Here is a 55918-nt window from a genome sequence, read left to right as displayed (position 1 = left end):
GTCGCGGCGCAGGGCGGCGACGCGTTCGTCCGCGCGCTGTATGCCGAGTGCCTCGCCGTCGCGCAGGCCCAAGGTGAGCCGATCGACGCGCAGGCGCAGCAGACGGCGCTGGGCACGCTCACCGCGCCGGGTTCGCCGCTTAAGGCGTCGATGCTGCGCGATCTGGAAGCCGGACAGGCGGTCGAGGCGATGCAGATCGTCGGCGACATGTTCCTGCGGGCGCGGGCCGCCGGGATGGAAGCCGCCGCGCTGGCGGCAGCGTGGGTGCATCTGCAGGCGTACGAAGCCGGCCGCACGGCGACCTGATCCACAAGGCGTTCTTGTAGCCGGGGTGAGCGAAACGTCCTTGGCCGTTGTAGCCCGGGTAAGCGAAGCGCACCCGGGACAGCGTCACTGGAGCGGAAGCCCCGGGTGCGGCTGCGCCTTACCCGGGCTACAAAAGCCACCTTCGTCGCGTGGGGCTACGTACCCTGGCCGCACCGTAGAAAAACCACTCTGCTCGCGAACCTCCGCAACTGCAGCGGCTTACCCCGGCCGATCGAACCGGTACCCATACCCCGGCAGCGCGTGCAGATAGCGCGGCGCGCGCGCGTCGTCGCCGAGCGCCTGCCGGAGCACGGAAACGATCTGCCCCACGGCGCCGGGCGGTACGTCGTGGTGACCCCAGACCTCGTCGAGGATTTCCTCCGGCGAGAACACCTGCCCGGGCGAACGCGCCAGCAGGCAGAGCACGGCGAAGGCGCGCGGGTCCAGTGGCTGCTCCTCGCCCGCCCGCAGCAGGCGACGCCCGTTCAGGTCGAGCGTGATGTCGTCGAACGCCAGCAGGGGCGGATCCGGGCAGGTCATCGGCGCAATGGGAGCATCACCCGTTACCCCATACGGTACGCGAGCGCCGCGTCGGCCCCGCGCCACAGGTCGCCCGCCGCATCAACGCCCAGGCAGGCGGAAGAAGGCCCGCGCCGTCGCCGTCGTGGCCGCCGCGGTGGTCGCCACGTCCTCGCCGCGATCGCGCGCCAGCTCCTCGACGATGTGCGCCAGGAACATCGGCTCGTTGCGGCGATGCGACGGCGCCGGCTTGATCGTGCGCGGCAGCAGGTAGGGCGCATCGGTCTCGATCATCAACCGGTTCGCCGGAATGTGGCGCACCAGCTCGCGCAGGTGCTGGCCGCGGCGCTCATCGCACAGCCAGCCGGTGATGCCGATATGCCAGTCGCGGTCGAGGTAATCGAACATCTCCTCGCGCGTGCCGGTGAAGCAGTGCACCACGGCCGGGCCGAGGCGCCCGTCGAAATTGCGCATCACCGACATGAAATCCGCATGCGCGTCTCGCTGGTGCAGGAACAGCGGCTTGCCGGTTTCGGCGGCAATCTGCAGCTGCATCTCGAACGCACGCCGCTGCGCCGGGCGCGGCGAGAAATCGCGGAAATAGTCGAGCCCGCATTCGCCGACCGCGACCACTTCGCCGTGCGTGTGCAGCTCGCGCATCTGCGCATCGCACTCGGCGGTGTACTCGCTCGCGTGGTGTGGATGCACGCCCGCGGTGGCGAACAGCTCGCCCGGGTGCTGCTTCGCCAGCTTCAGCGCCAGTGGCGAATGCTCGCGGCTGGCGCCGGTGATCACCATCTGCGCCACGCCGGCGTCGCGGGCGCGTGCGAGCACGGCGTCGCGGTCGTGGTCGAAGGAGTCGTGGGTGAGGTTGGCGCCGATGTCGATCAACTGCACGGGAATGGGCAATGGGGAACAGAGGATGGGAAAAGCATAATGCCCACGACGTCGCGGGCCGACGATTCCCCGTTCTCCTTCCCGATTCCCATGCCGTTCCCCATCGACCCCCTGCTGCCGCAGATCCGCGCCAGCCTCGCCGAACACCCGCGCCTGGTCCTCGAAGCGCCGCCCGGCGCGGGCAAGACCACGCAGGTGCCGCCGGCGCTGCTGGACGCGCCATGGCTGGCGGGACGGAAGATCGTGATGCTCGAACCGCGCCGCGTGGCCGCGCGCGCCGCGGCGCACTTCATGGCGCGCCAGCGCGGCGAGGACGTGGGCGGCACGATCGGTTACCGCATCCGGTTCGAAAACCGCGTGTCCGCGTCCACGCGCATCGAGGTCGTCACCGAAGGCATCCTCACGCGCATGCTGCAGGACGATCCGATGCTGGAAAGCGTCGGCGCGCTGCTGTTCGACGAATTCCACGAGCGCCATCTCTCCGCCGACCTCGGCCTGGCGCTGGCGCTGGACGTGCAGGCCGGGCTGCGCGAGGACCTGCGCATCGTCGTGATGTCGGCCACGCTCGACGGCGAACGGCTCGCGACTTTCCTCGACGCGCCGCGCCTGAGCAGCGCGGGCCGCAGCTATCCGGTGTCGATCACGCATTTCGCGTCGCGTCGCGACGAAGCGCCCGAGCACCAGACGCGCCGCGCGGTGGAGCACGCGCTCGCGCAGCATCCGGGCGACGTGCTGGTCTTCCTGCCCGGGCAGCGCGAAATCTCGCGCGTGGAATCGCTGCTGGCGCCTTCGCAGGCCGCCGACGTGCTCACGTTGCACGGAGAGCTCCCGATGGAGGCGCAGACGCGCGTGCTGCAGCCCGATCCCGACGGCCGCCGGCGCGTCGTGCTCGCCACCAACGTCGCCGAATCCAGCGTGACGTTGCCCGGCGTGCGGGTGGTGATCGACTCCGGCCTCGCGCGCGAGCCGCGCTACGACCCCAACAGCGGCTTCGCGCGGCTGGACGTGGTGAACATCGCGCAGGCCTCGGCCGACCAGCGCGCCGGTCGCGCAGGCCGTGTCGCCGAAGGCTGGGCGTATCGCCTGTGGCCCGAATCTCAGCGCCTGGAGCCGCAGCGTCGCCCCGAGCTGGCGCAGGTGGAACTGGCGGGACTGGCGCTCGAACTCGCCGCATGGGGCGACGCCGACCTGCGCTTCGTCGATGCGCCGCCTTCCGGCGCGCTCGCTGCGGCGCGCGAATTGCTGCACCGCCTGGGCGCGCTCGACGGCGGCTCGATCACGCCGCTCGGCCGACGCATGCTCGCGTTGGGCACGCACCCGCGCCTTGCCGCGATGCTGCTCGCGCCGCGCGATCCACGCGAACAGGCGCTGGCGTGCGATCTCGCCGCGCTGATCGAAGCACGCGATCCGTTGCGATCGCGCAGCGATTCGGTGGCCGAACGCTGGCAGGCGCTCGCCGCGTTCCGCGCAGGACGCGGCGCGGCGGATGCGTCGCGTTCGTCGCTCGCGGCGCTCGACCAGGCCGCGAAGCAATGGCGACGCCGACTGCGACTGGACCTCGTACCGCCCACCGACGCGCCCGCGCACCAGCTGGGCGATGTCCTGCTGCATGCCTTTCCGGATCGCATCGCGCGGCAGCACTCCGGCGATCCCTATCGCTACCAGCTCGCGAACGGCCGGAGCGTGAAACTGTACGACGATTCCACGCTCTACGGCGAGCGCTGGATCGTGGTGAGCGAGCTTCGCGACGAAGCCCGCGACGCGCGCGTCCTGCGCGCCGCGCCGCTGGACGAGGCGCGCCTGCGCGAGGACTTCCCGCAGCGTTTCGTCACCGAGGATCGCGTGGTGTGGGACGCGAACACGCGCGGGATCGCGGCCGTTCGCGAAACACGCTTCGACCGCATCGTCATCGAGAGCAAACCGCTCGCCAAACCCGATCCCGCGCGTTACGCCGACGCGCTGGTCGATGCGGTGCGCCAGCTCGGCCTGCGCGCGCTGCCGTGGACACCCGCGCAGCAGCAATGGCGTGCGCGGGTGCGCTGCCTGCGTGCGTGGATGCCGGAGCTGGAGGGACTGCCCGATCTGTCGGACGCCGCATTGCTGGAGTCGCTCGACGACTGGTTGAAGCCTGCGCTCGCGGGAAAGACGCGCCTGGATGCGCTGGACGAGCAGGCCTTCGGCGAGGCGCTCAAATCGACGACGCAGTGGGCGATGCGTCAGAAGATCGATGCGCTTGCGCCCACGCGCATCCAGGTGCCGTCGGGCATGGAGCGCGGCATCGAATACGCCTACGACGACGAAGCCGGCGCGCCCGTCGCGCCGGTGCTGGCGGTGAAACTGCAGGAACTGTTCGGCCTCGCCGACACGCCGCGCATCGCCGACGGCCGCGTGCCGCTGACGCTTCACCTGCTGTCGCCGGGAGGCAAGCCGCTGCAGATCACCCAGGATCTGAAGGGCTTCTGGGACCGCACGTACCCGGAAGTGAAGAAGGAAATGAAGGGCCGCTACCCGAAACACCCGTGGCCGGACGACCCGTGGAGCGCGACGGCGACGCATCGGGCGAAGCCGCGCGGGACGTAGCTGCCCGGGGAAGGCCCTGCGGTTTTAGCCTGGGTAAGCGCAGCGCACCCGGGGCGCCGGCCGAACTCCCGGGTGCGGCTGCGCCTTACCCGGGCTACAAGAGCGAGCGCCAGTGGCTCGCTACACTCCCCCCATGACCGTCGCCCTCGACAACGCCGCCTTCCTGCCGTTCAAGCTCGACCCGATCGGCCAGCGTGTGCTGTGGCTTCGGCTGGACGAAACCCAGCGACGCGAAGCGGCCTTCCTCGACGACCGCGCGATTCCGAAGAACGCCGAAGGCGGCTGGGCGCCGCTGGAAACCCTGCTGTCGCGCACGGCCGACACCACGGCGCCCGCGCACGCCATCTTCCACATCGGCCATTGCGGCTCCACGCTGCTCAGCCGCCTGCTCGACACCTGGCCCGACGTGCAGGGCCTGCGCGAACCGTTGCCGCTGCGCACGCTGGCCGATGCATGGCCGACGCTGGACGAGCCCACCTCGCGCCTTTCGCCCTATCAGGCCGACGACGCGCTGCGTGCGCTGTGGTCGCGCTGGTCGCAGGCACTTGCGCCGCATGCGCGCAGCATCGTGAAGGCCACCAGCAGCTGCAACGGCCTCATCGCGCCGCTCATGGCGCAACAGCCGCACCTGCGCGTGGTGCTGATGGACATGCCGCTGCGCCCGTATCTCGCGACGCTGCTCAAGTCGCCGAGCTCCGTCTTCGATGCCGCCAGCGCCGCCGGCGAACGCCTGCGTTACCTGCATGGTCACGGCATCGGCACGCACCTGTCGCTGCATCAGATCCCGCTGCATCGCCAATGCGCGCTGGGCTGGCTCGCCGAACAGATGCGCTTCGATGCACTCGCCAAAGGCCGGTACGGGGATCGCGTGCTGCGCCTGGATTTCGAAGCGCTGCTCGATGATCCGGCGCGCGAACTGCATCGCGTCGCAGCCCATTTCGGCCTCGACACCTCGCGCGTGGACGAGGCCGTCGCATCGCCCGCATGGGGCCGCTACTCGAAGGCGCAGTCGCACGGCTACGGACGCGACGATCGCGCGCACGACCTCGCTTTGTCGATGCAGACCCACGGCGCGGACATCGAGGACGCGGAAGGCTGGATCGCGGCACTCGCCGTGACCTGAGCCTTTGTAGCCCGGGTAAGCGAAGCGCACCCGGGGGTCCTCGCCGAAGCAAACGCACCACGTGTGGCCCGCCCGCGTCGCCGAAATCCGCCTGCGCTAAGCTTCGCCCCATGTCGGATTTCTCCGTTCATACGCTGCTCGACACCGGCACCGTCAAGGTGCGCGACGTGTTCTGCGCCGGCACCTGCCGGCACCGCAGCGCGGAGGAATGCGCCGCCAACACGCACCTGGTGTTCCCGTACCGCGGCCTGTATGCGCGCCACGTCGGGCAGGACCAGTCGGTCGCCGATGCGAACCACGTGCTGTTCTTCAATGCAGGGCAGGGCTACCAGGTGAGCCATCCGGTGGATGGCGGCGATGCGAGCCTGGTGCTGGCGATATCGCCGGGACTGTTGCGCGAACTCTCGCCGCGCGAGCTGCTCGAACGCCACGACGATCCGACGTATCGCCTGCAATCGCTGCGCATCGACCCGCGCGCGCAGGCGCTGGTGGCGATGCTGCGCCACAGCCTGCGCCAAGGCGGCATCGAACCGCTCGAAGCCGAGGTGCTGGCGGTGACGCTGATCTCGCGCAGCCTCGGCCCGCGTACCGCGCACGAAACCACGGCAACGCATGCGCGGCGGCGCCTCGTGGACCGCGTGAAGGTGCTGCTCGCCAGCGACCTGGGCCGGCAGTGGAAACTCGCCGAGATCGCCGAACACATCGGCGGCTCGCCGGTGTACCTGACGCAGGCCTTCGCGCAGGTCGAGGGCATCCCGCTGCACCGCTATCACCTGCGGCTGCGGCTGGCGCGCGCGCTGGACCGGCTCGCGCAGTGCGAGGACATGTCGGCGCTGGCGCTCGATCTGGGCTTCTCCAGCCACAGCCACTTCAGCGCGGCGTTCAAGCAGGCCTATGGCCGCACGCCGACGGCGTTCCGCGCCGCCACGCTGGTCAAGAGCGCCTGACACGCGCAAGGCGCTTCGCCCGACACGCGATCGCTAAAGATTCCGACAGCGGCGCCCCGGCCGCCCGGGTCCAATGGACGTGCCCGGAATGGCCGGGCATCCACCGGAGCGTGTCATGAGCGAGAACACCTGTGCCGTCTGCGATTACCCGCTGGACGAAAACCGCGTCGCGGTGACCATCGGCGGGCGCACCGTCGAAGTGTGCTGCGAGGAATGCGCCCAGAAGCTGCGCGAAGCCGGGCAGGCCGCGTGATGGACGCCGCCACCTTCTTCGCCACGCGCCGGACGGTGCGCATGCCGTCCGGCAGCATCGGCTACGTCGAGCGCGGCAACGGGCCGGTCGCCCTGTTCGTGCACGGCGTGCTGCTCAACGGCTACCTGTGGCGGCATCAGCTGGACGCCCTGTCCGACGTGCGCCGGTGCATCGCCGTGGACCTGCTCGCGCACGGCCACACCGATGCCGCCGACGGACAGGATGTGTCGGTCACCGCCAACGCGCACATGCTCGCGCAGTTCCTCGATGCGCTGGGCATCGACCAGGTGGACCTGGTGAGTAACGACAGCGGTGGCGGCATCTGCCAGATCTTCGCCGCGCTGTATCCGCAGCGTCTGCGCAGCCTCGCGCTGACCAACTGCGATGCGCATGACAACTGGCCGCCGGAGGCGTTCGCGCCCTTCGTGGCGATGGTCGCCGCAGGCGGTCTGCCGGGCACCATCAACGCGATGGTCGGCGACAAGTCGGTGTACCGCGATGCGTTGGCGCCGGCGTACGAACGACCGCAGGACGTGTCCGACGCGACCATCGATGCCTACCTGCAGCCGTTCGCCACTTCGCCGCGGCGGCTCGCGCAGCTGGAGGCCTTCGTCAACGCGTTCGACTGCCAGCACACGCTTGCCATCGAGGATGGACTGCGCCGGCTCCAGGCACCGACGCTGATCGCATGGGGCACCGACGACGTGTACTTCCCGGTCGAGTGGTCGCACTGGCTGCAAAAGACGATCCCGGGCACGACGCGGCGCGTGGAGTTCGAGGGTGCGCGCATCTTCTTTCCCGAGGAACGTGCGGCGGACTTCAACCGAGAACTGCGCGCGCACTTCGCCGCAACCCTCGACGCGGCGCCCCGCGCACGCGACAACGCAACGGCATAGGGACAACGCGATGGCACTGCGCAACTTCACCACGGACGCGCCCGTTCTCGTGTACGGCGCGACCGGACACACCGGCCGCTTCATCGTCGCCGAACTGCTGCGTCGCGGCCGCACGCCCGTGCTGTGCGGCCGCGATGTGGTTCGGCTGGCGGAGATGGCGCGCGAGTTTCCGGGCCTGACGTGCCATGTCGCCTCCATCGACGACGCCGACGCGCTGGACAAGGCGTGTCGTGGCGCCGCTGCGGTGATCAACGCCGCCGGGCCGTTCCTCGACACGGCGCAGCCGCTGCTCGACGCGGCCCTGCGCAACGGCGCGCATTACTTCGACACCAGCGCCGAGCAGGGCGCGGCGGTGCACGTGTTCGAGCAGGACGCGCGCGCGAAGGCGGCGGGCATCGTCGCGATTCCGTCGGTGGCGTTCTACGGCGCGTTCGCGGACCTGCTCGCAACGGCCGCGATGGGCGACTGGGAGCGGGCGGATGCGATCGATATCGCCGTCGGCCTGGACGGCTGGCACCCCACGCGCGGCACGCGCATCACCGGCGAGCGTAACCGCGCCGTGCGCTGGATCGTCGAAGGCGGCGAACTTCGGCCGTTGCCGGATCCCGTTCCGACGCGCGAATGGGAGTTCCCGGCGCCGCTGGGCCCGCAGGACACCGTGATGCTGACGCTGTCGGAGATCGTCTCCATCGCGCGCCATCTGCGCTCGTCGAAGGTGCATTCGTACATGAACCTCGCGCCGTTGCGCGACCTGCGCGATCCGTCCACGCCGCAGCCGGTGGCGGCCGATGATCGCGGGCGTTCGTCGCAGCAGTTCGTGCTCGACGTGCGCGTACAACGTGACGGCCTTACACGGCGGGCGGTCGCGCAAGGTCGCGACATCTACGCGGTGACGGCGCCGTTGATCGTGGAGGCGCTGGACCGCGTGCTCGCCGGCGAAGTCCGGCATCCCGGCGCATGGGCCGCGGGCGAGGTGTTCGACGCAGCGCAGTTCCTGCGCACGTTGGCGCAGGAGCACTTCGACCTGACGTTGGACGGCGTCGAATCGCCGACTATCGAAGAGGCGGCCGAGGCGCCGTGGAGCGGCCGGCACAAACGGATGCAGCGAGAGCGTCGATAGGCTCTTGTAGCCCGGGTAAGCGAAGCGCACCCGGGGTCCACCTCACCGAAGCCCCGGGTGCGCTCCGCTTACCCGGGCTACAAAAACGATGGCGGCCTGCGCTTCGCGCGCGTCGCCGGCATGGACGGGTTCGTATTCGCCCTTGCGCAGGGCGAAGGACACCATGAGGCGATTCAGCCACGTATGCCTCATGAATAACCGCGACCAAGCACCGGCGGGCCGAAAAGCCCGCTCACCCGGGAGCCCTTACGTATCCGCCCACATCCGGAACAGATTCGTCCGCAGCGATTCCAGCAGTACCTGCAAGCGCTGGCGATCTCCGCCGCTCGCCGCCAGCGCGCGCGCTTCTTCCAGCTGCACCAGCAGTTCGCGGCGGTTGCTGTCGGCGACCCAGCTCTGCAGCCAAGTGATCGCCGCGATGCGCACGCCGCGCGTCACCGGCGTCACGCGATGGATCGTCGTGGACGGGTAGAGGATCGCGCTGCCGGGTTCGAGCTTGTACGACAGCTCCTGCGCGCCGAGCTGGATGGTGAGTTCGCCGCCGTCGTATTCGGCAGGATCGTTGAGGAACACCGTGCACGACAGGTCGCTGCGGATCGGTGGCGTCGAGGGGAAGAGCGCTTCGTCGACGTGCCATCCGTAGTTCATGCCGGGCTCGTAGCGCACGACCGTGGTGCGCGCCATCGTGCGCGGCTGGGCGAATACGCGAAGCTCGCCTGTGCGCATCAGCGCGTCGCGCGCGATCAGCGCGATGCGCTGGTTTGCCGGATCCTCCTGCGGCGCCTGCAGGTTTTGCTTGATCGTCGAATCGGGGTTGGTCATCCGCCCATCCGCGAATCGCACCTGCGGCAGCAGCTCCCGCACCGCCTGCAATTCAGCGGCGGAGAGCACGTTGGGCAGGATCCGGATCATGGCGATGCGTGCTCGGCGGTGGTGGCGGCCATCATCGGCATTCAGCCGGGGGCCGGCAACCACGCCTCCCGCTCACGCTGTTTCAACGAGGGCTTTCCGACACTGGACGCCGTTCCCGCAACGGGTTTTCACCATGACGAAGCTGACTTCGATCCCCGAACGCGCGCTCGACCTGGCCTCGCTGGTCGGCGACAACCTCCGCAACGCCGGCGAAAGCCTGCGCCATTCGGTGCCCTCCATGACCCATAGCGCCAGCCAGTGGCTGGAGACGGGCGTGAAGCTCGGCGCACTCAAGGGCGGCGCGCGCGTGGCCGGTGGCTTCGTGCGCCGCAATCCGGTGCTGATCGCCGCGGCCGTCGCCGGCGCCGGCCTGCTCTGGTACGCCGCGAAGCGTCGCGCCAACCGCGTCGAAAACGAACAGGACGAGCACGCGATCGAAGGCTCGTCGCGCCGCGTCGAAGCACGCCGTGGTTCGGGCCGTCGTGCGCCGGCACAGCGTCGCGGCGGCTCCCGCCAGCAGACGCGCGTGGAGCATTGACCGCGGTAGCGATCGATCGCAAGCGATGTAAGCCGGCCCTCTTCCGGATGGAGAGGGCTGGGTGGGGCGTGGACTCAGGCGGCTACGCGCTGCCTCGGTCGGGATGACGCTCACGTGAGAGGAGCGCGCGTCCTCCCGGGGTCGCCTCACGCCAACGCTGAGAGCGATGTCGGTTTGAAGGACATCAGCTAAGCGTGGAACGTCCCTGGATTCCCGCCTTCGCGGGAATGACGAGCAAGAACAGGCCGATTCGGCAGCACTTGCGACCCGGCTGCCCGTCGCGCCGACGCTCAGAATCAATCCGGCAATCACGCCTCGGCGCAATGGGCGAACCGTCCGCGCTACTGCACGCGGCTCGACGAATCCAGCGCTCGCACGCATCGGCGACGAACGGCCCCGGTGTTACCCCATCACGCCGCACCAGGCGTACCCATCACGCCACAACAGACTTACCTCTTCACGCCACAACAGGCGTCGTCGCTTCCGGCAGTTCGATGATGAAGCGTGCGCCGCCGTTGCGGCGGGCTTCGTGCCACAGCTGTCCGCCGGCGCGCGCGACGATGCGCTTGGCCAGCGACAGGCCCAGGCCGCTCGACAATCCGTCGTAACGCGGATCGTCGTGCAGGCGGACGAACGGCTTGAACAGTTCCTTTTCGCGCTCGGGCGGAATGCCCGGCCCGCGATCGGCGACGACCAGCTGCCAGTAGCCCGGCGCGCCGGGGCGCGCGGTGAGCAGCAGCTCGGAGTCGGGTGCGTACTTCATCGCGTTGGTGACGAGGTTTTCCGCCACCTGGCGCAGCACGCGCGGATGGATGTTCACCTGCGCCGGCGTCTGCGGCAGGCGCAGTTCGGCGCGGATGCCGCGCGCTTCCAGCTGCATCTCGTACCGCTTGTGCAGCCAGCTGAGGATTTCGACCAGGTCCGCGCGACCGCTGCCGGCGTCTTCGTCGGCGCGCTTGTCGGACTGGCTTTCCAGGTAGTGGTGGATGTAACCCAGCGCGTCGTCCGCGCTCTCGTGGATCATCTCCAGGTAGCGCGGGATGCGCTCGGTCTTGCACAGGCCGCTGCGCAGCAGTTCGGCGGCGAAGACCACGCTGCTCAGCGGGTTCTTCAGGTCGTGCGCGACCAGGTTGACCAGTTCCTCGCGTTCGCGCGCCACGCGTTCCAGGCGATCGCGCGTGAGCTTCAGCCCGACGTGCGCGTTGACGCGCGCGAGCAGTTCCTCGGGCAGGAACGGCTTGGTGACGTAATCGACCACGCCGGCGTCGAAGGCGCGCAGCAGCAGGTCGCGATCGTGCGCGGCCGTCACGAACACGACGGGCACCTGCAACGGGCCGAGTTCGTGCAGCGCGGCGATGACGTCGAAGCCGTCCATGCCGGGCATCATCATGTCGAGCAGGATCAGGTCCGGCGGACTTTCGACGTACCGCTGCAGCGCTTCCTCGCCGGAACTGGCGGACACGACTTCATAGCCCTGGCGGGCCAGCAACGTGCCGACCACGCGCAGGTTCACGTTCTGGTCGTCGACGACCAGGATTCGGCCCGAATTGCCAGCGGCTACGACCATGCTGCGTCCCTGTCCCCGGGGCAGCGTCGACCCCCTTCGCGCCGCGGTTTCATTGAGACAAACGGTATCAGAAAGGCGGGCGATTGCGGACATGTCGTTCCCCGGATGGCGGACCGGCGCGGCACCGATCCCGCAAAGGGGCCAAGATCCGCAACGCCGGGCTTCAGCTCGGGATGCCCCGCTGGCTAGAACGCACCGCATCATGTGACCCCCTACTCGTCGCGGCACTCCCCCATGCAGCCGACCCTTCGCCCCCTTGGCCGCTCCGGCTTGCGCGTCGCCCCGTTCGCCCTGGGCGGCAACGTCTTCGGGTGGAGCGCCGACGAGGCCACGACCTTCACCCTGTTGGATGCTTTCGTCGACGCCGGCTTCGACCTGGTCGACACCGCCGATTCGTACTCGTACTGGGTTCCCGGCAACCAGGGCGGCGAGTCCGAAACCCTGCTGGGACGCTGGTTCCAGCGCAGCGGCAAGCGCGCCCGCGTGACCTTGGCGACCAAGCTGGGGAAGTGGGAACGCCACCGCGGCCTGTCCCCGGCAACGATCCAGGCGGCCGTCGAAGGCTCGCTGCGCCGCCTGCAGACCGACGTCATCGACCTGTACCAGGCGCACGAGGACGACACGGCGACGCCGCTGGCCGACACGCTGGGCGCCTTCGCGCGGCTGATCGAACAGGGCAAGGTGCGGGCGATCGGCGCCTCGAACTACTCCGCGCAGCGCCTGGGCGAAGCGCTGGACGTGGCCGAACGCCATGGCCTGCCGCGCTACGAGACGCTCCGGCCCGAGTACAACCTCTACGCCCGCGCCGGCTTCGAGGCCGGACTGCAGCCGCTCGCCCGCGAGCGCGAGGTCGCGGTGATCCCGTACTACGCGCTGGCCAGCGGCTTCCTCACCGGCAAGTACCGCAGCGACGCCGATGTCGGCCAGAGCGCGGCGCGCGCCGGCGCCATCGGCAAGTACCTCAACCCGCGCGGGTTGCGGATCGTGCAGGCGCTGGACGATGTGGCGGCCGAGCTGCACGCCACCCCGGCGCAGGTCGCGCTGGCGTGGCTGATGGCGCAGCCGACGATTGCCGCGCCGATCGCCAGCGCCACCTCGGTCGAGCAGCTGCGTGAACTGCTCGCCGCGGCGCGGCTGTCGCTCACGCCCGCGCACCTGGCGCAGCTCGCCGGCGCCAGCGCCGAATGAGCACGGCCGCCTCAACGCATCCGCAGGCCGCCCGCCGCATCGGCCTGGCGATGGCCGCCACCGGCGCGATCCTGTTCTCGGCCAAGGCGATCCTGGCGAAGTTCCAGTACCGCTACGGCGTGGATTCGCTCGACGTGCTCGCGTTGCGCATGTTGCTGTCGCTGCCGTTGTTCGTCGCGCTGGGCATCCGCGAATCGCGCCGCGTCGACCGCGCGCCGATGAGCCGGCGAGACTTCGGGCTCATCGTCATCCTCGGCGTGCTCGGTTACTACCTGTCGAGCCTGCTGGATTTCTGGGGCCTGGAATACGTGCCGGTGTCGCTGGAACGGCTGATCCTGTTCCTCAACCCGACCTTCGTGCTGCTGATCGGCGTGTTCGCGTTCAAGCGCCGCGTCGCCCGACGCGAGTGGGTCGCGCTGGCGGTGAGCTACGCCGGCGTGTCGCTGGTGTTCGTCGAGAACCTGCGCGTGCAGGGCGAGCACATCCTGCTCGGCAGCGCGCTGGTGCTGCTGGCGGCGCTGAGCTACGCGCTGTACCTGTCGATGTCCGGGCAGCTGATCAAACGCATCGGGTCGCTGCGGCTGGTGGCGTACGCGATGACGATCTCGACCGCGGCGACGCTCACGCATTACCTGATCGCACGCGACCCCTCGCACCTGCTGGAACTCCCCGCACCGGTGTACGGGCTGGCCGCGCTCAACGCGTTCTTCTGCACCTTCCTGCCGGTCACCTTCACGATGGGGGCGGTGGCGCGGCTCGGCGCGGGCACGGCGGCGCAGATGTCGGTGCTCGGCCCGGTGTCGCTGGTGTTCCTCGGCGCGTGGCTGCTGGGCGAACCGATCACCCTCGTGCAGCTGGTCGGCACCGCGGTGGTGCTCGGCGGCGTGCTGCTGCTGACGCGCCCGGGCGCGAACTCCGTTCCCGTTGCCGAAACCGCGCACAACGCCCCGGACGACGGCGACGCCGCGAAGACCGAAGCGCGCTAGCGCCGCGCGGCGTTCGCGCGTTCGCGCACCTGCGCGAGCGTCCAGTCGCGTGTCAGTTCGCCGTTCTCCCACACGGTCTCGAGCGCGTCCGCAAAACCCGCCGGCGCGCCCGATGCATCCAGCGACACCGCGCCGTCCGGCAGCGCGACCGTGCGGTACTCGCCCGTGTCGACGTGCCGCGCCAGCGTCATCCGCCCGCGCTTGCTTGTCTTGCCCGGATCGGTCACCGGCTCCTTGTAGACCTCGATCCAGCGCCCGTCCACGCGCGCGGCGGAGCACTTGAGCGCGAACTTCTGCGTGTCGCGATCCAGCCGCTGCAGCAGCGCGCCGCCCATGCCGAAGGTGAGGTTCTCCGCGGAATACCCGGCGCCGGCCGCGCGCTCGAGGATCGCGCGGATGCTGTCGGGATTGATGCCGTCGCCCTGGATCACGCGCACGTGGTTGAGCACGCGGAACCCCTTGCCGTTCATGACATGACCGAATGCCTCGTCGAGCCGGCGAAGGCATTCGTGCACGACGTCGACCGGATCGCCCGAGTCGGGCCGGATCACCACCGTCGCGCCCGACGCGATCACCTCCTCGCGCAACGTGCGGCCCCAGTGCTCGGACACCGCGCGGAAGATGTCGTAGCTGTCCGACACGACGGCGACGATCGCGCCGGGTCGGGCGAACTGCCGCAGCATGTTGCGATACGCGTCGACCTCGCGTTCGCGGCCCCACGCGGTGATCGTGCTGTGCTCGGCGGCGGGGATGGAGAACGCCGCCATCGGCTCGTGGTACCAGGCGCGCGCGGCGAGCAGGCCGGACACGGTGTCGGTGCCCATGAAGTTCACCAGGTGCGACAAGCCGCCGATCGCCGCGGACTCCGTGCTCGACACGCCGCGCGCGCCGAAGTCGTGCAGCTTGAACGGCAACTGGCCTTCGGGGTCGTCGCTCGTTCGTTCAAGGAACGGGCGGATCGTCTGCTTCGCATGCCAGCTGGTCGTGGCGACCGTCACCGGGTACCACAGCCGCAGCAGCAGCGTTTCAAAATACGACGGCACCCAGAACGCGCGCGGATCGGTCGATTCGATCGTCACCAGCGCCTGGTGCACGGGCACGACGGAACCTTCCGGCACCGCGCGGATGCGCAGCGGCAGGCGGCCGCCGAGGCGCTCGACGATGTCGCGCCAGCCGGCTTCGTTGAACGGCTCGCCGTGCGCGGCGAACAGCTCGCGCGCCTGCGCGATGTCCTCGTGCGTCACGCGGCGCGACAGATATTGCTTGAGGATCGACTGCAGCCCGAAGAACACCGTGCGGTCGTACAGTCCGCCGCGCGATTCGACGTAGAAGAACGTCGCGTCCGTGTCCGGCGGGTACTGCAGCCAGTGGCTGACCTTGTAGCTGTCGGTGTTGAGCAGGAGGTTGTCGAGGAATTCCATGGCGTGTCCGTCGGGCCGGTGCGGCGATGCTGACGCCTGCGGGCGCGCGCTGCTTGATGCCGCTCAAACGTCGCGATCGCGCAGGAACGCCGACGTGTTCCGCATCGTGCGCGCCGTCGCGTCACGGCGGCGCATCGCCGCTACAGCCGGCGCCATTCCCCGGGCGCGAGGCCGTCGAGGCGATGCGGCCCGATCGCCACGCGCACGAGGCGCAACGTCGGCAGGCCGACCGCGGCCGTCATCCGTCGCACCTGGCGGTTGCGGCCTTCGCTGATCGCGATTTCGAGCCACGCGTCGGGCACGGTCTTGCGGAAGCGCACCGGCGGATCGCGCGGCCACAACGGCGGCGTGTCGAGCCGCTGGGCCTTCGCCGGGCGCGTGGGGCCGTCGTTGAGCACGACGCCGCGACGCAGCGCGTCGAGCTGTTCGTCCGACGGCTCGCCTTCCACCTGCACCCAGTACGTCTTGGGTTCCTTGTGTCGTGGATCGGTCAGCCGGTGCGCGAGCGCGCCGTCGTCGGTGAGCAGCAGCAGGCCCTCGCTGTCGTGGTCCAGCCGCCCGGCCGCGTACACGTCGGGCGGCAGGCCGAAGTCCGCCAACGTGCGTCGCGGCGGCGTGCTGCGATCGGTGAACTGGCACAGCACGCCGTAGGGTTTGTTGAGGGCGATGAGCATCTTGAAGCCCCTCTCCCAGCGGGAGAGGGGTTGGGGTGAGGGGCGGCGGAGTGGTGCGGCTGGCGCTCGTCGTGCCAGCTTTTCATCAGGTGGACGGAATACGGACAACGGCGCCGCGGCGGGCCTGGATCCCGGCCTTCGCCGGGATGACGGGCACGCGGCGCAGCGCGTTACGGCTTCACGAACCGCAGCGTCATCCGGTCGCTCTCGCCGATGGCCTTGTACTTGGCGTCGTCCGTGGCCTCGTGCTGGTTGGTCGGCGGCAGGGTCCACACGCCCTTGGGATGGTCGGCGGTGTCCTTCGCGTTGGCGTTGATCTCGCTCTTCGCGTCCAGCTTGAAGCCGGCCTTCTGCGCCAGCTCGATCACCAGCGCCTCGGTGAGGTAACCGGAGGTCTTCATCTTCTCCAGGTCGGTGCCCGGCTTGGCGCGATGGTCCACCACGCCCAGCGTGCCGCCCGGCTTGAGGACGTCGAAGAACGCCTTGAAGTACGCGTCGGCCGTGCCGTCGTCGACCCAGTTGTGCGCGTTGCGGAAGGTCAGCACGACATCGGCCGAACCCGCCGGACCGAAGTTCGGCGCCTTCGGGTCGAAGTTCTGCACCTTCGCCTTGCCGTACACGGCGGCGTCGGCAAGGCGCTTGGCCATCGCCTCGCTCTGGCGGTAACGGTACTGCGGCTGGTTCGGGATCGCCGGGTCGTACATGGCCGCGACGTACTGGCCGCCGTCCTTCAGGTACGGCGCGAGGATCTCGGTGTACCAGCCGCCGCCGGGCGTGATCTCCACCACCGTCTGGCCCGGCTTCACGCCGAAGAACGCCAGCGTTTCGGCCGGATGGCGGTACGGGTCGCGCAGCACGTTCTTGGGATCGCGCGTGGACGCGGCGACCGCGGCCTTCAGCGCGGGATCGACGGCGGCCGTCGTGGCGGCCTTCGGCGCGGGCTTGGGCTTGGCTTGCGCCAGGGCATCGGCATTGACGACGAGCAGCGCGGGGACGAGTGCGGCAAGCAGCAGGCGTTTCATGCAGGTCTCCAGGACGGGGCCGGGTGAACGGGCGGCCAGACTAACGCCAAGCCCGTGACCGCGGCCATCAACGAACGGCACGGGGCCGCGGTCTGGACGGGGATTTCGCCGCCTTCGCGGCGGGTTTGCGCGGGCGGGAGGCGCGTGGCGTCATCGCGTCGCTGGCCGCGTAGGTCGCCGCTTCCTCCAGCAGCCAGTCGCGGAAACGCGCCAGCCCGCGGTGGTCGCGCGAACGCGACGGGTACACCAGGTAATGCGCGAACTCGGTCTTCAGGCGTTCGTCGAACAGTTCCACCAGATGCCCGGCTTCGACCAGCGGACGGGCGAGCGTCACGCGTCCGAGCACGATGCCCAACCCTTCGGCCGCGGCGCGGTGCAGGTTTTCGGAGTCGTCGAAGATCGCCACGAAGCGCGCCGGCGGCGATCCGCCGAACCGCGCGAACCACTCGCTCCAGCGGCCGCCCGGCGCGCCGAGCAGCGGAAACTGGTTGAGGTTCGCAAGGGTCGGCCGGCCGAGGCGTTCGATCAGCGCCGGGCTCGCGGTCGGTGTCATCCAGTCGTCGAACAGGTGCACCGCTTCCACGCCCGGCCACTTGCCGGGGCCGAAACGGATGCCGGCGTCGATGGCGGTTTCGCGCGAGAAATCGATCGGATCGACGTTCGACTGCAGGCTGATTTCCAGCTGCGGATGCGCGGCGAGGAAACGCGGCAGGCGCGGCACCAGCCAGCTCGACGCGAAGGAGGGCATCAGCGTCACGGCGAGTGCGTCGTCGCGGCGCACGCGGCGCGGCGCGAGCGCCAGTTCGATCGCTTCCAGGTGCGGCGCGATGCGGTCGTACAGCGCCTGCCCGTGTTCGGTGAGTTTCACGCCACGCGCGCCGCGCACGAACAGGCGACGGTCGAGGCGTTCCTCGATGGTGCGGATCTGGTGGCTCAGCGCGCTGACGGTGAGGTGCATCGACTCGGCGGCGCGGGTGAGATTCCCGGCGCGCGCGGCGGCGATGAAACCCATCAGGGCCTGCAACGGCGGACGGCTCATTCGACCTCCTCCCGGTTACGGCGCATCTTGAAGCGGATTCAAGCCTGGCTTGCAGAACCGTCGCTTTTTCGGGCTTCGGCGCGGGCGTATCTTGCAACGCACTCAAGGAAGTTGTCCACGCCACGCAGGCCGACGCACACCGGGAGCATCGCCATGAACGCCTTCACCAACCTCTTCTTCCCGCAGATCCAGCAGGCCGATCCGCACGCCTTCGACGACGCCGACGACCGTTACGCCGGCAGCTACGGCAACGCTGTCGCCTCGGCCCGCTTCTTCGCCCCGCTGGGCCACGCCCGGACGAACCGCGCGCAGGACGCCGCGCCGTCGTTCGACGCCGACATCGCGGCGTGCGGCTGCGGCTGATCGCGCTGCTCCGATCGAACCAGGCCAGCCGGCCGCCACTAGTCGGATTCCCCCAAGCGCCGCGCCCCCACCGCGGCGCTTTTTCCTTGTCTGGCGCAAATGCGCCCACGCGCCCTCTGGGATCCGGCGCGATTGTTCGTCCCGGGGTGTAGCCCCTACAATCGCGAACGATTCTCATTTGTTGGCGACCGGGGCGGCGAGAGCCGGCGATCCGCCGCCAGCGCCAGCCAAGGTTCCCGATGCGCTTCCACCGCTCCGCCCGGCCGCTGCCGGTCTCGATCCGCCGCGCGCTCGTCGCCGTCCTCCTGACCGGCGCCGCCGCGCCGGCGTTCGCCCAGCAGGGCGCCAGCGCCACCGACCTGGATTCGGTCGAAGTGCGCGCGCCCATCGCCCGCACCGCCGGCACCGCGACCAAGACCGACACGCCGATCCGCGAGATCCCGCAGTCGATCTCGGTCGTCACCGACCAGCAGATGAAGGACCGCGCTATCCACGGCATCGAGGAAGCCATGTGGTTCACCGCCGGCGCGCAGGGCGGCGGCTACGGCGGCGATCCGCGGTCGGACTGGCTGCTGCTGCGCGGCTTCACGCCGGCGCGCTACCTAGACGGGCTCGCGCTCGCCGAAGGCAGCGGCACGTCGATCACGCGCATCGAGCCGTACGGCCTGGAACGCGTGGAAGTGCTCAAGGGGCCGGCGTCGGTCGCCTACGGCGCGATGCCGCCCGGCGGCATGGTCAATTACGTGAGCAAGCGTCCGACCGACGCCACGCTGCGCGAGGTCGAACTGCAGGTCGGCACGCACGACCTGTTCCAGCTCGCCGGTGATTTCGGCGGCAAGCTCACCGACGACGGCGTGTGGACGTACCGCCTCACCGCGCTGGGCCGCCAGAGCGACGACGAAGTCGACTTCGTCCACGACGACCGCTATTTCGTCGCGCCCGCGCTGACGTGGAAGCCGGACGAGGCGAACTCGCTGACGCTGCTCGCGCGCTGGCAGAAGAACGACACCGTCGCCGGGGCCGGCTTCCTGCCTGCGGAAGGCACGCTGCTGCCGAACCCGAACGGCCGCATCGCGCGCAACCGTTTCACCGGCGAGCCGGGCTTCAACGACTACGACAAGACGATGACGTCGCTGGGCTGGGAATACCTCCACGACTTCGGCGGCGGCGCGACGTTCCGCCAGAACCTGCGCTACGGCGTCACCAAGATCGACCCGAGCACGTCGGTCGGCGCGTTCGGATGGCTGACCGATCCGGTGACGTTCCAGCCCGTCGACTACCGCACGCTGGTGCGCTACCTGTGGAACACCGAGGAAGAGAGCAAGACCTTCGGCGTCGACAACCAGCTGCAGTTCGACTTCGCCACCGGCGCGATCGAGCACACGCTGCTCACCGGCCTGGATTTCCGCCGCGCGCGCAACGATTACGCCTCGGCGTTCGTGTTCGGTGCGCCGACGCTGGACCTGTTCGCGCCGGTGTACGGCTCGCCGATCGTCGAGCCCGAATTCGCCACGCGCACGCGCCAGACGCAGGAGCAGTTCGGCCTCTACGCGCAGGACCAGATGAAGATCGACCGCTGGGTGGTGACGCTCGGCGCGCGCCAGGACTGGGTCGGCACCGACACGCATGAAGTCATCGGCGGCGCGCCGTCGCACCAGAGCGACGACAAGTTCTCCGGCCGCGTCGGCGTGAACTACCTGTTCGACAACGGCTTCGCGCCGTACATCGGCTGGTCGCAGTCGTTCCAGCCCACCGTCGGCACCGACTTCTCCGGAACCGCGTTCGTGCCGACCACTGGCGAGCAGACGGAGATCGGCATCAAGTACCAGCCGGCGAGCAACCGCGTCCTCGCCACGCTCGCCGCGTACGAGCTGGTGCAGGAAAACACGCTGGTGGTCGATCCGAACCACACGCTGTACCAGATCCAGCAGGGCGAGACGAAGGTGCGTGGCGTCGAACTCGAAGGCCGCTGGAACATCGGCAACGGCCTGAGCGTCTACGGCGCGTACACCTACACCGATTCGGAAGTGACCAAGTCGACCGATCCGCTGTCGCTGGGCCGCGAGATCCCGCTGCAGCCGAAGAACGTCGCCTCGCTCGGCGCCGATTACACGATCACCGGCGGCGCGCTCTCCGGTCTGGGGTTCGGCGCCGGCGTGCGCTACACGGGCGAGCATTACGGCGATGCCTACAACCTGTGGCAGACACCGTCGTACACGCTGTTCGATGCGTCGGTGCATTACGACATCGGCGCGTGGCGCCTGCAGCTCAACGCGCAGAACGTCGGCGACAAGGACTACGTCGCGACCTGCAACAGCGCGACGTGGTGCTACTACGGCTACCCGCGCACCGTCACCGCGACCGCGCGCTACCAGTGGTGAGCTGACGCGTGAACCCGATCGCCGCCACCGTCACCGCCATCGCGCTGTCGCTGATCTCGGCGGCGTCGCTGTACGCCGCATCGCCGCATTGCCGCTGGCCATCGTGGCGGCGCCATGCCGCGCGCGGCAACCTCGTCGGCGTGCTGCTCGCGCTGGGCGCGTTGTGGGTGTGGATCGCGGAACTCGGCGTCGGCGCGGGGCTCTGCGCGATGCTGGGAACGTGGATGCTCGGGCTGATGGCGTGTCCGTACCTCGCGTGGCGCACGTCGCCCGATGCCGACGGAGGAACCCGCTGATGTGGACGCGCGCGTTCGCCGGCATCGTGCCGGGTTTCTTCTTCTCGGCGGGCCTGGTCGGACTGGTCACGTGGGCGCTGCCGGGCCCGTGGCAAAGCACGATCGTCGCCGGCGTCATCGCGTTCTTCATCGTGTGGATCGCGGTGATGGGCGCGAGTTTCCAGTTCGCCAGCGGCAGGCGCGCGTGGGCGTGGCTGGGCGCGCTGGCGGTCGTTTCGCTGGGCGCGCTGTGGATGTTGCAGTCGCTGCGCTGGATCGAGTGAGGCCGGCATGAAGATCTCCTCGAATACGCTGCGCACCTTCACCACGCTGCACACGTGGGTCGGCCTTGTCGCAGGTTTCGCGCTGTTCGTCGCGTTCTATGCCGGCGCGATCACCGTCTTCCACCACGACCTGCAGGCGTGGCAGTCGCCGCACGGCATCCACGCCACGTCGCAGACGCTCGCCGAAGCGCAGCGCCTGCTCGACGAAACGCTCGCGCGCCATCCCGATGCGCGCAAGCACGTCGGCATGGTGTTTCCCGGCGAGGAATACCCGATCACCGCCACGTACTGGCCCGACGCCGGCGGCACGTGGCATTACGCGACGACCGAGCATCCCGAAGGCGTCGACGAGATGCCGGGCGGCGCGCTGTCGGAACTGGTGAACGCGCTGCATTACTCGCTTGGCATTCCCGTCGCCGGCACGTACCTGATGGGCATCGTCAGCATGCTGTATGGGCTCGCGCTGATTTCCGGCGTCGTCATCCACTTGCCGAAGCTGGTCGAAGACCTCTTCGCGCTGCGCCCGGGCCGCAACCTCAAGCGCATGTGGCAGGACGCGCACAACGTCATCGGCGTGCTCAGCCTGCCGATGCACATCATGTTCGCCGTCACCGGCGCGATGCTGTGCCTGGTGATGATCGTGATGCTCGCGCTCAATCCGCTGGTCTATCGCAACCAGCTGATGGCCGCGCTCGGCCCGGCGATGGACACCGCGCCGGTCGTCGCGCCGGCGGGACGCGAAGAGCAGATCGGTTCGCTCGCGATGTGGCACGAACGCAGCATCGCCGCCGCACGCGAGCAGGGCCTCGATGATTTCGAGCCCGCGTACCTCAAGCTCGCCAATGCAGGCGACGCCAATGCGACGGTGGAAGTCACCGGCGAATCGTCGGGGACGCTCGGCCCCGCCGGCTCGGTGGCGATGAATGCCAACACGGGCGACGTGCTCGCCACGCAGTTGCCCGGCCAGCGCGATGCGAACCACGCGACGCTGTCGTCGGCGTACGCGCTGCACTTCGGCGAATACGGCAATGCGTGGGTGCAGTGGCTGTACTTCCTGCTGGGGCTCGGCGGCGCATTCCTGTTCTATTCCGGCAACCTGTTGTGGATCGAGGCGCGCCGCAAGCGCCGCCAGGCCGAGCAGGGCCGCGCGCAGCTGTGGATGGCGCGCGCCACCGTCGGCGTGTGCATCGGCGTGTGCGTGGCGATCTCGGTTGCGTTCATCGCCACGCAGCTGCTGCAGCTGCCGGCGCTGTCGGGCATCGGGCTGGCATTCGGCGTGAACGTCGCCTGCTTCTCGGCATGGGCGTTGTGCGCGCTGTGGGCGGCGCTGCGTCCGCCAATCCGCGCCGCGCACGAGCTGCTGTGGGCCGCGGCCGTCACGACGATGCTGGTCCCGCTCGCGCACGGCGTCGCCACGGGCGCATGGTGGTGGACCAGCGCCGCGGCCGGGCAGTGGGCGTTGTTCGCGATCGACACGGGCGCCATCGCGATGGCCGTCGGCTTTGCGTGGCTCGCGCGCGTCACGGCGCGTCGCATGCGCAGCGGCGAAGCCAACAGCGTGTGGGCGCTCGCGCCCGTCGCCGTCGCCGCGCGCGTGGAAGCGCCGCAACCGTAACCGGGCGCGGCCGTCACGGGCCGTTCGCGGCGTTCTGCCATAAGGACGTCGCGAACAGGAAAGCCCGGATGCCTTCCACCATCACCACCCAGCGCGGCGAGTTCCGCCGCATCTACCGCGCGCTGCAACGCAAGCCTGACCTGGCCGCGCGTACGCCGGTGTTCTTCTGCGAAGGCGACTCGTGGTTCTCCACGCCACTGGCGATGAACCTGCTGGACTGGCTGGTGTTCCCCACGCCCGAGGACGAGGAACGCGGCGTGCCGCAGTTCGGCGCCGGCGGGCTGTTCTTCCGCACGGAGAAAAGCGGCGATCTCGCCATCGACATCTTCTCCGAGCGCCGCCTCGCCGATCTGGTCGACTGGTACGAAGGCTTCGATTTCGACGTCGTCCTGATCAGCGCGGGCGGCAACGATTTCGTCGCCGACTTCCTGCGGGGCCTGTTCGCGGGGCAATCGCCGATGCCGCCCGAGCAGGCGTTCGCACGCGTGGAGCGTTCGCGCCGCTTCGAGGAAGTGCGCGGCGCGTACCAGCGGTTCCTGCGCGCGTTCAAGCGGACGCGGCCGAACACGCCGATCCTCGCGCACACCTACGATTACCCGCAGCGCATGGGCGAGCCGGCGCGGCTTACGGTCGCCAACCTCGGCGCGGCGGCGCTGCTGCGCGACAACATCGGGCCGTGGATCGCACCGCACATCGCGCACGTGTTGCCGCAGATCGCGCAGCAGAAACGCTTCGCCGCGCTGCTGATCGACGGCTTCCACGATCAGGTGCTGCAACCGCTCGCGGTGCGTGCGGAGTTCGCCGGCCTGTTCACGCTCGTCGATCTGCGCGGCACGTTGCGCAGCAGCGACGCGTGGTTCGACGAGATGCATCCGACCGGTGCGGGCTTCCACGCGCTCTCGCTGAAGCTGCGCCGCGCCGCGAACGCGCTGTTGCCGCCCGCCAAACGCCGCGCCTGAACGCGCTCGCCAAAGGCAGCGCGTGGCATCATCGACGGCATGCAGGGCGTGCCGGACCATTTCGATCATCCGCTGGACCGGGCGCAGTTCCGGCGACCGGCGCATCGCGCGGGCGTCGAGCTGTATCGCGCGCATATCGTGCGGCACGCGTTCGAACCGCACACGCACGAGGCTTACGGGCTGGGTGCGATCGAAACGGGCGTGGAGCGCTTTCGTTATCGCGGCAGCGACCATCTGGCGCCGGAAGATTCGCGGGTGATGATGAATCCGGACGTGCTGCACACCGGCCGCGCCGAGACCGACGGCGGCTGGCGCTATCGCATGGCGTACATCGACGCGGACGTGGTGGAGACCATCACCGGGCAACGTGGCGTCTGGTTCCGCGACGCGGTGGAGCACGACGCCGCGCGCGCCAGGCGCGTGACGGGATTGCTCGACGCGCTGTGGCAGACGAGCGAACCGCTGGCGTTCGACGGCATGCTGCTGGAACTGCTCGATGCGTTCTCCGACCAGGCGCGCGCCGCGCGGCCGGTCGCGCGCGATGCGGCGCCGCGTTTCGCGCGCGTGGTCGAGTACCTGCGCGACAACCTGGCGCGACGACTCACGCTGGACGAACTGGCCGCGGTCGCGGAACTGAGCCCGTTCCACTTCCTGCGCGCGTTCCGCACGCAGTACGACGCCACGCCGCAGCAGATGCTGATGGCGCTGCGGTTGTTCGAGGCGAAGCGGCGGCTGGCCGAGGGCGTCGCGCCGGTGCAGGTTGCGGCCGACGTCGGGCTGAGCGACCAGGCGCACCTGACGCGCGCGTTCGCGCAGCGCTACGGGGTGACGCCGGCGCGGTACCAGCGGCAGGTGCGGGATTGAGCTCTAGATCTGCTCCTTCTCCCTTCGGGAGAAGGTGCCCGAAGGGCGGATGAGGGGTAACGAAGGATCAAGGCCGGGACTCGCAGTGCCTCGCTGCACGGGTGGTTATGCGCTTCCGCTTCGTTGCCCCTCACCCCAACCCCTCTCCCGCAGGGAGAGGGGCTAAACCGCAATCTGCTACAAGACACCGCCGACCCGCGCCCCCACGCTTCCCCCATGTGGACCGGAACCCTCTATGCCCTCGCCGCCGGCCTGTTGTGGGGCCTCGTCTTCGTCGCGCCGCTCATGCTGCCGGACTATCCGGCGGCGCTGCAGTCGGTGGGGCGCTACCTCGCGTTCGGGCTGATCGCGCTGCCGCTCGCGTGGATCGACCGCGCCAACCTGCGCCGCCTGTCGCGCGCGGACTGGAAGGAAGCGCTGAAGCTCGCCGCGATCGGCAACCTGCTCTACTACGTGTGCCTGGCCAGCGCGATCCAGCGCGCCGGGGCGCCGCTGCCGACGATGATCATCGGCACGCTGCCGGTGGTCATCGCCATCAGCGCCAACCTGCGCGACCACCACCGCGACGGTCGCCTGCCGTGGCGCAAGCTGGCGCCGTCGCTGCTGCTGATCGCGCTCGGCATCGCCTGCGTCAATCGCGTGGAACTCGAAGCCCTGCGCGCCCAGCCCGACGCCAACGCCGCCCGCTACCTGCAGGGCGCGCTGCTGGCGATCGTCGCCGTCGCGTGCTGGACCTGGTACCCGCTGCGCAACGCCGACTGGCTGCGCGCGCATCCCGATCGCAGCCCGCGCACCTGGGCCACGGCGCAGGGCGTGGCGACGCTGCCGCTTGCGCTGGCCGGCTACGCGCTGCTGTGGGGCGGCCTGGCGGTCGCCGGCAGCGGGTTCGACATGCCGTTCGGTCCGCGCCCGTGGTTCTTCATCGGCCTGATGGCGTGCATCGGCCTGTTCGCCTCGTGGATCGGGACGATGTGCTGGAACGCCGCCAGCCAGCGCCTGCCGACCGCGCTGGCGGGGCAGCTGATCGTGTTCGAGACGCTCGCCGCGCTCGGCTACGCCTTCGTCCTGCGCGGCCGCGCCCCCGAACCGCTGACGATGCTGGGCATCGCGCTGCTCATCGCCGGCGTCCTGTGGGCCGTCCGCATCCGCCCGGAGGCCACCGCCGCCGAGGGCCACGCCGCCTGAAGCGCGCGTAGCGCGCCTCCACGACGCGTGAAGGCCGGCGCGGTTCCGCCATCACGCGCGAGCCGCTACGATTCCGCCCACGACGCACGCGCCCGTTCTGGAATCGCGCGCGCATGGGATGGAGCGCACGGGGAAGCGCATGTCGACGAGACTGTTGATCGTTCTGCTGTCGCTGGCACTGGGCGTGGTGAGCGGTGCCTTCGGCTATTCATTGATCGCCGGCAAGCGCCAGGCGGCGGCGCTCGCGGCCGCGCGCGAGGAAGGCCGCAAGGCCGCCGAGAAGGCCTACGGCGACGAGATGGCCGCGCTCAAGCCGGTCAGCTTCGCCAAGGCCGCCGACGCGGAGAGCAAGGCCGGCGGCGTGCAGTTCGGCTACGAATACGTGAAGCCGAAGAACGCCGAACTGGAGCCGTACTACAAGCTCGCGCACGACACCGACATGCTGCGCCACCTCCCCGAGGTGCAGGCCATCGACGGCATGCTGATGCTGCCGCGCCCGATCAACTACGTCACCGCCGAATGCGGCGAGGTCAACGCGTTCTATTCGCCGGAACGCAACGAAGTGGTGATGTGCTACGAGACCATGAAGGTGCTCGAGCAGCGCGGCCGCGAACTGGCCGCCCACAACAAGCTGCCCGACACCTACGCGCAGCAGTACCTCGACGCGAACTTCCGCTTCATCCTGCTGCACGAAACCGGCCACGCGCTGATCACGCTGCTGGAGATCCCGATCACCGGCCGCGAGGAAGATGCCGTCGACCAGCTCGCCACCACGCTGATGCTGCGCTTCGCCGGGCTCAACGAATCCACCGCGACCGTCACCGAAAACCTGCGCATGGCGTCGAACTGGTTCCTCGCGCGCAGCACCGGCGAGTACAACCTCGATGCCTACGCCGACCAGCACGCGCTGGGCGAGCAGCGCTACTTCAACCTGCAGTGCCTGCTGTACGGCAGCGATCCGGCGCGCTACCTGAGCATCGTCACCGACGGCGACCTGCCGGAGGCGCGCGCCAAGGGCTGCCCGGAGGAGTCGCGCCGGATCAGCCGTTCGTGGCTGCGCCTGCTGATCCCGTACGTGGCGCCGAAGTACGAGATGACCGAAGAGAAGGCGAACCGCCTGTTCGAGCAGCGCGAGATCGAGCGCGTGCGCAATACGGACTCGTCGTACATCCGGTGATCGTTCGCGATGGAGCCCCTCTCCCGCGCGCGGGAGAGGGGGGAATGAAATCCTTCACTCCCTCCAGCCCCCGCTTCATCGCCCCGATCCCGCATCCGTCGCACCGTCCCTTCCGCCGGTGACGCGGGCCGTTATGCTGCGCCGCAATCCTTCGTGACAGGCGTTTCCCGTGTTCAAGACCCTGGCCTTCGTGCTGCGCATCGGTGTCGCCTGGCTGCTGGCGCTGCTGGTCGTGTCGGCCATCTGGGACCAGCTGCCCGGGCTGCGCCGCCTCCACTGGCTGCTGACGATGATCGGCATGGCGACCATGGCGCTGGTGATCGTCGCGGCGTTCTCGCATGTCGGTCGCGTGCGGCTCATCGCGGATCGCACGGACAAGGAAGCGCTCGACAACCGGCAGCGCCGGCAGGTGGAAGTCCCGTTCGACGCGGGCGAGGCGTTCGACCTCATCGACGCCGCGGTACGTGAACTGCCGCGCATCGGCCACGTCGAAAGCACGCGCGACAGCCTGCAGCTGCGCGCCGTGGTGGAACGCCCGCAGAACGATGGCGATTATCCGCTCGGCCGCTGGAATCCGATGCGCTGGTTCGGCACGCCGCGCAACCGCATCCTCGCCACCGTCGTCCCCGGGCGCGACGCCGCCAGCATCACGCTGATCTGCGAACCGGAAAGCCCCGCATGGAGCGACTGGTTCCTCGTCGATGAAGGCACGAACTTCGAGAACGCCGAGGCGATCGCGCGCGCCATCAGCCGCCGCGTCGCGCAGCGTCGCCGCGACGAGAAAACCGAAGCGGCGCAGACCGCAACGGAGAAGGAGCTCACCGTCGCGCGCCTGAACCTGCTGCACGCGCAGGTCGAACCGCACTTCCTCTACAACACGCTCGCCAGCGCGCAGCTGCTCACGCGCAGCGATCCGGCGCGCGCGGACGAGATGCTCGGCCATCTGATCCAGTACCTGCGTCGATCGTTGCCCAGCACCGACCACGAGATGTCCACGCTGAGCGCGGAACTCGAACGCGCGCTGGCGTACCTGGAAATCCTGAAGATCCGCATGGGTTCGCGCCTGTCGGTGCAGGTGGACGTTCCCGAATCGCTGCGTGGCACGCCGCTGCCGCCGATGGTGCTGCAGACCCTGGTGGAGAACGCGATCAAGCACGGCCTGGAGCCGCGCACCGGCGGCGGCAACGTGTGGATCCGCGCGCGCCGCGTGGACGACGTGGTCGCCGTGACCGTCGCCGACGACGGCGAGGGCTTCAACACCAAGAACAGCGGCACCGGCATCGGCCTGAAGAACGTGCGCGAACGGCTGCGCCTGCTGTACGGCGCGAGCGCGGCATTGTCGGTCGTCGCGAACTTCCCCAGCGGCGTGGCCGCCACGATCTCCGTGCCGCCGGCGCTGCCGCCCGCCATTCCGACCGAGCACCGCCATGTCTGACACCTTCACCTGCATCGTCGCCGAAGACGAAACGCTGCTGCGCGAATCGCTGGTCAAGCAGGTGCGCGAGGCGTGGCCGGAACTGCAGATACTCGCCGAATGCGAGGACGGCGCGAGCGCGCTGGAAGCGCTCGCCGAACACACGCCGACGGTGGCGTTCCTCGACATCCGCATGCCCGGCATCACCGGGCTGGAAGTCGCCGCCGCCGCCGCGCAGGTGTCGCCGCGCACGCAGATCGTGTTCGTCACCGCGTACGATCAGTACGCGATCGACGCCTTCGAGCGCGGCGCGGTCGATTACCTGCTCAAGCCGATCACCGCCGCGCGCCTCGCCACGACGGTGGAGCGCCTGAAGGCGCGCACGGGCAACAACGACGCGGCGGTGCTGGCCGACCTGCTGTCACGCCTCGGTGCCAGGCCGGCCGCCGCCGCGTCGCCTCCGCTGACCTGGATCACCGCCAGCGCCGGGCGCGAGACGCGGTTGATCCTGGTCGATGAAGTGGCCTACTTCCGCGCCGACAACAAGTACACCACCGTCGTCACCGCCGAAGGCGAGGCGCTGCTGCGCACGCCGATCCGCGAACTGCTGGGCGTGCTGGATCCGACGACGTTCAAGCAGATCCACCGCTCGACCATCGTCAACCTGAAGGCGATCGCCGGCATCGTGCGCGACGACACCGGGCGCGGCACGGTGCGCCTGAAATCGCGTCCGGAGACGCTGCCCGTCAGCGCGCCGTTCATGGCGCTGTTCCGCCACATGTAACACCGACGCTTCCGGCAACGGATCGCCATTCCATCTGCGAGGTGCACCATGAAGTTCCAGGCCCTGCTGTATTTCGTGCTGTCGCTGTTCGGTTGCGACGTGGGCAGGAGCACGTTCGTCGACCGCATCGTGAGCGACGGCGGCAACGCGCTGGAAAGCCGCGCGGTGGTCGAGGCTGGCGTGGCGCGGTTCGAATGCCTGCGCAGTGCGAGCGGGCAGTGCTACTACACGTTGTTTCCGCGCGATTGTTCGGCGGCGGATGCGAAGGACGCGCGCTGCCTGACGACGCCGATCCGGCGCTTCGCCGTCGCCGATGGCGATACGCGGCAGATCGCGGGGCTGCGCGATTTCCGTCTGTGCGTGAGCGAGCGTGATGGTGCGGCGGCAGCGGGTTGCGGGGTGGCGGAAGCCGCACGCTGACCCTGGCTTTGTAGCTTTTGTAGCCCGGGTAAGCGGAGCGCACCCGGGGAGCCCGTCAAGCTCGAATCAGACACCACTGGGCGCTACTTCACCCCTCCCCAACCCTCCCCTGCATTCGCAGGGGAGGGAGCAGAAGCTTAAAGCGCCGCCAACGCCTCGTTGAACGTCGCGCTCGGGCGCATCGCCTTGGCGAGCTTGCCCATGTCGGGGTGGTAGTAACCGCCGATGTCCACCGGCTTGCCCTGCGCGGCGATCTGCTCGTCGACGATCTTCTGCTCGTTCGCTTCCAGCGTGTCGGCCAGCTTGCCGAAACGCGCGGCGAGTTCGGCGTCGCTCGTCTGGTTCGCCAGCGCGCGCGCCCAGTACATCGCGAGATAGAAGTGGCTGCCGCGGTTGTCGATGCCGCCGACCTTGCGCGAGGGCGACTTGTCGTTGTCGAGGAACTTCGCGTTCGCCTCGTCGAGCGTATCGGCGAGCACCTTCGCGCGCGCGTTGCCGGTGTGGTTGCCGAGGTGTTCCAGCGAGGCCGCCAGCGCGAGGAACTCGCCCAGCGAATCCCAGCGCAGGTAGTTCTCTTCCACGAACTGCTGCACGTGCTTGGGCGCGGAGCCGCCGGCGCCGGTTTCGAACAGGCCGCCGCCGGCCATCAGCGGCACGATCGACAGCATCTTCGCGCTGGTGCCCAGCTCCATGATCGGGAACAGGTCGGTGAGGTAGTCGCGCAGCACGTTGCCGGTGACCGAGATCGTGTCCTTGCCTTCGCGGATGCGCGACAGCGACAGCCTCATCGCATCGACCGGCGACAGCACGCGGATGTCGAGGCCGCTGGTGTCGTGGTCCTTGAGGTAACGCTCGACCTTCGCGATGAGGTTCGCGTCGTGCGCGCGCTGCGGATCGAGCCAGAACACCGCCGGCGTGTTCGACAGGCGCGCGCGGTTGACGGCGAGCTTCACCCAGTCCTGGATCGGGGCGTCCTTGGTCTGGCACATGCGCCAGATGTCGCCGGCTTCGACCTTGTGCTCCATCAGCACGTGGCCGGCGTCGTCGAGCACGCGCACCACGCCGTCGGCGGGGATCTGGAAGGTCTTGTCGTGGCTGCCGTATTCCTCGGCCTTCTGCGCCATCAGGCCGACGTTGGGCACCGAGCCCATCGTCGCCGGATCGAACGCGCCGTGCGCCTTGCAGTCGTCGACGACGGCCTGGTAGATGCCGGCGTAGCAGCGGTCGGGAATGATCGCCTTGGTGTCCTGCAACTTGCCGTCGGTGTTCCACATGCGGCCGGAGTCGCGGATCATCGCCGGCATCGACGCGTCGACGATGACGTCGCTGGGCACGTGCAGGTTGGTGATGCCCTTGTCGGAATTCACCATCGCCAGCGACGGACGCCGTGCGTATTCGGCGGCGATGTCCGCTTCGATCGCGGCGACGGTCTCCGGCGGAAGCGACGGCAGGCGCGCGTATAGATCGCCGATGCCGTTGTTCGCGTCGAACCCGGCCTTCGCCAGCACGTCGGCGTGCTTGGCGAGCGTGTCGCGGTAGAAGCGCTTGACGACGATGCCGAACATGATCGGGTCGGAGACCTTCATCATCGTGGCCTTCAGGTGCAGCGAGAACAGCACGCCGCGCGCGAGCGCGTCGTCGATCTGCGCATCGACGAACGAGGACAGCGCCTTGGCGCTCATCACCGAGGCGTCGATCACTTCACCGGCCTGCACCTTGATGTTCGTCTTGAGCATGTTGCGGCGGCCATCGCTTCCGGTGAGCTCGATCGAGACCGCACCGGCCTTGTCGATCACCTTCGACTGCTCGCTGGCGTAGAAATCGCCGGCGTCCATGTGCGCGACGTGCGAGGCCGAATCGGCGCTCCACGCGCCCATGCGGTGCGGGTGCTTGCGCGCGTAGTTCTTCACCGACAGCGGCGCGCGGCGGTCCGAATTGCCTTCGCGCAGCACCGGGTTCACCGCGCTGCCCTTGACCCGGTCGTAGCGCGACTTGATGTCGTTTTCCTGCTCGCCCTTGGGCTCGTCCGGGTAATCGGGCAACGCGTAGCCCTGCTGCTGCAGTTCGGCGATCGCGGCCTTGAGCTGCGGCACCGAGGCGGAAATGTTCGGCAGCTTGATGATGTTCGCGTCCGGCGTGGTCGCCAGCGCGCCCAGTTCAGCCAGGTCGTCGGCGATCTTCTGGTCGGGCTTCAGCAGTTCCGGGAACTGCGACAGGATTCGGCCGGCCAGCGAGATGTCGCGCGTTTCCACCGAAATGCCCGCCGGCGCGGTGTACGCCTCGATGATCGGCAGCAGCGACTGCGTGGCCAGGAACGGCGCTTCGTCCGTCAGCGTGTAGAGGATCTTGGGCGTGTTGGGCATGTCGGCGTGGACTCGCTAGCGGAAGACGTGGGCGGGTGCGCGGCTCGTCGCGGCATGGCGCCGGCGGCCTGTTCGACGCGCGCGCCCGCTCGGGAGAGCGCGGGGCGCGCAACGTGGCATTGTCGCGGTTTCGATGCAGTGCGGCAAAGCGCGCGGGCGCAACGCTGCGACCCGCGTCGCGTGCGCCGGACTACCGCACGCGACGGTATGGCGGGCTCAGGCCGCGCCGCAGCACTTCTTGTATTTCTTGCCGCTGCCGCAGGGGCAGGGTTCGTTGCGATCGGGCGTGGCTTCGCGGCGGATGGGCTCGCGCGGCGTCAGCGTGTCGATGCGCAGGTGGTGCAGGTCGGCGAGCATGCCCGGCAGCGAGGCGATGATCTCCAAGCGCTCGCGATAGCTCACCGGCTCGCCGGGCGCTTCGGGATCCTCGCCGACGATCTCGCCGCTGGCGATGCGGTCCAGGCGCAGGAAGATCTCGTCGACCCAGTCGTGTTCGTCGAGCCACTGGTCCCACTTCACCTCGCTCAGTTCGACCGCGCGGAAGAAGCCGAACGCCCAGTCGCGACCGACGTCGAGTTCGTCGTCCTGCTCCTCTTCCGGGTTCTCCGGCAGCCACAGCAGCGGCGCGAGGTGGTCGGGCAGGTCGTCGTCGCCGTGGCGCACGCGCTGGTTGACCATGTTCCAGTGGCCCAGCAGCAGCGCTTCGACCTGCTGGCGCTCCTCCTCGTCCTTCCAGCGCGGCGGCGTGCCCCACACGGCGTCGTGCCATTGCTCGAAGGCGATGGTTTCCGGCGCGACCGCGAGCGCGGAAAGGTAGCCGTCCAGCGCCTCGAGGTTGAACCCCTTGAACGGCACGGCGCGCTGCTCGAGCAGTTCGGCCAGGCGTTCGATCTGATCGTCGTCGAGGTAGTTCGGGGCAGCGGGTTTCATGGCGGCTCATGCTTCGCGGGGGCGCGTCATGGTAGTCGCAGTGGGGTCGCCTCGCCGAGAATTCGTGCATGAACCCGAGCCCGCCCGCCCCCATCGCCGCTTCCGCCGCCTGTCCCTGCGGTCGCGGATGCCCCTACGGCCAGTGCTGCGGCCCGCTGCACGGCGGCGCGCCCGCGCCGGATGCGCTAGCGCTGATGCGTTCGCGCTACAGCGCCTACGTGCGGTGCGACACGGCGTACGTGCTCGCAAGCTGGCATCCGGACACGCGCCCGCAGGACCTGGACCTGGCCGACACGGCGACGACGAAATGGCTCGGCCTGGACGTGAAGCGCCACACGCCGATCGACGCGGACCATGCGACGGTGGAATTCGTGGCGCGGTACCGCGTCGGCGGCGGCTCGGCGTTCCGGTTGCACGAGATCAGCCGCTTCGTTCGCGAAGACGGGCGCTGGTATTACGTCGACGGCGTGCTGCCGGCGCGTTGATCGCGCCCGGAACGCGCACATGAGAGACACGCGCATAAAACGCGCATAAAAAAAGGGCGCGGTGGGGAGCCGCGCCCATGCTTGCCCACCATCCGGTGGGGGAGAGAGACGGTTACTTCACCTCGAAGTCGCGCGTCTGCACGACGGCGCCGTCGAGCAAGACCTCGAGCTTGTACTTGCCGGTCGGGAAACCCTTCGGGCTGTTGATGCTGAAGACGGTCTGGCCCGGGCCGGCGAAGTTGATGTCGGCGGTGTCTTCCTTCACGGTCTGGCCGTCCTGGAAGGTCCACTTCGCGCCGAGCTTGGCCGACACGGCCGATGCCGGATCGGACGTCGTCGTGCCGACGGAGGCGTTGATCGTGTCGCTGGGCTTGAACGTCGCGGTCGGCGCGGTGACCTTCTTGTCGGGACCGACGGTGGGGCCAAGGTCGACCGTGGTGACCGACACCGTTGCGGCCGGGGCGGGCGCCGGGGCCGGAGCCGGAGCGGCCGGTTCGGTCGTCGCCGGCGGCGTGCTGGTGGCGACGGTTTCTTCCTTCTTCTTGCAGCCGACCAGCGCGACCGAGGCGAGCAGCGCGGCCGCGAGGGCAGTGGCGAGGCGGTTACGGATCATCATCGGGACATCTCCTGGAATGGGCAGTGGCAAGGGGTGAGGTGGCTCATTCGCCCGCGGGCGGAATGCGCAGCACCTGGCCGGGCTGGATGCGGTCGGGATCATCGAGCTGGTCGCGGTTCGCGTCGAAGATCGCGTGCCACTGTCCGGCCTTGCCGTAGAACTGCTTGGCGATGTGCGACAGCGTGTCGCCCTTCTGCACGGTGTAGCTGCGCGCTTCACCGGCCGTCGCCGATTCGATCTGTTCGGTGGAACTGATCGTGGACTGGACGTCGCTGAAATCCGGCTTGATCTGCTCCGTGCTTTCGACGTTGCTTTGCACGTCGGAGAAGTCGGCCTTCTTGTCCGGTGTCGTCACGGGGGTGTCTCCTGCGTTGGCGGAGGCACGATGGCACGCGCCCTGTTAAGGGTAGGTAACAGGGCGGGCAGAAAAAGCGACGTTGACGCGACCCTTACTGCCGTTCGTCGCGACCCGGCGCCGGACGCACGATGCCGGGCGTCGCGCGCCACGGATTGATGTCGAGTCCACCGCGGCGCGTGTAGCGCGCTTCCACCGACAAACGCTGCGCGCCGGTGCGCGCGATGAGGTCGACGAACACGCGTTCGACGCATTGCTCGTGGAACTCGGCGTGGTCGCGGAACGACACCAGGTAGCGCAGCAGGCCGGCGCGATCGAGCTTCGGCCCGTGGTAGTCGATCACGATGCGCGCCCAGTCCGGCTGCCCGGTCACCGGACAGTTCGACTTGAGCAGCGAACTGGTGAGCGTCTCGGTGACCACGCGCGACGCGTCGGCCGAAAGATGCTCCGCGTTCGGCGGACCGTAGTCGTCGATGTCGACCTCGAGCGAATCGATGCAGTCGAGCACCGCGTTGTCGGGCGCCGCCTCGTCGATGGGAGGCAGTCCGAACTCGACGTCGACCGGCGCGCCGGCGACACGCGTGAGGTCGTCGGCGATGCGCGCGCGCACGTCGGCATCGGACGCGAACCGCGCGGCATTGAACGAGTTGAGGTAGAGCTTGAGCGACTTGGATTCGACCAGGTTCGGCGAGGTGGCCGGCACGGTGATCGTCGCGGTGCCGACGCGCGGCTTGCCGCGGCTGTCGAGCCAGCTCAGTTCGTAGGCGTTCCAGCGATCCACGCCGATGAAGGGCAGGGCGCCGGCGGCGATGCCGATGTGGTCGCGGCCCAGCGAACGGGCGATGGGGAACAGCAGGCTCGCGTCGTACTCGCGGGGGTAGTCGACGTGACGGCCGAGGGGGAGGTCGTGGGTCATGCGGCGATTTTACAGGCGCATTCCCGCTTGCCTTCGCGGCACGCGCGCGATGCGATCGGGCGTCGCACCTTGCCGATCGAGCGCCTGGACCGTCACGCCGAATCCAAGTTCCTGCACGGGTCGGTACAGTATTCAGGTTAAATTTCGGTTAGCTCCGGATACTCCTCGGCACCGGCGCCACTCGCATGTCCCCCAACAGGCGCCGGACAACTAATAAAGAGGCTGAGACCTTATGAAGCGTTCCCTGCTTGCCCTGACCCTGCTCGCCGCGCTGCCGTTTGCCGCGTCGGCGGCCGACAACGTCTCCTACAACTACATCGAAGGCGGTTACGTCGGCACCAGTTCCGACAGCTTCGGCGGCTTCGACGACGCGCCGGACGCGGACGGCTGGTCGGTGGGCGGTTCCGGCGCCATCGCGCCGAACTTCCACCTGTTCGGCAACTACAGCAGCCAGGAGTTCGACCACAACGGCGGCGACCTCGATCGTCTGCGCGTGGGCGTTGGCTACAACCACGAGATCAACTCCAGCGTCGACCTGCTCACCCGCGTCGCCTACGAGAAGGCCGAGTTCAAGGCGGTCGATCTCGATTTCGACGGCTGGAGCGTGGAAGCCGGCGTGCGCGCCGGGCTGACCCCGAACATCGAAGCCTTCGCGCTGGCCGGTTACGAGGACTACGACCAGGGCGTCGACGGCGAGTTCTACGGCCGCCTCGGTGCCCAGGTGAAGTTCAACCAGACCTGGGGCATCAACGGCGAAGTGAAGTTCGTCGACGGTTACACCGAGTACTTCGTCGGCCCGCGCATCAGCTTCTGATCGCAGTCGACACAGCTCGAAAGCGTTCCACGACAGCGTTTCTCTCTCCCCCATGTCGTGATTGGAAGCCCGGCCCCGCCGGGCTTCTTTTTGTGAACGACAGCACCATTGAATTAACGCTTTCTTCACGTTATCGTGCGCCAGCCGCTGCAATGGCGGTCAGGGACCAACACCAAAAGGATCAGGGGATTCCATGAAGAAGCGTTTCGTTCTGGCTGCCATGCTGGCGGCCGCGCCGTTTGCCGCCTCCGCCGCGGACAACGGCCTGAGCTACACCTACGTCGAGGGTGGCTACACCCAGGCGAAGATCAACGAGAATTTCGAGGACTTCGGCGACGTCGACGCCTCGGGCGGCTACCTCAAGGGTTCGTTCGAAATCAGCCCGTCGTTCTACCTGTTCGGCTCCTACGCCAAGGCGTCGGACGACGAGACGATCGAGCCCATCACCGACGTGAAGATTCGTCTGGAAGACGACCTGACCCAGGCAGAAGGCGGCGTCGGCTACCACATGGCGTGGGGCGAGAACGTGGACTTCATCGCCGAGGCGGCGTACGTCAGCGTCGAGCGCGAAGTGGACATCCGCGCGTGGGTCGAAGGCGACCTCGTCGAAGAGGAATCCGGCACGATCGACCAGAAGGGCGGCCGTGCGGCGCTCGGCGTGCGTGGCGGCAACGAGCACGCCGAAGGCTGGATCAAGCTCGGCTACCTCGGTGGCAGCGATTTCGACGGCAACTTCATCGGAACGCTGGGCGGCCAGTACAAGTTCAACGCGACCTGGGGCCTGGTCGGCGAAGTCGAAGTGATCGACGACGTGACCCGCTACACCGCAGGCGTCCGCGCGAGCTTCTGATCGCCGCATCACGCAGCACCCGAAAGACCCGGCTCCGGCCGGGTCTTTTCGTTTGCGATGCCCGCCTCATGCCGCGCGTGGCCATTCGTGCCAAAGTTCGGCCTGGTTCGCTCGCATCTTCCGGGGATCGGATGAAGAAACAGCTCGCACTTGCGCTGGCGCTCGCCGCCGCGCCGTTCGCCGCGTTCGCCGGCGGCCACAGCTACACGTACATCGAAGCCGGTTTCGCCCGGCTCGACCAGGAGTTGCCGGCGCCGCCGGACCTGGAGATCGACGACATCGAAGCCGGCGGCTTCTACGTCGCAGGTTCGGCGGAGGTCGCGCCGTCGATCCACGTGTTCGGCGCCTACCGCAAGGGCGACGACGACGTGGGCATCTCGCTGCCGATGGGCGGTGGGGAAATCGCGAGCGCAAGCGTCGACATGTCGCAGGGCGTGCTCGGCGCGGGTTGGCACCACGATCTGCGCGAGCGCACCGACCTGGTCGCCGAACTGAGCTGGCTGCGCACGAAGATCGACGTCAAGGACGACGATCAGGGCGCGGAGGAAGGCGACGACGTACGCGTGGCCGTCGGCGTGCGCCATCTCATCGCCGACAACGTCGAGCTGTGGGTGAAAGGCAACTACACCGACGGCGACGTCTACGACGGCGCCTTCAGCGCGAGCGCCGGCCTCCAGTACAAGCTCACCCGCAACTGGGGCCTGGTGGCCGAGGTCGAAGGCGGTGGCGATGCGTCGCTGCTCGGCGTCGGCGTGCGCGCGAGCTTCTGATCGCGACTTCGCTGAAACGAAAAACCCGGCCGAGGCCGGGTTTTTCCATGGTGCGTCGGGCGTCCGTCAGCCGAACAGGTTGCGCGGATATTCCGGCTTCTGTTCGCGCGAGAGCAGAAGCTTGAGGCCCTCGCCCGGCGTGAGGTCGCCGTGCAGTACCGACTGCACCGCGCTGGAGATCGGCAGCTCGATGCCGTGACGCTCCGCCTGGCGCATCACCTCGTCGGCGGTCTGCACCGATTCGACGACCTGGCCGATCTCGCGCACGGCGTCCTCGATCGACTGGCCGCGGCCGAGCGCGAGGCCCAGGCGACGGTTGCGCGACAGGTCGCCGGTACAGGTGAGCACCAGATCGCCGAGGCCGGCCAGGCCCATCAGCGTTTCGGCCTTGCCGCCGATCGCATGGTTGAGGCGCAGCATCTCGTTGAGGCCGCGGGTGATGAGCCCCGCGCGGGCGTTGAGGCCCAGCTGCATGCCGTCGGCGACGCCGGTGGCGACCGCGAGCACGTTCTTCATCGCGCCGCCGAGTTCGGCGCCGAGCATGTCGTTGCCGGTGTACGCGCGGAAGGCGGGCCCGTGCAGCGCGTCGGCGACGGACTGCGCGAACGAGGCGTCGTTGCCGTGCACCGTCAGCGCGGTCGGCAGGCCCTGCGCGACTTCCTTCGCGAACGACGGGCCCGTCACGACCGCCAGCGGCACGTCGGGACCGAGCACGTCCTCGGCGACTTCATGCAGGAACCGCCCGCTGCCCGGTTCGAAGCCCTTCGTCGCCCACGCCACGCCGGCGTGCGCCGGACGATGCGGCGCGAGCTTGCGCAGGGTTTCGGCGAAGGCGTGCGACGGCACGACCACCAGGACGAAGTCGGCGCCCTTCAGCGCCGCGACCAGGTCGGTGGTCGCGCGCAGCGACGCCGGCAACGGAATGCCGGGGAGGTAGCGCGGGTTCTCGTGGCGGTGTTCGATGGCCTCGATGCCATCGGCATCGCGACCCCACAGCACGGTCGGATGACCGTGCCGTGCGATCAGGGCCGCCAGGGCGGTGCCCCAGGAGCCCGCGCCGAGGACCGCGACGTTCGGAAGTGCGTTCGCTTCCATGCCGCGGGCGCGATCAGGCGTTGCCGGCGGTCTCGGCGTCGGCCAGACCCGACTGCTGCTGCGCGGCGCGCTGGCGGAGGCCTTCGGCGTACAGCGCGTCGAAGTTGATCGGCTGCAGGTAGAACGGCGGGAAGCCGCCGGCCTGGATCAGGTCGCTGATCAGCTGGCGCGTGTACGGGTACAGGACGTTCGGGCAATGCGTGCCGAGCATCGCGTCCAGCGTCTGCGCGTCGAAGCCGACCAGGCCGAACACGCCGGCCTGCTTCACTTCGGCCACGTACAGGGTCTTCTCGTTGGCCGAGCAGGTCAGGGTGATGCCGAGGACGACCTCGAAGGCGTTCTCGTTCAGGCGCTGCACGCTCTGGTTAAGGTTCATCTGCAGCTGCGGCTGGGCCTGCTCGTTGAAGATCGCCGGACCGCCCGGAACTTCGAAGGAGACGTCCTTGACGTAGATCTTCTCGACGGTGAACGCCGGGCCGTTGGTTTCGGCGGACGCGGCATTGCCGTTGACGTTTTCTTCGGACATCTCTCGTGCTCCAAGCGTTGAAATAGCGGTAAGTGGTCGATTATGGCACGCGTTCACGACGTGCCCTGCTGTTCAGAATGCGCGGGCGACAAGGCCCCGACGAGCCGCGAAAGGCTGTCCCCGGAACCGGTGTTGGGGCACGTGGGGCCCCGATCAACCCCGCAACGCGCGGCAAAGTCTCGCGCGTCAGGCGCGGCCCTTCACCAGCGGAAGATCGGCCGCCTGCCAGGCGCCGATGCCGCCGTCGAGCCAGTAGACGTTCTTGAAGCCGGCCTTCTTCAGGCGCTTGGCGGCGTCGCCCGAGCCCTGGCCGTTGCGGCACACGACCACGACCGGCAGCTCCCTGGCGTTGGCCAGCAGCTTGCTTTCCGGATCGAACTGGCTGGGCTGCACCGACTTGCTGCCGGCGATGTGGCCCTTCTCGAAGTCGCTGCTGGCCGACAGGTCGATCACCAGCGCGTTCTCGCGGTTCATCAGGCCCGTCAGTTCGGCCGGACGCAGCGCCTTGTAGCCGCGGAACAGGCGCGCGATTTCGGTGTAGAGGATCGCCAGCGTCAGGCCGACGAGTGCGAGCGAGAGGTAGAGGTGGCGCTCGGCGAAGGCCAGCAGGTCTTGGAAAGTCACGGCATCACGACAGGCGGAAAACGGGGGGCGATTGTCGCAAAAAAGCCGGGAAGCCGTTTCCCGGCGTTACTCGCCTTCCCACAGGTCCGGCATGCCCGACATCAGCCACCAGTTCTTCGTGGCCTCGTCCCAGCGCCATTCCTCGCGGTAGCGGACGGTGCGCTCGGCCTGGGTGTGGCGGTTCATCACGCCGATCTCGATGTCGCGCAGTGCCACGCCGCCCTTCTTGTCGGCGGAGCTGCTGCGCTCGCGATAGGCGGTGATCTGCACCTGTTCGAAGCGCTTGAGTTCCAGGTCGGACACCGGATGCGCCTCGCGGTAGCCGGGTTCGATCAGGCTCAGCGCGCCTTCGAAATCGCCCCAGCGGATCGCGCCGGACCAGGCGTACTGGTTGGCCTGGAGCTGGTCCATCTTGCTCCGGGCGAAGGCGGGCGTCGCGGCGGCGAACAGCAGCGCCAGCACGGCCAGCAGCAGGGTCTTGGTCAGGCGCATCGCGGTCCCCTCGGTTCGAGCGCCCATGCTAGCGGCTCATCGCACCGGCCGCGCGGGGCTTGGCGATGGCGACATAGCGGGCGGTGAACTCGGTCGCGATTCCGCCGTCGGGCAGCTTCGCGCGGGCGATGAGCCCGATGCGCGCGCGGCCGCGTTCGCGCAGGGTGGCGATGAAACCGGGCCATGCGCTGTCGGGCGCGAGCTCGGCCTCCACGTCCAGATCGGCGAACAGCGGGGCGAGGTAGCGGATCTGGCTGTCGGCGACGAACACCTCCGCCTCCAGGCCGGCCTCTTCGACGTGCAGCGACACCAGGCCCCACGACGCCAGCGTCATCATCGACGCGAGACTGCCGCCGAACGCGCATCCCTTGTCGTTGACGTGCGTGGACAGCGGCGCGTGCAGGCGCAGGCGATGGCCGTCGTAACCGGCGACGGTCACGTCCATCGCGGCGACCGGCGGCATCGACTGGTAGTGATGGTGCAGGCGGGCGAGCGCGTCGGCGTGTTCGTGATCGAAAGCGTGCGGATCGGAAGTCATGCGGCAGCCGGGGATGGGGGAAGCGCGGGACGGCTATGCTGGTGCGATGCCCGAACCCGCGACGCCCGGATGGTACGTGATCTCGCTGCGCGCCCGCGGCGAGCACGCGCCGATGCGCGCTGCAGCCGCTGCCGTGGGCGCCGGCGTGATCGCCCTCTCGCCCTGGCGGCTGCATCTGCGCGATGACGCCGCAACAAGCGACCGCCTCGCGCAGGCGCTCGCCGCGCCGCGCGTGGTCGTCACCAGCCCCGTCGCGGTGCGCGCCGCGAAGCGACTCCAGCCCCTGCGCGCGCTGCCGGGACAACGGTGGTTCGCCGTCGGCGAAGGCACCGCAATCGCCTTGCGGCGTGGCGGTGTCGCGGAGGTGGAAGCGCCGCAGCGCATGGACAGCGAAGGCCTGCTGTCGCTGCCCGGCCTGGCCGAGCTTCGGGGCGAAACGATCGGCTTCATCACCGCGCCGGGTGGCCGCGGCGTGCTCATCCCCGCGCTGGAAGCACGCGGTGCGCACGTGATCCGCGCCGACGTGTACGAGCGCATCGCCGTGGCGCCGTCGCCGCGCTCGATCGCGCAACTGGCGCGGCTCGATGCGCCGGCGAAGCTCGTGCTCTCCAGCGGCGAAGCCCTCCAGCTCGTGCTCGATGCGATTCCCGAACCCCTGCGCGAACGCCTGCGTCAGGTGCAGGCGATCGCCGCCAGCGAACGGCTGGCGGACCTCGCGCGCAGTTACGGCTTCACCGACATCGTCGTCGCGCGCAGCGCACGTCCGGTCGACCTGATCGCCGCGGCAGCGGGCACGTCCGGGCAGTGACGCACGTCGCCTTCCGGTAGCATGGCGCCCTCCGCTTTGCCGAGTTCGTCGAGTCAGCCGTGTCCGACAACCCCGCCCCGACCGCGCCTCCCGTCCGCCGTTCCCATGGCTGGATCGCGTGGCTGATCGTCGTCGCGATGGCGCTCGTCGCCGGCGCCTGGGGATGGACGCAGTGGCAGGCGCGTAGCGCGCGCGAGAGCGAACAACAGGCCGACGCCGGGCAGCGTCTGGACGCGCTGGAAGGCCGCATCGACGCGATCCGTCGCGACCAGCGCTCGCAGCTGCAGCGCCTGCAGCAGGCCGACGCGACCAACCGCGTGCTGCGCGATGAAGTGCTCGGCATCGGCCAGCGTTCGTCGCTGATCGAAGACACCGTGTCGAAACTCGCCGATCCCGACCGCCATGGCGAACAGGCGCTGCGCCTGGACGAAGCCGAGCTGCTGCTCAACATGGCGCAGCAGCGCCTGTTGATCGCCGGCGACCTCGACGGCGCGCGCCGCGCCTACGTGCTGGCCGGCAACGTGCTCGACGGCATCGACGATCCCGCCTATCTCAGCCTGCGCCAGACGCTGCAGCAGGAGCGCGCCGGTGTCGACGCGCTCGGCACCGAACCGCGCGTGCGCGCGATGGCGGAGCTGGACGCGTTCGCGCAGACGATCAGCACCGCGCCGGTGGAAGCGCATTCGAACGTGCCCGTCGATGCGCCCTGGTGGCGACGCGCGTTCGCCACGCTCATCGACGTGCAGCCCAGCGATCGCACCGTCGCCGTGCAGCCGGCCGATCGCATCGCCGCGGCGTCGGGGTTGCAGCTGGAGATCTCGCTCGCGCGCGCCGCCGCAGAACGCCGCGATGAAGCGGGGTTCCGCACCGCGCTGCAACGTGCCGAAGGCTGGATGACGCGACTGTGGCCGCCGTCGCCGATGCTCGACAGGCAGCGCGCGCAGTTGCGCCAGATCGCCGCGCGCGAGCTTTCACTTTCGCTTCCGACGCTGGGCAGCACACTGCAGCAGCTGCGCCAGCTGCGCGCGGCCGGTTGATCGCCGAGCGCAGGCGCGCGCTGCCGCATCCCGGCGGCACGCACGAAAACATCGACGACCCCGCGACAAGGAGCCGCCCATGAACCTGTTCCGCAACGTGCTGTTCTGGATCGTGCTGGCGCTGGTCGGCGCGCTCGTCGCGCAGTTGCTGGTGCTCGATCCGGGCTACGTGCTCGTGCGCTACGGCGGCAACGACTACACCACCAACGTGCCGAAGGCGATCGCGTTGCTGGTGGTCGCGATTGCGCTGCTGTGGGTGGTGTGGAAACTGGCGACGCTGCCGTTCGTGGCGATGCGCCGGCACCGCGCCCGGCAATCGCGCGCGCGACTGATCGACGGCTTCGACGCCGTGCATCGCGGCGAATGGAGCCGCGCGGAAAAGCTGCTCGAGCAGGCCGCGCAGGAACCCGACGCGCTCGCCGTCGGCCGCATCGGTGCCGCGCGCGCGGCGTGGGCGCGTGGCGATGAAGCCGCGGCACGCGCGCATCTGAGCGCGATCGGCACGGCGAATCCCGCATCGCGCGCCATCGCCGACGCCGAATTCGCGATGACGCAGGGCCGCGCGAGCGACGCGTTGTCCATCCTCGACGCGCCCTCCGCCACGCCGCTGCCGCCGCGCGGGCTGGTGCTGCGTGGCGAGGCCCTTGCCTCGCTCGGTCGCAGTGGCGAGGCGTACGGCACGCTGGGCGCGTTGCGCCAGCAGCAGGCGTTGTCAGACGAGCGCCTTGGCGCGCTGGAAGCGCAATGGGCTGCGGCGTCGCTGCGCGAAGCGGCCGACGCGAACGTGCTGGCCGATCGCTGGGAAGCGCTGCCCAAGCCGCTACGCAACGATCCCGCCACCGTCGCCGCCTACGCCGAACGCGCCGCCGCGATGCGCTGGGACGAAGCGGCGGCGAAAAGCATCGAGCAGGCGCTGGACGCGCGCTGGGACGAATCGCTGGCCGCGCTGTACGGCCGCCTGCCGGTGAACCGCTACGAGCACCGTCGCGCGACCGCCGAACGCTGGCTGCAGGCGCATCCGGCGAGCCCCGCGCTGCTGCTCACGCTGGCCCGCCTGACGCGTGCGCAGGGCCAGTGGCCGCAGTCGGAGCAGTACCTGCACCGCGCGCTGGCGCAGGGCGCCAACAGCGAAGCGTGGGAAGAACTCGGCGACGGTTTCGTGATCGGCGGGGAAGAGAAGCTCGCGCGCCACTGCTACGCCAACGCGCTGCGTGCCGCGCGCGGCGAAGCGACGCAGCCGCTGCCCGGGCGCGACATGCGGCAGACGATCTTCGACCAGGCGGTGGTGGAAGAGCGCGACGCGCACGGCGTCCCGCGGCTGCGCGAGTAACGCGACACCGCCGCTCCTGCAGCCCGGGCAAGCGACGCGCCCCCGGGTGAACGTTGACGGCGTCCCGGGTGCGCTTCGCTCACCCGGGCTACAACCGCCAAACGGCGCCGCTCACCGCGCCCGATAGAACGCCGGCAACGTCGAAAGGAACTCATCGCCCGCGCCGCGGAAGCGCGTGTAGTTCTCGCCGATGCGCGTCACCACCAGCAGGCGGGACCCGAGGATGCCGACGATCACGCTCGCAACGATCACGCCCAGCCCTGCGAGCGACAACGGAACCAGCTCGCGCGCCGCGCCCACGCCGATCGCAAGCACGCCCAGTAACGCGCCGCCGAAGGCGATCGCCAGGCTCGCGCGCCGGCGCTGCCGGTGGCGCGCGCACAGGCCCAGCGTCACCGGCGTGCGACGACGCACGAACACCGCGATGACGAGATAGAGCAGCAGCCCGAGGAACACCACCAGGTACAGCGCCGGGTGGTGCCAGTAGAAACGCGCGTGGCGCATCGGCAATTCGGCCGGCTCGTTGCACTTGATGCAGCGGCCGGGCAGCGTGCAGCCGGGACGCACCACCAGGTCCTTGCCGTCGCGCCAGCAGTCGCCACCGACTTCCGCGGACAGCGCTTCGCTCAGCCGCGACATGGGCGGCTGGTACGGATTCAACGTCCCCATCGATTTCCCCTTCGAAAACCGCAGTGCCAGCGCACACGCCCGCTGGGAGCGTTCGCGGACCTTCCTGCCGGCGGTGTCCCCACACCGCCCGGTCCGCGTGCCGATCCTAGGGGGAGTGCGAACTGCGTTCCAGTTTTCGGGGGTGCCGTTCGTCGGAGCCCGACGAACGGACGGCGCGCGTCGGAGCCGACGAACGGAGACGCGTTCTAGAGCGACGAACCGCTCGCGAACGTCAGCGTTCGAGGATCGCCACCACGCCCATGCCGCCTGCGGTGCAGATCGACACCAGGCAGCGGCCGCCGCCGCGCTGCTTCAACTCCTTCGCGGCCGTGGCGACGATGCGCGCGCCGGTCGCGGCGAACGGGTGCCCCGCCGCCAGCGACGAGCCGTTCGGGTTGATCCTGGCCACGTCGATGCGGCCCATCGGCGCGTCCAGGCCCAGGCGGCCCTTGCAGTAGTCCTCGCTCTCCCACGCGCGCAGCGTGCACAGCACCTGCGCGGCGAAGGCTTCGTGGATCTCGTAGAAGTCGAAGTCCTGCAGCGTCAGGCCGTTGCGCTTCAGCATCTCCGGCACCGCGACCGTCGGCGCCATCAGCAGGCCTTCGCCGTGCACGAAGTCGACCGCGGCGACCTGCGCGTCGCGCAGGTAGCACAGCGGTTCCAGCCCGTGCGAGCGCGCCCATTCGTCCGAGGACAGCAGGCACGCCGCCGCGCCGTCGGTGAGCGGCGTCGAATTGCCCGCGGTGAGCGTGCCGCGGCCGGAGGTCTTGTCGAAGGCCGGCTTCAGCGAGGCCAGTTTTTCCAGCGTGCTGTCGGCGCGCAGGATGTTGTCGCGCGCGACGCCGCGGAAGCTCACGACCAGGTCGTTGAAGAAGCCGCGCTCGTACGCCGCGGCGAGCTTGAGGTGCGAGGACAGCGCCCATTCGTCCTGCGAATCGCGCGAGATGTTCCACTGCTTGGCCATGTCCTCGCAGTGCTCGCCCATCGACTTGCCGGTGCGCGGTTCGGCCACGCCGGGGAACTCCGGCTTGAGTTCGCGCAGGTGGAAGCCCTTGAACGCCGACAGCTTGTCGCGCGGCGTCTTGGCGCGCGCGGCTTCCAGCAGGCGGTGGCGCAGCTTGCGGCCGTAGACGATCGGCACGTCGGAGGTCGTGTCCGACCCGCCGCCCACGCCGACGTCGATCTGCCCGGCGGCGATCTTGTTGCCAATGGTGATGATCGAATCCAGCGACGTGCCGCACGCGCGCTGCAGCGTGATGCCCGGCGTCAGCGGCGACAGACCCGACGACAGCGCGGCTTCGCGGCCGAGGTTCCAGTCGCTGGAGTGCTTGATCACCGCGCCCATCGCGACTTCGCCCAGCTGCTGGCCGTGCAGGCCGAACTTCTCGACCAGCGCGCCGAGCGTGCGCACGGACATGCCGAGGTTCCCGACGTCCGAATAGGCGGTGTTCTGGCGGCAGAACGGGATTCGGACGCCGCCGAGCACGGCAACGGGACGGGCAGGACGCATCGCTACACCTCGCGAAAAACTCGGATAGGGGGAAGTCGCCGGGGCCTTTACACCCGGGCGGGCATAATGGCTCCGAAGTGTACCGCCGCCTCCCGCGGGCGACCACACGCCACCGTATCCTCGATACCGGAAGCCATGAATCCAGCGCAGATCGCCATGCCCACGCCCCCCGCCAGCCTCCACGTCCTCGGGGCGCTCGCCCTGGAACTGCGCGGCGACGCGCCGGTGCACCGGCAGGCGCTGGCGCAGGCCGAAGTGGGCGCGCTCGCGGAGCTGATCGCGGCCGATCTCGCCCGTTTCGCTCCGGAAGCCGCCTCGCTGGACCTCATCACCGTGGGCGCGCATTACGACCCGGTCGAACTGTTGCGCCCGGGCTGGCCGCTGCATCGCGAACTCGACCAGCTCGCCGCCCGTGCCCCGCGCGCCGGCGTCGCGCCGGAGGCGGGGCGCGTCATCGCCTTCGGTGCGCACGAAGCGCAGCTTCCCGGCGCGCTATCGCCGTCGACCGACCACCTCGGCGGCCCATTCCGCCTCGTGCCCTTCGTGCTGGGCGGCAGCGAAGCCGTCGCCGCGCGAGTGGGCGAGGCGTTCGAACGCGAGCTGCTGGAGCGCGGCATGGCCGGCGCGGCGACCGCGCTGGCCGCGCAGCAGGCGTTCGGCGTGCAGGTCGAACACGCGCGCTATCTCACGGTGCACGACCTCGCCGCGATGATGGCCATGCAGTACGACCACGCCGGCCTCGCCGAACTGTGGCCGCTGCTGGAAACCGCACTGCTGCAGCCCGAAGGCGAACACTGGCTCGACGCTCCGCCGGAACCGCTGGTGCACTACGCCGAAGGCGAGGCGCGCATTGCGATGTTCGAACCGCGCGCGTGGAAGACGCGCTACGCGACCGAAGCGCCGTGCGACACACCCGAATGCCGCGCGCGGCTTGAACAGCAGCACCGTCATTTCCAGGCGCGGCAGCGGCAGATCGCCGCGGTGCTGGGGGCGCATGGCATTCCGGTGAACTTCGTGCATTGCACGGACGAGGGGCGCGCGGCGTTGGCGTGATAGAGACGGAAGTCCTTTCTGATCGTCATCCCGGCGAAGGCCGGGACCCAGGCCCGTAACACTGCGGACCCAGGACCGTAACGCTGCGGCGCTCTGTTGCCGGTGACCCACCCCACCGTCATTCCAGCGAAGGCTGGAACCCATTTGCTGTTGCAGTTGCTGTTGCTGTTGCTGTTGCTGTGGCAGTGGCAGTGGCAGTGGCAGTGGCAGTGGCAGTGGCAGTGGCAGTGGCTGTGGCTGTGGCGGTTGTGATTGCAGTTGCTTCACTGTGGTTCTCGCCGCTCGCCCCCGCTCTTGATCGTCATCCCCGCGAGGCGGGGATCCAGGGACGTTCCACGCGTTCCCGTAATCCTTCAACTCTGAAGAAGAATCACCATCACGAGCAAAGCGCCGCGCGTTTGTAGCCCGGGTAAGCGAAGCGCACCCGGGACGCGATCACCTTCCCATCCCGGATGCGCTTCGCTTACCGGAACTACACGAGCAGATGGGTTCCAGCTTTCGCTGGAATGACGGTGATTTGGTTCACCGGCGCCAGAGTGCCCGTGCGTTACGGGCCTGGATCCCGGCCTTCGCCGGGATGACGACGCTCAGGAATAAAGGTCGTACCTTGCGGACCGGCAATAACCCGAATGCGCTTCGGTTTCCCGAGCTACACATGCAGATGGGTTCCAGCTTTCGCTGGAATGACGGTGATTTGGTCAACACCGCTCAGCCCAGCAGCAACCGTGCGATCCCCGCCGCCGCCTCGCGGCCTTCGTACGCCGCGGTCACGACGAGGTCCGCCCCGCGCACGCCATCGCCGCCGGCGAACACACGCGGGTTCGTCGTCTGGAACGGCAGCGCCGCGGCTTCGCGGGAGGCACGCCGCGACGCGCACCCCGAGGCCGGCTGCGTCACGCGGATGCGCCCGTTCCGTTCCAGCTCGATGCCGTGCGCCGACAGCCATTGCGGCGGATCGGGCTGGAAGCCGAAGGCGATGATCACCACGTCGGCGGCCAGCACCGATTCGCTACCGGGCACGATCTCCGCATTGCGGCGACCCAGTGCATCCGGTTCACCCAGCCGCGTTTCGGCGACGCGCACGCCGGTGACCTCGCCGTCCTCACCGAGCAACGCCAGCGGTTGGCGGTTGAAGAGGAACTGCACGCCTTCCTCGCGCGCGTTGGCGACTTCGCGCGCCGAGCCGGGCATGTTCGCTTCGTCGCGACGGTACGCGCACGTCACGCGCGAGGCACCCAAACGCACCGCGCTGCGCACGCAATCCATGCCGGTGTCGCCACCGCCGAGCACCACCACGCGCTTGCCGTGCAGCTCCGGGAGCGCGACGCGGTCTTCCCAGCCGGCAATCGGCTTGCCCTGCGCTTCGTCGTCGCCGTGCACCAGCCGCCCGTTGTGCACCAGGAACGGCAGCGCCGGCAGCACTCCCGTCAGGTCCTGCCCGGGCAATCCGCCGTCGGTATAGCGGTAGCTGCCCAAGCCCAGGAACACCGCGTCGAACTGCGCGAGAAGATCATCGAGCCCGATATCGCGGCCGATCTCCACGCCGAGACGGAACTGCACGCCCATGCTTTCGAGCACGTCGCGACGCGTCGCCAGCACCGACTTCTCCAGCTTGAAACTGGGAATGCCGAAGTGGAGCAGGCCGCCGATCTGTTCGTAGCGATCGAACACCACCGCCTCGATGCCCGCGCGCGCGAGTCGATCGGCGCACGACAGGCCCGCAGGGCCCGCGCCGATCACCGCGACACGCTTGCCGGTGGATGCGACTTTCGAAAGGTCCGGCCGCCAACCGTCCGCGAGTGCGCGGTCGGCGATGTACTTCTCCACCGCGCCGATGGTCACTGCGCCGAAGCCGTCGTTGAGCGTGCAACTGCCTTCGCACAGGCGATCCTGCGGGCACACGCGGCCGCAGATTTCCGGTAGTGGATTGGTTTCGTGCGCGAGCGTCGCGGCCTCGTTGATGCGGCCTTCGCGCGCGAGTTCCAGCCAGTTCGGGATGTAGTTGTGCAGCGGGCATTTCCAGCTGCAGTACGGGTTGCCGCAGTCCAGGCAGCGGCTGGCCTGGTGCTTGGCCTCGGCTTCGCCGAAGCGGCCGTAGAGTTCGCCCCAGTCGCCGCCGCGGCGCAGTTCCAGTGGAATGCGCGACGGCATCTGCCGGGGCGTCTCGCGAAAGGCGAACACGGGCCGGCTTCCTTTAAGCATGTTGCTGTCCATCTTGCTCACATCGCACTCCGGTACTCGACTGGCGCCCCTGCACGCAGGGGCGAGGAGCGACGCTTGCGCGCCATGGCGCGCCTCGTGATGAACGCCTGCACGCGCGGGCAAAAGCGCTGGGTCGATGGACGCATCACGCGGCCCTCCGCAGATTCTCCGCCAGCGACTCCAGGCTCGCCGCCTTCGGTTTCACCAGCCAGAACTTGCCGAGGAAGTCGCGCATCTCGTCGAGGATCTTCCGCGCCCACACGCTGCCGGTGAGCTGCACGTGCGTTTCCAGCAGCTCGCGCAGGTGCGAGCGATGGTTCTCGAAACCATCGGAGGCGATGCGCAGGATGTCGATGAGCTCGTGGTTGTAGCGATCGACGAAATCGCGCTCGGTGTCGAGCACGTACGCCATGCCGCCGGTGAAGCCCGCGCCGAAGTTCAGGCCCGTGCGGCCGAGCACCGCGACCACGCCGCCGGTCATGTACTCGCAGCAGTGATCGCCGGCGCCTTCCACCACTGCCGTCGCGCCGGAGTTGCGCACGCCGAAGCGCTCGCCCGCGCGGCCGGCCGCGTACAACTCGCCGCCCGTCGCGCCGTACAGGCAGGTGTTGCCGATGATCGGCGTCTCGTGCGCGGTGAAGCGCGCGCCCATCGGCGGCCGGATCACGATGCGTCCGCCCGCCATGCCCTTGCCGACGTAATCGTTGGCCTCGCCATGCAGTTCGAATTGCAGGCCGCCCGCGGTGAACGCGCCGAAACTCTGGCCGGCGGTGCCGTCGAAGCGCAGCGAAATCGGCACGTCGCTCATGCCGCGATCGCCATGCAGTCGCGCGATGCGACCGGACAACCGCGCGCCGATGCTGCGATCGGTGTTGCGGATCGTGTACGTGTACGCACCGCCGCGCTTGCTCGCGATGGGCTCGGCGAGATCGACGTCGAGTTGCGCGGCAAGCCCCGTGGCATCCGCCGACGGCTGCGGCACGCCGCAGTGTCCGCCATGCGCGAGGCCGTTGCCGGCGAGCAGCGGCGCCAGGTCGAGACGGTGCTGCCGCTCGCCATCGCCTTCCAACTGCTTCAGCAGATCGGTGCGGCCGACGAGTTCGCCCAGCGACGCAACGCCCAGCTGCGCGAGCCACACGCGCACTTCCTCGGCGAGCAGGCGGAAGAAGTTCTCCACGCGATCGGGCAGGCCGGTGAAGTGGTCGCGGCGCAGCGCGTCGTCCTGCGTCGCCACGCCCGTCGCGCAGTTGTTGAGATGGCAGATGCGCAGGTATTTGCAGCCCAATGCGATCATCGGCGCCGTGCCGAAGCCGAAGCTTTCCGCGCCGAGCAGCGCGGCTTTCACCACGTCGAGGCCGCTCTTCAGCCCGCCGTCGGTCTGCAGGATCACGCGCTCGCGCAGGTCATTGGACACCAGCGCCTGCCGCGCTTCGGACAACCCCAGCTCCCACGGCGTGCCGGCGTAGCGGATTGACGAGATCGGGCTCGCGCCCGTGCCGCCGTCGTGGCCGGAAATCGTGATCAGGTCCGCGCCGGCCTTCGCGACGCCCGTGGCGATCGTGCCCACGCCCGCATGCGACACAAGCTTCACGGACACCAGCGCCTGCGGATTGACCTGCTTGAGGTCGAAGATCAGCTGCGCGAGGTCTTCGATCGAATAGATGTCGTGGTGCGGCGGCGGCGAAATCAGCCCGATGCCCGGCATCGCGTAGCGCAGGCGCGCGATGAGTTCGTTGACCTTGTGGCCCGGCAGCTGACCGCCCTCGCCGGGCTTGGCGCCCTGCGCGACCTTGATCTGCAGCACTTCCGCGTTGACCAGGTATTCGGGCGTGACGCCAAAACGGCCCGATGCGATCTGCTTGATCTTCGAGACCTTGTCCGTGCCGTAACGCGCCGGATCCTCGCCGCCTTCGCCGGAATTGCTGCGCCCGCCGAGCCGGTTCATCGCGATCGCCAGCGCTTCGTGCGCTTCCGGCGACAGCGCGCCCAGGCTCATCGCGGCCGAATCGAAGCGGCGCACGATGGCCGACACGGGTTCGACGTCCTCGAGCGCAATCGCGCTCGCGTTCGACGTGTCGACCTCGAGCAGGTCGCGCAGCGCGGCGGTCGGGCGCTCGTTCACCGCGGCCGCGTAGCGCAGCCAGTCGTTCCAGTCGCCGGTGGAGACCGCGCGCTGCAGGTTCATCACGACGTCGGGGTTGAACAGGTGGTATTCGCCGCCAGGCGTGTATTTCAGCAGGCCGCCGATGTTCGGAAGCGCGTTCGCGTTCCATGCATGGTCGGCGAGCGCCTGCGCGTCGTCCTGCAATTCCGCGAACCCCGCGCCGCCGATGCGCGACGGCGTGCCGGCGAAACACAGGTCGACCACTTCGCGATCCAGCCCGACGATCTCGAACAGCCGCGCGCCGCGGTAGCTGCCGATGGTGCTGATGCCCATCTTCGAGATGATCTTCAGCAGGCCCTTCTTGATGCCGCGCCGGTAGCTGCGGCCGATCTCCGCGACCTGCCCGTGCTTGGTCTTGAGGATGCCGCGCACGCCCAGGTCGTGCAGCGTCTGGTACGCGAGGTACGGGTACACCGCCGTCGCGCCGACACCGATCAGGCACGCGAAATGATGCGGATCGCGCGCGGTGCCGGTTTCGATGATGAGGTTGGATTCGCAACGCAACCCCGCCCGCACCAGGTGCTGGTGCACCGCGCCCGTGGCGAGCAGCGCGTGCGCCATCAGGCGGCCTTCGACCGGGTAGCGATCGCTCAGCACCAGCAGCACCTTGCCTTCGCGCGTCGCGGCTTCGGCTTCGACGCAGATGCGCTCCAGCGCCGCCTTGAGGCCTTCTTCGGGCGCGTAATGCAGGTGGATCAGCGCGTGCGCGTGCTCGTACTGCTCCATCGCCAGCATCTGCCGCAACTTGCGCTGCGACAGCACGGGCGAATTCAGATGGATGTGGTCGACGTTGCCGGGGCCGTCGACGAAGACGTTGCCCTCGCGGCCGAGCTGCGTCGCCAGCGACATCACGCAGTCCTCGCGCAGCGGGTCGATCGGCGGGTTGGTCACCTGCGCGAACGCCTGGCGGAACTGGTCGTACAGCGGGCGCACCTGCTGGCTCAGCACCGCCATCGGCACGTCGTCGCCCATCGAACCGACCGCTTCCTGCTCGGTCTCCGCCAGCGGGCGCAGCACCTGCTCGCGCTCCTCGCGTGTGAGCTGGAACAGCTTCTGGAAGCGCGTCAGCGTCTCGGTGTCGAACGGTTCGGCGGCAAGCGCCGGATCGATCAGCTCGGTCTGCAGGTAGGTCATGCCCTGCTTGAGCCAGCGCTTGTACGGCGCGCGCGCGCGGTTGATGCGGTCGATCGCGTCCGAATCGAGCACCTCGCCGAGGTACAGGTCGACCGCGATCATCTCGCCGGGGCCGAGTTTGCCCTTGGCCTCGATCTCCTCCGCCGGGCGCTCCCACACGCCGGCTTCCGACGCGATGAGGAAATGCCGGTCGCGCGTGCGCATCCAGCGTGCCGGGCGCAGGCCGTTGCGGTCGAGCGTGCACGCGGCATAGCGGCCATCGACGGTCACGATGCCCGCCGGGCCGTCCCACGGCTCGGTGTTGAGCGCGTAGTACTCGTAGAACGCGGCCAGATCCGCATCCTTGTATTCCAGCGACTGCGTCGCCGGCGGGATCAGGATGCGCATCGCCTTCAGCAGGTCCATGCCGCCGGCCTGCAGCAGCTCGAGCATGTTGTCGAGCGATTGCGAATCCGAGCCGTCCATCGTGATGACCGGATCGAACTCGGTCAGCTCCAGGGTCGGCGTGCGCCACACGTGCGCGCGCGCCTGCGCCCACGCACGGTTGCCGGAAATCGTGTTGATCTCGCCGTTGTGCGCGAGCAGGCGGAACGGCTGCGCAAGCGGCCAGCGCGGCGTGGTGTTGGTCGAGAAACGCTGGTGGAACACGACCACGCTTGCGGCGAGGTCGCTGCGTTGCAGGTCCGGATACAGCTGCGACAGCCGGTTCGGCAGCACCATGCCCTTGTAGCCGATGCTCGCGGTGGACAGGCTGACGACGTAGAAGTCGGGAAGATCGCGCAGGCGCTGCTCGGCGCGGCGGCGCGCGAGGAACAGCGAACGCTGGAAGCTGGCGGCGTCGAACGCGCCCGCGGGCTTCACGAAGAGCTGTTGGATGCGCGGCATCGTGCGCTTTGCGAGTTCGCCGCAGGCGTCCAGATCGACCGGCACCTTGCGCCAGCCGGCGACTTCCACGCGTTCGCGCTGGAGCTGCGTGGCGAACTCGTCCTTCGCGCGCGCGGCATCGCCTTCGTCATGCGGCAGGAACACCAGGCCCGAGGCGTAATGCGCGCCCAGCGCGATGTTCGACTCGCGTGCCAGCGCGCGCAGGAAGGCATCCGGTTGCCGGATCAGCAGGCCGCAACCGTCGCCGCTGAGGCCGTCCGCCGCGATGCCGCCGCGATGCGTCATGCGCACCAGCGCCTCGATCGCGCGATCGACGATGGCGCGGCTGGGCGCATCGTCGAGCTGCGCGATCAGGCCGAAGCCGCACGCATCGCGCTCGTCGCGCGGGTCGTAGAGGCCGACGGGATCGGGACGGACCTGCTGCTGCATCGTCGCTCCATCGCGGATTTCACCGCTGGGTTGCTGTGCGAAACACGACAACGAACCTGGCAAACGCACTCTCGAGGCCAGGATTGCGGCGACGACGAAGGCGGTCCGCTTGCGCGGTCCGGCCTGCCTCACCACCCTGGTTCAACCGACTAAATCACACTTTGTGCGCTGCGGCAATTTGTCTTCGGCGATACCGTCGGAATCGCGCGTGCAGGTGTTCAAGTGCCTGATCGCGCGGAGAAAAGTGCGCGACATGCGCAAGCGTTTGGTAACGGGTGAAACCATTCGCGCAAGCGGTGCGCGCGATGCTTTGGTAGCCCGGGTAAGGCCGGAGGCCGCACCCGGGGAACTCGCGTCATGGGCGTGCGGACGCAAGTCCCGGGTGCGCTTCGCTTACCCGGGCTACAAGAGCGGCGAGCGGAGGAAGGAGAAATCGAAGCGCTAAACTTCCCGCCTTTCCCCGAACCCACCCGGCCCCCGTGACCGACACCGCTCCCGCAGGGGCGCGCCGCCGCGCCGCGCTCGTCTTCATCTTCATCACGATCCTGATCGACGTGCTGTCGTTCGGGCTCATCATCCCGGTGCTGCCGCACCTGATCGAGCAGTTCGCCGGCGGCGACACCGCGCACGCGGCGTACTGGGTGGCGGCGTTCGGCTTCCTGTTCGCCGGCATCCAGTTCGTGACCTCGCCGATCCAGGGCGCGCTGTCGGACCGCTTCGGCCGCCGGCCGGTGATCCTGCTGTCGTGCCTGGGCCTCGGGCTCGACTTCGTGTTCATGGCGCTCGCGCCGTCGCTGACGTGGCTGCTGGTCGGCCGCATCATTTCGGGCATCACCTCGGCGAGCTTCACCACCGCCAACGCCTACGTCGCCGATGTCACGCCGCCCGACAAGCGCGCCAAGAGCTACGGCCTGCTCGGCGCCGCGTTCGGCGTGGGCTTCATCGTCGGGCCGCTGATCGGCGGTGCGCTGGGCGAAATCGACCTGCGCCTGCCGTTCTGGTTCGCGGCGGGGCTCGCGCTGCTGAACTTCTGCTACGGCCTGTTCGTGCTGCCCGAGTCGCTTCCGAAGGAACGCCGCAGCGCGCGTTTCGACTGGTCGCACGCGAACCCGATCGGTTCGCTCGGCCTGCTCAAGCGCTATCCGCAGGTGTTCGGCCTGGCGGCGGTGGTGTTCATCGCGAACCTCGCGCATTACGTGTACCCGAGCGTGTTCGTGCTGTTCGCCGACTACCAGTACCAGTGGGGCCCACGCGAGGTGAGCTACGTGCTGGCGGTTGTCGGCGTGCTCAACGTGATCGTGCAGGCGGGGCTGGTCGGCAAGGTGGTGCACGCGCTGGGCGAACGCCGCGCGCTGATCCTCGGCCTGACCTGCGGCGCGATCGGCTTCGGCATCTACGGCTTCGCGCACGTGGGCTGGGTGTTCCTCATCGGCTTGCCGATCTCGGCGATCTGGGGCCTCGCCGCGCCCTCGACGCAGGCGCTGATCACGCGCCAGGTCGGGCCGGAAGTGCAGGGGCGCATCCAGGGCGCGCTGATGAGCCTGGTGAGCTTGGCCGGCATCATCGGCCCGGTGGTGTTCGCCGGCAGCTTCGGCTACTTCATCGACGACCGCG

General features: G+C 69.1%; 54 protein-coding genes (2 of these 54 running past the window's edge). 32 read left to right on the top strand and 22 right to left on the bottom strand.

Features of this window, described 5'->3' with window-relative positions; genetic code table 11:
- Positions 1 to 306, top strand: the end of a protein-coding gene (gene panE / locus LA521A_RS18865; RefSeq protein ID WP_281780360.1) for a 2-dehydropantoate 2-reductase. The gene continues 636 nt to the left of window position 1, outside the view; 306 of the gene's 942 nt are visible here — the last part of the coding sequence; the start codon falls outside the window, past its left edge; its stop codon occupies positions 304 to 306.
- A gap of 219 nt (positions 307 to 525) precedes the next feature.
- On the opposite strand, the gene LA521A_RS18860 is transcribed toward panE, so the two are convergent.
- Positions 526 to 846, bottom strand: a complete 321-nt coding sequence (locus LA521A_RS18860; protein WP_281780359.1) for a winged helix-turn-helix domain-containing protein — start codon at positions 844 to 846, stop codon at positions 526 to 528.
- Positions 847 to 927: 81 nt separating this feature from the next.
- A complete protein-coding gene (locus LA521A_RS18855) occupies positions 928 to 1722 on the bottom strand; it encodes a TatD family hydrolase (protein WP_281780358.1) in 795 nt (264 codons plus the stop codon).
- A 90-nt stretch (positions 1723 to 1812) separates the two neighbouring features.
- Between LA521A_RS18855 and hrpB the strand changes: the two genes are divergently transcribed.
- The 6 genes from hrpB (at position 1813) to LA521A_RS18825 (ending at position 8641) form a co-directional block, all read left to right on the top strand.
- On the top strand, positions 1813 to 4302 hold the full coding sequence (gene hrpB, locus LA521A_RS18850; RefSeq protein ID WP_281782140.1) for an ATP-dependent helicase HrpB: 2490 nt from the start codon (positions 1813 to 1815) through the stop codon (positions 4300 to 4302).
- A gap of 133 nt (positions 4303 to 4435) precedes the next feature.
- Positions 4436 to 5425, top strand: a complete 990-nt coding sequence (locus tag LA521A_RS18845) for a sulfotransferase (protein WP_281780357.1) — start codon at positions 4436 to 4438, stop codon at positions 5423 to 5425.
- 110 nt (positions 5426 to 5535) lie between these two features.
- Positions 5536 to 6372: a helix-turn-helix transcriptional regulator gene (locus LA521A_RS18840; RefSeq protein ID WP_281780356.1), complete on the top strand. Its 837-nt coding sequence runs from the start codon at positions 5536 to 5538 to the stop codon at positions 6370 to 6372.
- Positions 6373 to 6487: 115 nt separating this feature from the next.
- A complete protein-coding gene (locus LA521A_RS18835) occupies positions 6488 to 6625 on the top strand; it encodes a hypothetical protein (RefSeq protein WP_281780355.1) in 138 nt (45 codons plus the stop codon).
- Positions 6625 to 7521, top strand: a complete 897-nt coding sequence (locus tag LA521A_RS18830; protein WP_281780354.1) for an alpha/beta fold hydrolase — start codon at positions 6625 to 6627, stop codon at positions 7519 to 7521. Before LA521A_RS18835 ends, LA521A_RS18830 begins: the two co-directional genes overlap by 1 nt.
- Positions 7522 to 7531: 10 nt before the next feature.
- A complete protein-coding gene (locus LA521A_RS18825; RefSeq protein WP_281780353.1) occupies positions 7532 to 8641 on the top strand; it encodes a saccharopine dehydrogenase family protein in 1110 nt (369 codons plus the stop codon).
- A 246-nt stretch (positions 8642 to 8887) separates the two neighbouring features.
- On the opposite strand, the gene LA521A_RS18820 is transcribed toward LA521A_RS18825, so the two are convergent.
- Complete coding sequence (locus LA521A_RS18820; protein ID WP_281780352.1) at positions 8888 to 9553, bottom strand: Fe2+-dependent dioxygenase; 666 nt, start codon at positions 9551 to 9553, stop codon at positions 8888 to 8890.
- Between the two features lie 133 nt (positions 9554 to 9686).
- Between LA521A_RS18820 and LA521A_RS18815 the strand changes: the two genes are divergently transcribed.
- Positions 9687 to 10091, top strand: coding sequence for a hypothetical protein (locus tag LA521A_RS18815; RefSeq protein ID WP_281780351.1), 405 nt, complete (start codon positions 9687 to 9689; stop codon positions 10089 to 10091).
- A gap of 457 nt (positions 10092 to 10548) precedes the next feature.
- On the opposite strand, the gene LA521A_RS18810 is transcribed toward LA521A_RS18815, so the two are convergent.
- Positions 10549 to 11658: a hybrid sensor histidine kinase/response regulator gene (locus tag LA521A_RS18810; RefSeq protein ID WP_281780350.1), complete on the bottom strand. Its 1110-nt coding sequence runs from the start codon at positions 11656 to 11658 to the stop codon at positions 10549 to 10551.
- 234 nt (positions 11659 to 11892) lie between these two features.
- On the opposite strand from LA521A_RS18810, the gene LA521A_RS18805 reads away from it, so the two are divergent.
- On the top strand, positions 11893 to 12846 hold the full coding sequence (locus tag LA521A_RS18805; RefSeq protein ID WP_281780349.1) for an aldo/keto reductase: 954 nt from the start codon (positions 11893 to 11895) through the stop codon (positions 12844 to 12846).
- The gene (locus tag LA521A_RS18800; RefSeq protein WP_281780348.1) at positions 12843 to 13832 is read left to right on the top strand and encodes a DMT family transporter; all 990 of its coding nucleotides are present in this window, start codon (positions 12843 to 12845) and stop codon (positions 13830 to 13832) included. The genes LA521A_RS18805 and LA521A_RS18800 overlap by 4 nt, the downstream gene beginning before the upstream one ends.
- On the opposite strand, the gene LA521A_RS18795 is transcribed toward LA521A_RS18800, so the two are convergent.
- From LA521A_RS18795 to LA521A_RS18780, 4 genes are all read right to left on the bottom strand, one after another.
- A complete protein-coding gene (locus LA521A_RS18795) occupies positions 13829 to 15253 on the bottom strand; it encodes a nicotinate phosphoribosyltransferase (protein WP_281780347.1) in 1425 nt (474 codons plus the stop codon). The genes LA521A_RS18800 and LA521A_RS18795 overlap by 4 nt on opposite strands.
- Before the next feature lie 140 nt (positions 15254 to 15393).
- Positions 15394 to 15927: a pseudouridine synthase gene (locus tag LA521A_RS18790; protein ID WP_281780346.1), complete on the bottom strand. Its 534-nt coding sequence runs from the start codon at positions 15925 to 15927 to the stop codon at positions 15394 to 15396.
- Between the two features lie 170 nt (positions 15928 to 16097).
- Positions 16098 to 16940, bottom strand: coding sequence for a class I SAM-dependent methyltransferase (locus LA521A_RS18785; protein ID WP_425494613.1), 843 nt, complete (start codon positions 16938 to 16940; stop codon positions 16098 to 16100).
- 76 nt (positions 16941 to 17016) lie between these two features.
- A complete protein-coding gene (locus LA521A_RS18780) occupies positions 17017 to 17988 on the bottom strand; it encodes a LysR substrate-binding domain-containing protein (protein WP_281780344.1) in 972 nt (323 codons plus the stop codon).
- Between the two features lie 153 nt (positions 17989 to 18141).
- On the opposite strand from LA521A_RS18780, the gene LA521A_RS18775 reads away from it, so the two are divergent.
- The 12 genes from LA521A_RS18775 (at position 18142) to LA521A_RS18720 (ending at position 29709) form a co-directional block, all read left to right on the top strand.
- A complete protein-coding gene (locus tag LA521A_RS18775; RefSeq protein WP_281780343.1) occupies positions 18142 to 18351 on the top strand; it encodes a hypothetical protein in 210 nt (69 codons plus the stop codon).
- A 239-nt stretch (positions 18352 to 18590) separates the two neighbouring features.
- The gene (locus LA521A_RS18770; RefSeq protein WP_281780342.1) at positions 18591 to 20732 is read left to right on the top strand and encodes a TonB-dependent siderophore receptor; all 2142 of its coding nucleotides are present in this window, start codon (positions 18591 to 18593) and stop codon (positions 20730 to 20732) included.
- A gap of 8 nt (positions 20733 to 20740) precedes the next feature.
- A complete protein-coding gene (locus tag LA521A_RS18765; RefSeq protein WP_281780341.1) occupies positions 20741 to 21028 on the top strand; it encodes a hypothetical protein in 288 nt (95 codons plus the stop codon).
- Positions 21028 to 21291: a hypothetical protein gene (locus LA521A_RS18760; RefSeq protein WP_281780340.1), complete on the top strand. Its 264-nt coding sequence runs from the start codon at positions 21028 to 21030 to the stop codon at positions 21289 to 21291. The genes LA521A_RS18765 and LA521A_RS18760 overlap by 1 nt, the downstream gene beginning before the upstream one ends.
- 7 nt (positions 21292 to 21298) lie before the next feature.
- A complete protein-coding gene (locus LA521A_RS18755) occupies positions 21299 to 22906 on the top strand; it encodes a PepSY-associated TM helix domain-containing protein (RefSeq protein WP_281780339.1) in 1608 nt (535 codons plus the stop codon).
- 68 nt (positions 22907 to 22974) lie between these two features.
- The gene (locus tag LA521A_RS18750) at positions 22975 to 23865 is read left to right on the top strand and encodes an SGNH/GDSL hydrolase family protein (RefSeq protein ID WP_281780338.1); all 891 of its coding nucleotides are present in this window, start codon (positions 22975 to 22977) and stop codon (positions 23863 to 23865) included.
- Positions 23866 to 23904: 39 nt separating this feature from the next.
- Positions 23905 to 24729, top strand: coding sequence for an AraC family transcriptional regulator (locus LA521A_RS18745; protein ID WP_281780337.1), 825 nt, complete (start codon positions 23905 to 23907; stop codon positions 24727 to 24729).
- A gap of 216 nt (positions 24730 to 24945) precedes the next feature.
- Complete coding sequence (locus LA521A_RS18740) at positions 24946 to 25914, top strand: DMT family transporter (protein ID WP_281780336.1); 969 nt, start codon at positions 24946 to 24948, stop codon at positions 25912 to 25914.
- A gap of 139 nt (positions 25915 to 26053) precedes the next feature.
- Positions 26054 to 27091 carry a DUF4344 domain-containing metallopeptidase gene (locus LA521A_RS18735; RefSeq protein ID WP_281780335.1) on the top strand — a complete coding sequence of 346 codons (1038 nt, stop codon included), beginning with the start codon at positions 26054 to 26056 and terminating at the stop codon, positions 27089 to 27091.
- Positions 27092 to 27260: 169 nt separating this feature from the next.
- A complete protein-coding gene (locus tag LA521A_RS18730) occupies positions 27261 to 28526 on the top strand; it encodes a histidine kinase (protein ID WP_281780334.1) in 1266 nt (421 codons plus the stop codon).
- Positions 28519 to 29289 (top strand): LytR/AlgR family response regulator transcription factor, encoded by a 771-nt coding sequence (locus tag LA521A_RS18725; protein ID WP_281780333.1) that lies wholly within the window; start codon positions 28519 to 28521, stop codon positions 29287 to 29289. The genes LA521A_RS18730 and LA521A_RS18725 overlap by 8 nt, the downstream gene beginning before the upstream one ends.
- Positions 29290 to 29337: 48 nt before the next feature.
- Entirely contained in the window at positions 29338 to 29709 is a 372-nt protein-coding gene (locus LA521A_RS18720) for a hypothetical protein (protein WP_281780332.1), read from the top strand.
- Between the two features lie 137 nt (positions 29710 to 29846).
- On the opposite strand, the gene LA521A_RS18715 is transcribed toward LA521A_RS18720, so the two are convergent.
- Both LA521A_RS18715 and LA521A_RS18710 read right to left on the bottom strand, forming a co-directional pair.
- Positions 29847 to 32072 carry an NADP-dependent isocitrate dehydrogenase gene (locus tag LA521A_RS18715; protein ID WP_281780331.1) on the bottom strand — a complete coding sequence of 742 codons (2226 nt, stop codon included), beginning with the start codon at positions 32070 to 32072 and terminating at the stop codon, positions 29847 to 29849.
- Between the two features lie 216 nt (positions 32073 to 32288).
- Positions 32289 to 33002 carry a UPF0149 family protein gene (locus LA521A_RS18710; RefSeq protein ID WP_281780330.1) on the bottom strand — a complete coding sequence of 238 codons (714 nt, stop codon included), beginning with the start codon at positions 33000 to 33002 and terminating at the stop codon, positions 32289 to 32291.
- A gap of 68 nt (positions 33003 to 33070) precedes the next feature.
- Between LA521A_RS18710 and LA521A_RS18705 the strand changes: the two genes are divergently transcribed.
- Positions 33071 to 33487 carry a YchJ family protein gene (locus LA521A_RS18705; protein ID WP_281780329.1) on the top strand — a complete coding sequence of 139 codons (417 nt, stop codon included), beginning with the start codon at positions 33071 to 33073 and terminating at the stop codon, positions 33485 to 33487.
- Positions 33488 to 33599: 112 nt separating this feature from the next.
- Here the strand turns inward: LA521A_RS18705 and LA521A_RS18700 are convergent, their stop codons facing one another.
- The 3 genes from LA521A_RS18700 to queF form a co-directional block, all read right to left on the bottom strand.
- A complete protein-coding gene (locus LA521A_RS18700) occupies positions 33600 to 34103 on the bottom strand; it encodes a hypothetical protein (protein WP_281780328.1) in 504 nt (167 codons plus the stop codon).
- A gap of 43 nt (positions 34104 to 34146) precedes the next feature.
- Complete coding sequence (locus tag LA521A_RS18695) at positions 34147 to 34458, bottom strand: LysM peptidoglycan-binding domain-containing protein (RefSeq protein ID WP_281780327.1); 312 nt, start codon at positions 34456 to 34458, stop codon at positions 34147 to 34149.
- 94 nt (positions 34459 to 34552) lie between these two features.
- A complete protein-coding gene (gene queF / locus LA521A_RS18690; RefSeq protein WP_281780326.1) occupies positions 34553 to 35374 on the bottom strand; it encodes an NADPH-dependent 7-cyano-7-deazaguanine reductase QueF in 822 nt (273 codons plus the stop codon).
- A 232-nt stretch (positions 35375 to 35606) separates the two neighbouring features.
- On the opposite strand from queF, the gene LA521A_RS18685 reads away from it, so the two are divergent.
- From LA521A_RS18685 to LA521A_RS18675, 3 genes are all read left to right on the top strand, one after another.
- Complete coding sequence (locus LA521A_RS18685) at positions 35607 to 36188, top strand: outer membrane beta-barrel protein (protein ID WP_281780325.1); 582 nt, start codon at positions 35607 to 35609, stop codon at positions 36186 to 36188.
- 193 nt (positions 36189 to 36381) lie between these two features.
- Positions 36382 to 37038, top strand: a complete 657-nt coding sequence (locus tag LA521A_RS18680; RefSeq protein ID WP_281780324.1) for an outer membrane beta-barrel protein — start codon at positions 36382 to 36384, stop codon at positions 37036 to 37038.
- Positions 37039 to 37169: 131 nt separating this feature from the next.
- Positions 37170 to 37808 (top strand): hypothetical protein, encoded by a 639-nt coding sequence (locus tag LA521A_RS18675; RefSeq protein ID WP_281780323.1) that lies wholly within the window; start codon positions 37170 to 37172, stop codon positions 37806 to 37808.
- Between the two features lie 66 nt (positions 37809 to 37874).
- Here LA521A_RS18675 and LA521A_RS18670 read toward each other — a convergent pair whose 3' ends face one another.
- The 5 genes from LA521A_RS18670 to LA521A_RS18650 form a co-directional block, all read right to left on the bottom strand.
- On the bottom strand, positions 37875 to 38903 hold the full coding sequence (locus LA521A_RS18670) for an NAD(P)H-dependent glycerol-3-phosphate dehydrogenase (RefSeq protein WP_281780322.1): 1029 nt from the start codon (positions 38901 to 38903) through the stop codon (positions 37875 to 37877).
- Between the two features lie 13 nt (positions 38904 to 38916).
- A complete protein-coding gene (secB, locus tag LA521A_RS18665; protein WP_281780321.1) occupies positions 38917 to 39429 on the bottom strand; it encodes a protein-export chaperone SecB in 513 nt (170 codons plus the stop codon).
- Positions 39430 to 39615: 186 nt separating this feature from the next.
- On the bottom strand, positions 39616 to 40053 hold the full coding sequence (locus tag LA521A_RS18660; RefSeq protein ID WP_281780320.1) for a rhodanese-like domain-containing protein: 438 nt from the start codon (positions 40051 to 40053) through the stop codon (positions 39616 to 39618).
- A gap of 66 nt (positions 40054 to 40119) precedes the next feature.
- Positions 40120 to 40545 carry a hypothetical protein gene (locus LA521A_RS18655; RefSeq protein WP_281780319.1) on the bottom strand — a complete coding sequence of 142 codons (426 nt, stop codon included), beginning with the start codon at positions 40543 to 40545 and terminating at the stop codon, positions 40120 to 40122.
- A 28-nt stretch (positions 40546 to 40573) separates the two neighbouring features.
- Positions 40574 to 41083, bottom strand: a complete 510-nt coding sequence (locus tag LA521A_RS18650) for a YiiD C-terminal domain-containing protein (RefSeq protein WP_281780318.1) — start codon at positions 41081 to 41083, stop codon at positions 40574 to 40576.
- A gap of 76 nt (positions 41084 to 41159) precedes the next feature.
- Between LA521A_RS18650 and LA521A_RS18645 the strand changes: the two genes are divergently transcribed.
- From LA521A_RS18645 to LA521A_RS18635, 3 genes are all read left to right on the top strand, one after another.
- The gene (locus LA521A_RS18645) at positions 41160 to 41891 is read left to right on the top strand and encodes a uroporphyrinogen-III synthase (RefSeq protein ID WP_281780317.1); all 732 of its coding nucleotides are present in this window, start codon (positions 41160 to 41162) and stop codon (positions 41889 to 41891) included.
- Positions 41892 to 41950: 59 nt separating this feature from the next.
- Complete coding sequence (locus LA521A_RS18640; protein WP_281780316.1) at positions 41951 to 42928, top strand: uroporphyrinogen-III C-methyltransferase; 978 nt, start codon at positions 41951 to 41953, stop codon at positions 42926 to 42928.
- A gap of 79 nt (positions 42929 to 43007) precedes the next feature.
- The gene (locus LA521A_RS18635) at positions 43008 to 44258 is read left to right on the top strand and encodes a heme biosynthesis HemY N-terminal domain-containing protein (protein WP_281780315.1); all 1251 of its coding nucleotides are present in this window, start codon (positions 43008 to 43010) and stop codon (positions 44256 to 44258) included.
- A gap of 111 nt (positions 44259 to 44369) precedes the next feature.
- Here the strand turns inward: LA521A_RS18635 and LA521A_RS18630 are convergent, their stop codons facing one another.
- Together LA521A_RS18630 and LA521A_RS18625 are read right to left on the bottom strand one after the other, a co-directional pair.
- Positions 44370 to 44897 (bottom strand): hypothetical protein, encoded by a 528-nt coding sequence (locus LA521A_RS18630; protein ID WP_281780314.1) that lies wholly within the window; start codon positions 44895 to 44897, stop codon positions 44370 to 44372.
- A gap of 262 nt (positions 44898 to 45159) precedes the next feature.
- The gene (locus tag LA521A_RS18625) at positions 45160 to 46437 is read right to left on the bottom strand and encodes an acetyl-CoA C-acetyltransferase (protein WP_281780313.1); all 1278 of its coding nucleotides are present in this window, start codon (positions 46435 to 46437) and stop codon (positions 45160 to 45162) included.
- A gap of 156 nt (positions 46438 to 46593) precedes the next feature.
- Here LA521A_RS18625 and LA521A_RS18620 point away from each other — a divergent pair, with 156 nt between their 5' ends.
- Positions 46594 to 47490 (top strand): hypothetical protein, encoded by an 897-nt coding sequence (locus LA521A_RS18620; protein WP_281780312.1) that lies wholly within the window; start codon positions 46594 to 46596, stop codon positions 47488 to 47490.
- 708 nt (positions 47491 to 48198) lie between these two features.
- Here LA521A_RS18620 and LA521A_RS18615 read toward each other — a convergent pair.
- Both LA521A_RS18615 and gltB read right to left on the bottom strand, forming a co-directional pair.
- On the bottom strand, positions 48199 to 49692 hold the full coding sequence (locus tag LA521A_RS18615; protein WP_281780311.1) for a glutamate synthase small subunit GltD family protein: 1494 nt from the start codon (positions 49690 to 49692) through the stop codon (positions 48199 to 48201).
- A 145-nt stretch (positions 49693 to 49837) separates the two neighbouring features.
- Entirely contained in the window at positions 49838 to 54304 is a 4467-nt protein-coding gene (gltB, locus tag LA521A_RS18610) for a glutamate synthase large subunit (protein WP_281780310.1), read from the bottom strand.
- 208 nt (positions 54305 to 54512) lie between these two features.
- On the opposite strand from gltB, the gene LA521A_RS18605 reads away from it, so the two are divergent.
- Positions 54513 to 54749 carry a hypothetical protein gene (locus LA521A_RS18605; RefSeq protein WP_281780309.1) on the top strand — a complete coding sequence of 79 codons (237 nt, stop codon included), beginning with the start codon at positions 54513 to 54515 and terminating at the stop codon, positions 54747 to 54749.
- Between the two features lie 34 nt (positions 54750 to 54783).
- A protein-coding gene (locus LA521A_RS18600; protein WP_281780308.1) for a TCR/Tet family MFS transporter crosses the window boundary here: on the top strand, positions 54784 to 55918 show its 5' portion. It continues 131 nt past the right edge of the window; 1135 of the gene's 1266 nt are visible here — the first part of the coding sequence; its start codon is at positions 54784 to 54786; its stop codon lies off the right edge, out of view.

Source organism: Lysobacter auxotrophicus, from assembly GCF_027924565.1.
In the GTDB taxonomy this organism is placed as follows: Bacteria; Pseudomonadota; Gammaproteobacteria; order Xanthomonadales; family Xanthomonadaceae; genus Lysobacter_J; species Lysobacter_J auxotrophicus.
Note: the sequence above shows the minus strand (reverse complement) of the source record. Positions and strands in the feature narration are given on the sequence as shown.

Coding starts and splice junctions, on each gene's coding strand:
- LA521A_RS18860 (WP_281780359.1), bottom strand. CDS start 846: ATGACCTGCCCGGATCCGCCCCTGCTGGCGTTCGACGACATCACGCTC.
- hrpB (WP_281782140.1), top strand. CDS start 1,813: ATGCCGTTCCCCATCGACCCCCTGCTGCCGCAGATCCGCGCCAGCCTC.
- LA521A_RS18845 (WP_281780357.1), top strand. CDS start 4,436: ATGACCGTCGCCCTCGACAACGCCGCCTTCCTGCCGTTCAAGCTCGAC.
- LA521A_RS18840 (WP_281780356.1), top strand. CDS start 5,536: ATGTCGGATTTCTCCGTTCATACGCTGCTCGACACCGGCACCGTCAAG.
- LA521A_RS18835 (WP_281780355.1), top strand. CDS start 6,488: ATGAGCGAGAACACCTGTGCCGTCTGCGATTACCCGCTGGACGAAAAC.
- LA521A_RS18830 (WP_281780354.1), top strand. CDS start 6,625: ATGGACGCCGCCACCTTCTTCGCCACGCGCCGGACGGTGCGCATGCCG.
- LA521A_RS18825 (WP_281780353.1), top strand. CDS start 7,532: ATGGCACTGCGCAACTTCACCACGGACGCGCCCGTTCTCGTGTACGGC.
- LA521A_RS18820 (WP_281780352.1), bottom strand. CDS start 9,553: ATGATCCGGATCCTGCCCAACGTGCTCTCCGCCGCTGAATTGCAGGCG.
- LA521A_RS18815 (WP_281780351.1), top strand. CDS start 9,687: ATGACGAAGCTGACTTCGATCCCCGAACGCGCGCTCGACCTGGCCTCG.
- LA521A_RS18810 (WP_281780350.1), bottom strand. CDS start 11,658: ATGGTCGTAGCCGCTGGCAATTCGGGCCGAATCCTGGTCGTCGACGAC.
- LA521A_RS18805 (WP_281780349.1), top strand. CDS start 11,893: ATGCAGCCGACCCTTCGCCCCCTTGGCCGCTCCGGCTTGCGCGTCGCC.
- LA521A_RS18800 (WP_281780348.1), top strand. CDS start 12,843: ATGAGCACGGCCGCCTCAACGCATCCGCAGGCCGCCCGCCGCATCGGC.
- LA521A_RS18795 (WP_281780347.1), bottom strand. CDS start 15,253: ATGGAATTCCTCGACAACCTCCTGCTCAACACCGACAGCTACAAGGTC.
- LA521A_RS18790 (WP_281780346.1), bottom strand. CDS start 15,927: ATGCTCATCGCCCTCAACAAACCCTACGGCGTGCTGTGCCAGTTCACC.
- LA521A_RS18780 (WP_281780344.1), bottom strand. CDS start 17,988: ATGAGCCGTCCGCCGTTGCAGGCCCTGATGGGTTTCATCGCCGCCGCG.
- LA521A_RS18775 (WP_281780343.1), top strand. CDS start 18,142: ATGAACGCCTTCACCAACCTCTTCTTCCCGCAGATCCAGCAGGCCGAT.
- LA521A_RS18770 (WP_281780342.1), top strand. CDS start 18,591: ATGCGCTTCCACCGCTCCGCCCGGCCGCTGCCGGTCTCGATCCGCCGC.
- LA521A_RS18760 (WP_281780340.1), top strand. CDS start 21,028: ATGTGGACGCGCGCGTTCGCCGGCATCGTGCCGGGTTTCTTCTTCTCG.
- LA521A_RS18755 (WP_281780339.1), top strand. CDS start 21,299: ATGAAGATCTCCTCGAATACGCTGCGCACCTTCACCACGCTGCACACG.
- LA521A_RS18750 (WP_281780338.1), top strand. CDS start 22,975: ATGCCTTCCACCATCACCACCCAGCGCGGCGAGTTCCGCCGCATCTAC.
- LA521A_RS18745 (WP_281780337.1), top strand. CDS start 23,905: ATGCAGGGCGTGCCGGACCATTTCGATCATCCGCTGGACCGGGCGCAG.
- LA521A_RS18740 (WP_281780336.1), top strand. CDS start 24,946: ATGTGGACCGGAACCCTCTATGCCCTCGCCGCCGGCCTGTTGTGGGGC.
- LA521A_RS18735 (WP_281780335.1), top strand. CDS start 26,054: ATGTCGACGAGACTGTTGATCGTTCTGCTGTCGCTGGCACTGGGCGTG.
- LA521A_RS18725 (WP_281780333.1), top strand. CDS start 28,519: ATGTCTGACACCTTCACCTGCATCGTCGCCGAAGACGAAACGCTGCTG.
- LA521A_RS18720 (WP_281780332.1), top strand. CDS start 29,338: ATGAAGTTCCAGGCCCTGCTGTATTTCGTGCTGTCGCTGTTCGGTTGC.
- LA521A_RS18715 (WP_281780331.1), bottom strand. CDS start 32,072: ATGCCCAACACGCCCAAGATCCTCTACACGCTGACGGACGAAGCGCCG.
- LA521A_RS18710 (WP_281780330.1), bottom strand. CDS start 33,002: ATGAAACCCGCTGCCCCGAACTACCTCGACGACGATCAGATCGAACGC.
- LA521A_RS18705 (WP_281780329.1), top strand. CDS start 33,071: ATGAACCCGAGCCCGCCCGCCCCCATCGCCGCTTCCGCCGCCTGTCCC.
- LA521A_RS18700 (WP_281780328.1), bottom strand. CDS start 34,103: ATGATGATCCGTAACCGCCTCGCCACTGCCCTCGCGGCCGCGCTGCTC.
- queF (WP_281780326.1), bottom strand. CDS start 35,374: ATGACCCACGACCTCCCCCTCGGCCGTCACGTCGACTACCCCCGCGAG.
- LA521A_RS18685 (WP_281780325.1), top strand. CDS start 35,607: ATGAAGCGTTCCCTGCTTGCCCTGACCCTGCTCGCCGCGCTGCCGTTT.
- LA521A_RS18680 (WP_281780324.1), top strand. CDS start 36,382: ATGAAGAAGCGTTTCGTTCTGGCTGCCATGCTGGCGGCCGCGCCGTTT.
- LA521A_RS18675 (WP_281780323.1), top strand. CDS start 37,170: ATGAAGAAACAGCTCGCACTTGCGCTGGCGCTCGCCGCCGCGCCGTTC.
- LA521A_RS18670 (WP_281780322.1), bottom strand. CDS start 38,903: ATGGAAGCGAACGCACTTCCGAACGTCGCGGTCCTCGGCGCGGGCTCC.
- secB (WP_281780321.1), bottom strand. CDS start 39,429: ATGTCCGAAGAAAACGTCAACGGCAATGCCGCGTCCGCCGAAACCAAC.
- LA521A_RS18655 (WP_281780319.1), bottom strand. CDS start 40,545: ATGCGCCTGACCAAGACCCTGCTGCTGGCCGTGCTGGCGCTGCTGTTC.
- LA521A_RS18650 (WP_281780318.1), bottom strand. CDS start 41,083: ATGACTTCCGATCCGCACGCTTTCGATCACGAACACGCCGACGCGCTC.
- LA521A_RS18635 (WP_281780315.1), top strand. CDS start 43,008: ATGAACCTGTTCCGCAACGTGCTGTTCTGGATCGTGCTGGCGCTGGTC.
- LA521A_RS18630 (WP_281780314.1), bottom strand. CDS start 44,897: ATGTCGCGGCTGAGCGAAGCGCTGTCCGCGGAAGTCGGTGGCGACTGC.
- LA521A_RS18625 (WP_281780313.1), bottom strand. CDS start 46,437: ATGCGTCCTGCCCGTCCCGTTGCCGTGCTCGGCGGCGTCCGAATCCCG.
- LA521A_RS18620 (WP_281780312.1), top strand. CDS start 46,594: ATGCCCACGCCCCCCGCCAGCCTCCACGTCCTCGGGGCGCTCGCCCTG.
- LA521A_RS18615 (WP_281780311.1), bottom strand. CDS start 49,692: ATGCTTAAAGGAAGCCGGCCCGTGTTCGCCTTTCGCGAGACGCCCCGG.
- gltB (WP_281780310.1), bottom strand. CDS start 54,304: ATGCAGCAGCAGGTCCGTCCCGATCCCGTCGGCCTCTACGACCCGCGC.